Origin of the sequence: Pseudoalteromonas sp. S3431, from assembly GCF_000690035.1 — a bacterium.
Taxonomy (GTDB): Bacteria; Pseudomonadota; Gammaproteobacteria; order Enterobacterales; family Alteromonadaceae; genus Pseudoalteromonas; species Pseudoalteromonas fuliginea.
This window is the reverse complement of record NZ_JJNY01000047.1, coordinates 1-57,671: the sequence shown is the minus strand read 5'-3', so window position 1 is coordinate 57,671 and position 57,671 is coordinate 1. Positions and strand designations below refer to the sequence as shown.

Genomic DNA, 57,671 nt, shown 5'->3' with positions numbered 1-57,671 from the left:
ACGTTCATTTTTACATCGGGCCCTAGTTTTTTTAACATTTCCTCAGCTTTATTGTCCATATTTTCTACCCTAGTTTTCATTTCTTTGTTGCCTGAACTATCCATACCTTTGTTCTTCCATTGCGACCCAATAGATTGATTCACACTAGCGTCACCTAGGTCAATCACATTTTCATCTGAACCTCCGGCTATCATATCTGGATTATGTAGCGCATTGAGTGTTTTCATATCTTTCTTAACCAACATTTCCGCTATTTCTGTGATTTTTTCATCTGAATAATCATTATCACCTAGTAATAGTTCATTTTCGTATTTAATCATTAATTCTTCTTGAAAAGTTTCCCTTGCCTTTCGCTGAGCCGATCCACTTCCCTTTCTACCAATTGCTTTATATGATTTACGATTATCTAGATATTTTCTAACTGTCATATCATTGATGCCGTCTTGTTGGCCTTTCAATTGACGATCATATTCTGCTTCTGTACCTTTTGCATTTTTCTTAAAACATGCAACCTCATGCAACTACATTTTTTTATCATCTTCATCGGATTGCAGTTTTTCTGTACTTTCGAAATTACTAGATAGCTCCTCAAGACTGTTATTATGAACGACAGTTTCGGAATTAATTAACGCAGCCTCAGTTATACCACCTTTGGTTTTTCCTCCTGGGATCCATTCCCCATCGTATGCACCACCTTCGCGACCATTTGGGATGTCATACTCAAATCGCTCATCGCCAGGCTCGACTGTAATATAAGTAATTTCATCATTACTTAAGTCTGTGTTTTCGCCTAAACTAAGTTCATCTCTAAGTATTCTCCAATCATTTCCTGATTGAGTGTATTTAGCGATAATAGCGTCCATTTCACTTTTAAGCCCTGCAAACTTTCTTGGCGGTAACGTGGGATATTCAGGGTTTAGCATCCAACTTTGAATGGAAATAAAACCTGCACCTTGTTGGTTAAACTGGGCTATATGTGCATCTATATATGATTGTGGTAGATATGTAGACGGATCTGGTCGCTCAGCTTTAGGTGTAAGTAAAACTTCTTTTACCTTTTTGTAGCTATCTGCAGCTTCAGTGGTGCTATTAAAATGCCCTTTGGTATTTTTTAAGAATGTATTCCACGCATTTTCCTTACAACTCAACCCAAACGGATCCACCCAATTAACTGGGTTTGGCGCATATTGATAATGGTTTATGCCACCCACTAAACCTATCGGATCTTGGTTTATAAAGCGTTGTTGTTTAGGGCTGTAGTAGCGGTAGCGGTTGTAATGTAGGCCGCTCTCTTCATCTAAATACTGCCCTTGAAAACGGATTGGCTGAGTAAAGCTATTTGTAGTGCTGACCTCTGGCTCTTCATAACCATACACATCGGCTTGGTTTTCCCATACGACTTCTGCTTTATTATTGGTAACAAAACGTGGGGTGTTAAGTTGGTCTAGGTGGTAATAGTAAACCTCGCCTTTTTTAATTAGTGCTACTGGGTGAAATTGATTTGGTAGGTTGATATACCAAGTATATTCACCGTGTTGGCATTCGCCGATTAACTGGTCGTTATCCCAAATGTAGTCAATTTTACCGTGCTCGGTGTGCTTAGCGATACGACGACCGAGTGGGTCGTAGTCGTATTGGGTGAGCGTGCCGTTGTTGTTAAAGCAACTTAGCTGGTTAAACGCGTTGTATTCACGGCGGGTTTTTATACCTTTGCCGGTTTCGCGTATTTGGTTACCAAACTCGTCGTAGTAAAAGTCGCTGTCGCCAAATTGTGTTAGGCGGTCGGCGTCGGTGGCACTGTTTATTGTGGTGTTGTTAGTGCCTTCATTGTTTATTACTGAGTCAGCGTTGCTACTGTTTTTACTACTACTTTCACTACTATTTGGCGCTAACTCATTGTATTCGCTATGCGTGGCGCGTGTTAAATCAATAGAAGAGCTGGCTGTATGCTCGTTACTGGCAGCCTTATGTTTTGCACCTTGGTTGCCGTTAGCTATATCGCTAGCTTCTTTATCACACGTGCTTGTATCTTTAGTGTCTGCATCGCTTGTGTTTGATTTAACTGTCTGACTTTGCGGGTTACCAAAGCTATCCCACTGGTAGTGTGTGATTTTATTGTTCTGCTCGCCTGCCAATGTTTGTTGTATTAACTGCCCCAAGCTGTTGTATTCAAAATTGATATTTTTGCTGCTTACACCTTCGTTTTTACGGGCAATCAGCTGGTTTACGCTGTCGTAGTTGTACGTACAGGTATCAAATAATGCTTGCGCTGGATGTGTAAGCTGCTGCTGCGTTAAGCGGTTAAATACATCAAACTGTTGAGTAAGGGTTATGTTGTTACCAAACTGCTGGGTTTTAATATTACCTTGGCTGTCGTAGCTTAATGTTACAAGTGGCTTTGCGAGCTCAACCTCTTTGCTGTTGGTTTGGAGTAAGTTAATACCGCTTAGCTGACCAAACAGGTTGTAGCTGTATTTAAGCGTGGTTGAATCAGGCAGAGTAAGTGATTGCCGTCTGCCGTATTCGTCGTAACTGTATTTTAAAGTATGCGCTTGTTGCTGGTTATTAACTTGCTCGGCGCACAGAAGCCTGCCGCCTTTATCAAAGCGTTGCTTAAGTGTTGATTGCGCATTATGCGCACGAGTAATTTTACCTTGCAGGTTATAGCTGTAGTAATTGGCGTTATTAACAATATGTGAGTCGCTTGCAAGGCTTGCATGCTGCGCAGTTACACGGCCTAGGCTGTCGCGCTCTATTTTTACGTGGCGTTTGTTACTTTGCGTTACTGAGGCTAAACGGTTACAGGCATCATATTTATACTGCTGTAGCGTGCCATCAAACCCGGTTACTTGCGTTGGGTTTTCGTTCGCGTCGTAACTTATCCGGTATACGTGGCCGTCGCTTCGCTCTATGGCCGTTAAATTTCGCTCTTTGTCGTAGGTTAAATGCAGTGCGCTACCATCGGGCTGAATGACACAATGCGGTTGGCTTAGCCCTTCAAAGTGTTGCTCTGTGGTATCCCCTTTACTGTTTTTCGAGCTAATAAATCGCCCTGCTTCGTCATAGCTAAAATATTGATGCTGTTTATTTTCAGGCTCTTTTTCATCAAAGGCAATTGTTTGTGTAAGCTGGCCGTGCTCATTGTACTTATATTGAGTGAGTAAACCTGCGTTATTAAGTGTGGCATTTACGCGGCCTAAATTGTCGTAACTGTAACGTATTAGCTCATCGTTAAGGTGTTTTGCTAATAGCTCGCCTTGTTCGTTCCAAATAAACTTGGTGATTTGGCCATTTTTATTTATATGCTGGGTTAACTGGCCGAGCTTATCGTAGCTGTATAACGTGGTGCGGCCATCGCCAAAGGTTTCGCTTTGTAATAAGCCAGCCACACTGTATTTACGCGTAATGGTTTGGCCATCAGGTAGGGTAGTTAATACACGTTGCCCAAGCTGGTTGTAGGCAAAATGCGTTTGGCCACCATCTGGCTGCGTTAGTGTTTCTAATTGGCCGAAAGGTGTATAGCTATAACGTGTTGTGCTGCTGTCGGGCTTTATTTCACTGAGCTTTTGGCCTTGTGCATTGTATGTATATTGCCAAACATTGCCGTTAGGATCGGTATGCTTTACCAGTTTACCTTGTGCGTTATGTACAAAGTGCTCTTTGTGGCCGCGAGAATCTATACAGGTTGTTTCACCAGCCTCTAAGTTATATTCAAACTGGTAAGTATAGGTATTGTTATCGCCCCACTGCTTTATACATTTAGCGCTGGGTGAGTAGCTATCCCACTCAAAATGGTGGCTAAAGCCACTGGCTCGGGTACGCTTTGTTAATAAATTAGCGGCGTTGTAGGCGTAACGCTCAGTTTCGTTTTGCTGATTAGTTGCTTGAATAAGGTTGTTGTTTTCGTCATATTCATAGCTTGCAAGTACAGGGTATATAAGCTGCTGTTTATTATTTTTATCTGTGTGGTAAGCCGCAATTTTACTTAGTAAACCCTGTTGGTTGTAACTAATAATACAGCCACGTGCTTTGTTTACTTCTATACGATTTATGCGCTCTTTAGCATCGTAATAAAAACCAATACTTTGGCCTTTTTCGTTAATTATTTTTTCAAGCAGCCACGCGCTTTCGCCTGGTTTAAAGGTCAAGTGTTGGTCATCTGGTGTTACAAGTACTTGCTTACCATTTGTTTGGTAATGTAGCGCAAGGTTACTGCTTAACTGATAGCTCGATTGCCCAGGCTTTACTTTTTCAAAGCGGTGTTTAGCGCCGTGCTCATCTTGGTACTCTAACCAGTAAGTCCCTTTTTGCTTAGGGCCCACTTTTGGCGGCGGCAAATAATGCTCTGTAAGGCTTGCCATAAAATCGTGGCGCCAACCATTTCCCATAACACTGCACACATCAGCATGGGATGAGCGGTACAAACGTCGCCATATTAATTGGCGACTGCCTGCTAAAGTAAAATCAATTAGCGGCAGTATTTCTTCACCCGATAGCATTGAAACCGGATCTGAGCGGCATTCTTGCTCAGTAATGGGTGTTTCACTTGGCGTCGAATCGCTTGCCCCCCCCGTATTTGTTACCGGTGCTTGCGCGGCACTTTTTCCTGACGCGGGTGACTCGCCCTTTTTAGCTGATTTTTTACCTGCTGAGCCAGCATTTGTATTATCGCTGACTTGAATAACCGACTTTGCTTTTTGGTGATAGCAACTCACAGTACCTGCAACTAACGCTTGCGAAAGTACACTGGCAGTTTCACGTGCTGTGGCACTACGAGGACATTTCACACCGGCAGTGTTGAGCAAGTTAATTACGTCGAGACGTTTAGTTGCATCGCTTGTTAATGTACTGCCAACTTGAGCAATTTGCTTTTTAGCACTTTCAGGCGTGTTAGCTACTACAGGAGCATAACCAGATGGCGTTTGACCTTTACCAGCAACGAGGCAAATAGGGTAACTTTTTCCTTGTAAAACAACTGTATTACTTTGCATTAGTTGTGTGCTTCCTCACTTATCCATAAGTATGATGCTACTGCTTGGTGCTTTGCTTGTTCTTGCGAAATCATAAGAGCGTGTTTGCAATGATTTTCAATAACGGGACTCGTTGCTAATTGATATAAATTAACAACGCCTTCCAGCGCACCAATTTGGCCTAACTTATAATTAGGCAGCTCATAATGTGTCTGCTCATTAATTAACGCACTGAGCAGCTGTAAATCGTTTAACCACACTTCACTGTCGTGGTTAATGCCATTTCCTGGCGCAAAAATAATATCAATAGACTGCTGAGCTTGCTCAGCCACTCGAGTAAACATACCGTTTAATTGATTATGTTTAACAAAATCAATTGAAGGTGTTATTTCGTAGTTTACTTGCGACCACCCAGTTTTTTTTGCCCCAAGTGTTGCAAATGCTCCGCCAACACCTTGGTAGCTGTATTGCCCTGATGCATCAGCTTTAAAAGTTGCATCAAGCGCAATTATATTTACTTTTTTCCAATGATTTTTTTTAGTTAAAGCAACTGCGACATGTGCACTCGTTACACCATAAAATAATAAGTGTTCAACATGATCTGGGTATAACTGCTTTAAACTGCTTTCAAGTAATTGCTTAAGCTCACTTTGATAAGATAATGCAGGCAAAAGCCAAACAAGCGGCGTATTAAAGTCTTCTACTTTATTAATTAGCTCTTTCGATTTTACGATGCAATCGTAAATACATACATCCCACGACTGCCATTTTTTCCCTTCTAGGGCGGCAGTCACATCACCATATAGTAATTCATCTACACTTGTCGTCGCAGGCATTGATAAATAATCTATTGATACACTAAAAGCACTCATAACAATGTTCCTGAGTTTTCTTTTCTAGCGGCAACAGACTGATAATAAGTATATAGATTAAATACCGCTTGGCTTTGACAATCCATTGCTGACATCTCTATCGCATTTAATGGCTCATTTAATGTTCTGCCTGCAAGTAACCTCAGCGAAGACATCTGGCTTTCATAGCTTGGCCAGTTAACCTGTAACTGCCGCTGAAAATCTAAACAGGCTTGTTCATTACCATTTCTCGCTTGCATTTGTGTTTCAAAGTTTACGAGTACATCTAATTTTTCACCAAGAATACGTTTAATCAAGGCAACTATTTGCTCTGGCTTTTTTACTTGATGCAGCACCGTATTAGCAAGCGGGATAAGCTTTACAAACCCACTTTGTAGTAATACTTGCAAAGTATGATCAACAGATACAATGTTGCTTGCATAGTTACTAACAGCATTAACTTGTTCAAGACTTAGCGATAGTAAAAAAAGAGACATTAACGGTGAGTTAACAAGTCCATTTTTGGTTAAATTATCAAAAATATTTATTAGTTCTTTGGTATTCGATTTACTTGTGACGAATAAAATCTCTTCAATTGCACTCAAAGCTTGGTCTGAAATTTTATCCTCAGTGCTATAAGCTAAAAACAAAGTGCTTATATCAATTAAAGGCACAAGGTTGAGGCTGTGTTGCTGTAATAAAACTTTACGTATAATTAACTTTGCAACCGCGTGTAACTCAGGCTCGTTAAGCACACAGTTGATAAACTTAATATTTACGGTTTGAGGAAGGTTTGCCATTATTTCTATACAAGCTTGAGAAATAGAATTATGGGTCTGTCCACTTTCCTGAAATACAATTAGCTGCTCTAAATTTGGCTTAACAAATACTTGGCTTAAGTTATTACGTTTAGCATTTAACCAACATAACTCTAGTAGCCTTTTTTTGAGTGTTTTAACATGCCCTACAGAAGTAAACGGGCAAAGCTGCGCATTACTAATTACCAGCAATTGAGCTTCATAGTTACTTAAGTAATTAGATAGCAACGTTAGCCACCTATTAATACAGTCGGATTACCAACAACAATTTTTCCACCATGGGAGCTATCATCACCCATTCTTGCGGCTGGTTTTCCATTAATTTTAACTGAGCCAGATCCTGACTTAATGCTATCGGGTGGACCAATACATACCATCATGTCGCCTTTGCGAGCTGCGGGCATACTTCCAATTAATACATTGCTAGAGCCTAGAACAACAGGACCACCAACATGCGGAACTGTGCCGGTAGTTTTAGGACACACATGCATATGACCAATTGTAGCTGCTGGCTTACCCATTTAGACTCCTTGTCTTATTACTGATTTTTAAGTAATTCTATTATTCGTATAAAGGAATAATTAATAATTTATTATGTGCAACTAAGCGAGATAATTCATCAATTAGTTCACTTTTAGTATAATCCGAAAGCGCCACAGGGCTTTGCATTACATACTGATATAACCCTGATACAACATCCTCACTATTTAACGAGGTATGTAAGTATACAAAAAACTGTTGTGCATAGTAGCCATCCATTGCCTTTAAATGACTTAATGCAGGATTTAGCAATGGATCATCAGGCCTATTAACTGGTAAACAAATCAAATGAGGCAACCCATAACGACAATATACAACATGCCCATTGTTATTAATGCCATTTCTCAAACCTGTTTGAAAACTATTTATTATTTCCATAATTGCATTAATTTAATTTAATTAAACCGGCAGATAAAGTAATGGCACTGCCATCCACTTTTATATTACTACCTTTAATATTTATATTAGTGCCTTCAATAGTTATATTACCACTGCTACTCATTTTAATCTGAGCAGATCCTGTTTTAATAATAATTTCATCACCGGCTTCGATATTTAATTTTTTTCCTACTTTTAAAGTATCATTCTCACCTATATCAGCAATATGGTTTTTAGCTACTTTTAAGCTGTCATTGTTAGCTATATCTACTTTTCGATCGTTACCAATTTCAACATTATGGTCGTTATCGGTTTTATCATTTTGATCGTTTTTAACATATAGTTGTTTATCTTTTTCAGCTTGTATGTATAAAAGCTCACTGCCTTTTTTATCTTCAAAACGCAGCTCATTGAAGTTATCAGCACCACCTTCTTTTGTTGAGCGTGTTTTAATCCCACTTTGTGTTTTTTCAGCGGGTAATGCATACGGAGGCATTAAATCAGCGTTATAAATTGCGCCGCTAATAATAGGTTGATCTGGGTCACCATTTATAAAATCAACAAGTACTTCTTGCCCTACACGAGGAAAGAAAAAGGCGCCCCACTTTTTACCAGCCCAATTTTGAGCAACACGTATCCAACATGAACTTTTCGAATCTTTTTTGCCTTCTCGGTCCCAGTCAAACTGCACTTTAACGCGACCAAATTGATCAATCATTATTTCGTCAGCACTGTCGCCAGTCACTATTGCCGTTTGCACACCATTGATTATAGGCTTCTTTTTATTAATTTGTGCTCTGTATGGTATTTCTTTTGGTACACATTCAAAGTGATTTGAGTAAACCTCGTCTGCCGCGCTTTGCTGACCACCTGATTGATTAGGCACCGTTATTGACGTCATCATTGACGTTATAACAAAGGTTTTTCCTTCTAATCTAGGATCTTCATGTTTTTTAAAACCAAATAATTTACCCACGGTAAAAGAACGACAATCACTTTTACCGCTTGATAATTTCATGTCTCTTTGCAATGACTCTAACTGTACCGATGCCATACTTGCTGCACGAGGGTGACATTCAGACTCACCTGTATATTCGAATATTTCTGATACCGATTGTGTTGGCAACTCAGAATTTGCTTGCTCTCCATCAGGGTATCTTGAGGGTTGCTTAAAATCGTACCCAACACGTTTAAAGCTACCAGGGGCAATGCTTAAACCACCTTGCCAGCGTGATACATGCGACTCGCTAAGGTGTCCGGTTGAATAAACTACCTTTGCCTCTCCACACACTTCGTAGGCTGTAACATCGTCAGCTAACACAAGTGTATGATTGCTGTTTGAGTGTTCAAAGAAGTAAAAAATGCCTTCATGTTGAAGTAAGCGTTGTATAAAATCAAAATCTGATTCTTGATATTGAACACAATATTCGTATTTAGGGTAGGTTTTGCTTGTTTTGTCTGAAAAGGCAACGCTGTGTTGGCCAAACAAATCTGCAAAAATATCTTTAATTGTTTTCTTTTGAAAAATACGACTATTTTTACGGTTGCGCATTGACGCCGCAAAAGGAACTATTGTCGCTTGATAGTCAATATAATTTTTTTGTTCATCAACATCCGCTGTACGGCTGCCATTTGAAACAAGATGACTGACTATGCCATGGTAATAACGTTCGCCGCCACCCTCAGCATTTTTTACTTTTATAGAAACAGGCTTACCAACTAAGTCTTCATGTGCTATTTGCTTGCCAATCGTATACATATTAGCTGACATAACAAATAAGTCAGACATTGCCTCTTGGGCGACAAAACGAGTTAAATAGAGGGCGTCTTTACCAGCAGGGGTGCTAATTTGAATTACGTTTTTATCTTGTGTTGCTTTTTGCATTCCTTGCTTTTCCCATCCTAGAGATCAAAAAAAGCTCTGAGCAAAGCCCAGAGCCATTATTAGACAACAAATATTACATTTGTTGACCTTTAACACCGCTGTAACCATATACAAGTGGCGCAGTAATGTTATTTTTGTCGTCTGTCGGTGTAACAGTCATCATCATTTCAGTGTAGCTGATAGTGATTGTTTCAATTGGACGATCGTTCTGTACTGATACTGAATAGCTAGAAATCATTGCATCTGTTAGTTCGATTTTCATGATTTCTTCAACTTTATCACCTTGTTTAGTGATATGGAAAATAGCTGGTAAACCTTTACCAATAGTTGCTTCTTTGAAAAGGTCAGGAGACGCTTTATCTTGAAGTTTAGTAATTGTTACATCGCCTAAACGAGTAGAGCTAGATTCACGATCCATCGCTGTACCAGTGGCTGAGCTAATTTCACGGCTTACGTTCCAATCAAGTGATAAAACTGTAATTAAATCTTTGAAAGACTCAGCAGTAGTTTCGCCTTTGATTGAACCGTATTTTAAATATGTATTTGCTTGCATTTGATAATGCTCCTTTTAATTAAACAATGTTATCCATTAATACTGGATTATTTACTTTGGTTTCCCAAAATTCCTTTGAAATCATTATCTTTATAACAGCAATGAAAAGGTCTTCAGAATTCCTTTCCCTAGATGAAGACAATGTCTCAAAAATTCCATGTAGTTACCTAAGACACCAAAATTATAATGCCCTAAAACTAAAGAAACAACCTTATTACTCAGTTATATTAAAAATAAATTTAATTTAATTCAATTTCAAATTCATTATCTTTAATTAACAACAATATACTACTAACTTTGTTGCCATCTACCATACTAGATAATAAAACTTCAGATAATAAAGGCAATACTTTATTTTGCAAAATCGTATGTATATTCCTTGCACCCGACCCTGCATTTTGACAATTAGCAATAATATACTCAACAACATCACTTTTATAAGTGAGTTTTGCGTCATAATTCTTTTTAACTCTTTTAATTATTTTATCTATTTGAATCCCTGCGATTTCAGTCAGTATATTATCACTCAATGGAATATAAGGAATTACGTTAATCCGTCCTAAAAATGCAGGTTTAAATGAACCTAATAAATCGTCTTGTAATGCTTTTAATAAACCTTTTATACTTGGTTTACTCTCTTCATCTTCAAATAAGCTCATTGTGGTATCTGTGCCCACATTTGAAGTCATAATAATAATTGTATTTTTAAAATCGATGTCACGCCCTTCACCATCTTTAATTGTACCTTTATCAAACACTTGATAAAAAATATCTTGAACACCTGGGTGCGCTTTTTCCATTTCATCTAACAGCACAACACTGTAGGGCTTCCTTCTTACTGCTTCGGTTAAAATACCGCCTTCGCCATATCCGACATAACCAGGAGGTGAGCCAAGCAATAAAGACACCTTATGCTCTTCTTTAAATTCAGACATATTAATAATGGTGACATTTTCTTCGCTGCCATACACTTCTTGGGCAAGTGATAAGGCTGTTTCTGTTTTACCAACACCACTTGGGCCAGCGAGCATGAAAATACCATTTGGTCGACTTTCATCGGCTAGTTGAGCACGAGACGTTTGTACAACCTTAGCGATTAAATCAAGTGCATGATCTTGTCCTACTACACGCTCTTTCATTTGGCTTGCTAGGTTTAAAATGCCATGAATTTCATCTTCATGCATTTTCCCTACGGGTATTCCCGTCCAATCAGAGATAACCTGTGCAATCAACTCTTCATCCACTTGCCAATGCACCATGTTATGCTCGTATGAGGCAAGTTTATGTTTACTTTCTTTTAACCTTTCAAGCATCTGTGCTGAAGATTCATCCTCTTCGGAGTTTATTGATTCGAGTGCTTTGTTAAGATCTGTAACAATCTCTTTTTCTAATTTAAATTGCTCATTTAATGGCTCAAGTTGCTTTTCAATATCAACTAACTCAGCTTTTAGCGTATCTAGTTGTTCTGAATGATCTAACCCCGTTTTTTGTTCGCGGTTTAGCATCTGTACTTGCGTTTCAATCTCACTTAATCTATTGACAAGTTGCTCTATATTACTGGGGGTCGATGCTTGGCTCATGGCAACACGCGCACAAGCAGTGTCGAGCAATGCAACCGCTTTATCTGGCAATTGTCTTGCTGTTATATAGCGATGAGATAAGTGAACAGCGCTCTCTAATGCTTGCTCAGAAATAAATACTTTGTGATGGCGTTCCATTACAGGCACTAATCCGCGTAACATAGCCACTGCTTTTTCTGGTGTTGGCTCTTCAACTTTAACAACCTGAAAACGACGAGTTAATGCGGCATCTTTTTCAAAAAACTTTTTATACTCAGCCCATGTTGTCGCAGCGATTGTACGTAATTCACCTCGAGCGAGTGCTGGTTTTAATAAATTTGCAGCATCATTTTGACCAGCGGTACCACCACTCCCTATCATAGTGTGCGCTTCATCAATAAAAAGAATTACTGGATTAATCGCATTTTTCACTTCATTAATTAAAGATTTTAAGCGATTTTCAAATTCACCTTTCATACCAGCCCCAGCCTGAAGCAAAGCTAAGTCTAAGCTATGAATTTTCACATTTTGTAACACTGCGGGTACATCTTTTTGTGCGATTCTAAGTGCAAGTCCCTCTACAACAGCCGTTTTACCAACACCGGCCTCACCGGTAAGAATAGGGTTATTCTGTCTACGCCTTGTTAAAATATCGACCATTTGACGAATTTCAAAATCTCTTCCTAAAATAGGATCAATTTTTCCTTCCAGTGCTTGCGCCGTTAAATCAACAGTAAACTGGTCAAGGCTAGGGGTTTTAGAACTTAAGTTTGTTTGTGCAGTTGCACTTTGTACCGAATGGTTTCGCTCTTCTGATTGGGCAACTATTTCTGGCCAGGCATGCAAGAGTTGCCCAGGTTCAATTTTATTAAATAACTTACTGCAACGAGTCACTAAGCTCGAAAGTGTATCGTCTTTAGTGAGTGTATAAAGAACATAAGCACTGCGAATTTGGTTATCTGTAAATTCTATACTTGTGCTTAACCACGATTGCTTTAATAAGCTAGTCACATGAACGGATAAACTAGGTGAAGACTCACTACCTGTTTTTAATGATTCAAGCGACTGATTTAAGTCTTGTTGAACTCTATCAATATCAATATCGAATGAGCCAAATATAAGCCTAACGTCATCTAATTTTTGTTCAATCATAGCAAGTAACCAATGCTCTAATTCAACAGTAAAATGACTACGACTATTACAAATTGCAACAGCAGCTTCTAGGCTCTTTCTACAGTCGGGACTCAATTTTTCAACGAGCTTATTCAGTGTCATCGAAGACATACACTATTCCTTTTAATTTTAATTATCCTTTAAACGATAACTTAGTAGGTTTATTTTTAAATGTGTTTTTACCGGCGCCTAAAAAACTATTAGCGCCTAGTTGACAATTATTTTTAGAAAGCGATACCGCCTCTAACTCATGAAAATCAGATTCAATAATTAACCGAAATTGAACTGAATTTCCGACATAATCTTTTATAATTTTATTGCTAAGCTCAAACAAAGACCCTTTAGGTAATAACGATTTAGCTTTCGAGGGGTCATCTGAAGAAATATGAATTTCAATGCTTGATGAAACATCCCATATTTGCTTACCAATCACAGTGTCAACACCTAAGCGTGCATGTTGCCCTTCAAAGAGTGCCTGACTAGCTAGGCGTGTTTGCTCTTGAGGCTTAAGATCATGCCACTGGCCAATCATTTGTTTAATCGCAACATCACACCCTAAATAAGAAGTAAGAATGCTTTTTAGATCCGATGCATTTCTTATCTTTCGGCTATATAAACCAGAAAAATGAAGTTGATGTTCGTTGTAACCTCCACTTAACAAACCTAAAATTTGTGTGTATGGGTCTTTATTCTTATCTTTATTTATATGATTCAGTGATGGTTTATATTTTTTCCAAGCTCTGTAATACAAAGAAATTAGGCGATGATTAAACATGTCGTAAAAATCACGCATAGTGGTGTCTTTATATCTCAGGCGTTGCATAACCAATTCACTGTAAAATTGTGGTAGCGCACCTGAGCAACCTGTTAAGCCCATAAAAGATACCTGCATATTTACTTTATGGAGGCCATCTTCAAAACTTGTTTCCTCTAATTTTGTAATCGCGTTACCTGGGTAACCAAACTTTTGAGTTGCCGTAAATTTAATAAGCTCGTGCTTTGGGTTACTATCGTAGCCTACGTGACGGTGCTCTAAGCCATCCTTTTTAAGCTGGTTTTCTATTATGAAAACGGCTTTATAAAAGTCTATTTGCGATGCTTGAGAAATAATATGCTTAATCATAAAAGAGGACTATCACCCACTCTAGCTGGCCACTGATAATATATTTGTTCTTGCTCTTTTAATCTGAGGCTAACACGCGTAAAGCTGTTAATTGCAGCAAATTGTGCAAAAAAATGGTCTAAAATAGAGGCAAAGAAAAACATGCCGCTGCCAGAAAAGTCATCATTAGCAAAGGTAATTTCAATATCACTCCCCGTTGCAAAACTCACCCTACCACTTTGTACTACTCGTGCAGTTGAAGAGGTAACTAATACTCTGTAGATATTGTCAATCATGCCTTTTGTCTGCGGTGAAGCTCTAAAATCATAAAGACGAAGGACTTCTTTTAATTTGACACATGCATCATCACCACTAAAAGCATCTAGTGTTAAATGATTAACTAATTGCCACCTTGTTGCGTCAGCTAAAATTGGCCTAACTGCATGCGTAAAAGGAATTAAACAGCGGATTTTTTTAATTACATCACCACGTTCAGGCATAAGTAGCCCAAGCTCATCATCGCCAAAAGGCATACTTGCAGGTAAATTTCGGTTACTGCAATTTGCACGAACAGTTAATACTGTATTTCCCTCACCGTATTCCATTGCACTGTTTTCAAACGTCGCATCTACAAGTGATAAAAATGTCTCAGTTCCTGATTCAACATAACCACCGGCCCAAGATGCAGTTTCTCTTCGTATGTGCCAGAACAAGTCTTCATGCCCCTGGTATTTAGGGTGCGTTTGTCCGTAAAAAGGGGATACAATCTGCTTATTCCCTTTATGATCAAAAGCAATTACTTCACAAAGGCCAATCACCTCAGATATTTCTGAGTCCATATAGCGGGGTGTTAATTTATACTCGTATTCACTTATTTCTGGTCGTATTGGCTCTAGCTCTTGCTCAAATAGATTAATAATTGGCGTACAACCAAGTAAAAACATATTTTTATCAACTTGTTTTTCAAGTTCAGCTGATTCTGTATCTAAGTAAAAATACAAAGTACATTGATTAGACTTTTTAGGCAGTGACGACTTAATTCCTTGTAACTCAAAAAATCTAAACTTCTCTGGGAAAGTAAAATTTTCAACTAATAAACGATAACCGGAAGAAGAGCGCTGTGAATAAGGAACAACGGCTTCGTTTGCGTCGAAACCAACAGCTTTAAGTTGATCTTTTGATACGTACTTAATCCCTTCTTCGCCATTATCAATCGCAACTCCAATACAATGCTTAAAAAGTAATTCATACACTTTTAACGTATGGTGCCATTGACCATTGATGAATATACGTAGTTTCTCAAGTCCTGTTTCTGCCAGCGACACACCTTTGTATTCACCAGTTAACTCAAGTTTAAATATTGATTTTGCTTTTTCATGCCACCTCGGTTTAGGCGCAACAAATGGGCTGTTGTCAAACTGAGCGCTTGTTATTTCTACAGGCCATAAGTAAGTTTCATAGCAGGTTTGAAACTTACATTGCTTCATAGATTCAACATTTGTTTCTACTTCACTCGCTCTAGGTATCACAATACCCGTGGTAGATAGGTTTTCGGCTTCTAACTTAACTATCGACATTGAGGGTATTGGTGCTTGATAATCTGGCAGCATCTGACCCAGTAAGGCATCCGTTAGTTCAGGGAAACTATCGTCTAACTTTTGTCTAATATTGGCGGTTAAAAAAGCAAAGGATTCTATTAGTCTCGATACATGAGGGTCTTCAATATGATCTTCACTAAGCTTTAATCGCCCCGCAACCTTAGGATATTTATCAGCAAAGTCTTTACCTAAATGGCGCACAAATGCTAATTCACGATTATAATACTTTAATAATTCATCGTTCATAAAGATGCCTCAATAATTTTCATGCCTAAGTTAACTGGCTCAACTTCAGAATCAAAACTAATGAATTCAGGCTCGGGATCAGCATACAAAAGCGCATTTATTCGCAAATTGAGTACTCTATTAATTGGCACTTCTTCATCAGTAAACACCTCAACCTCAAGAAATCGTGGTTCAAATTTTAAAATCGTATCTCTGACCGTCTCACACAATAATGTTCGTCCTTCATGAGAGCTTACTGACATACTCGAAAAGTCAGGAAGCCCATATGATAAGCAAGATGTTGTTAATTCATCATATTGTGATGGCCATGTATGCCATTGAATTCGCGCATTAAGCAACGCTTCTATGTCTCTTCGCACATTTTTTCTGAGTTCACTAATCGTTATCCCTTCGGTGCGAGAAGGTGCATCTTGAAAGTCGGGCTCATCATCGATAAGTTTATCGATAATTGATGCTTGAAGCTGTTGCTTATGTTCAATCATGATTATTCAAATATAAATTAGGCTGTTTCGAGTGCGTTTATTTTTAAGTTAGGAATAGTGATTGCCTCATCATTAACAAATAGCATTTTCATTCCTTTACCGATAATAAACTCGTCTTTAAGTTCTTCCCAATCAGACACTTGCCCTAACTTTTCAATGTCGCTGTTTGAATTTGCATAAACAAGCGGTAAATGAGCTGTACCTGATGGGCCATCTTTAATTGTTATTTCCACTCGTAACCAAATACTTTCAAGTAGTGATTCGTTAGGCTGTACTCTTAATGTTTCTATTTCATTAAAATTGGCTAAATAAAACTCGCCATTTGTACCTAACACTTCTAAATATGGGCCCAAGGTATCATCAAGATCTCGAATTCCAGTTGAATCATCTTGTGATATTGTAGCTCTAAGCGCTTCCATTTTTAGGGCTAACTCAGCGGCTTCATTAACTTCATTTTCGAGTAAAGCAACATGCATTTTTAAAAATAAAGTGTCGAGTTCATCTGCATCATGAAACAGTTTAGGAATTCCATTGCCTTGATAAAAATCAACTCTCGACTGCTGCGCACGAATTAAGTGACGAAGGTTGACCGCACCAACGGCAAATTCTGGGTTCTTTTGAACCATAAAATCTAATTGTTTATCTGCTTTTTCAAGTTCACCATTAATACAAAGTAGCTCTGCGTAAATACTTCTAATATCAAAGTTTAAAGGTTCATCTTGCAACTCAGTTGCGCAGCATGACAATGCATCAGTGAGTTTCCCCTCACGAATTAAGCTATGTATTTTTTTCATTACTATTCCTTTATTTTATGGTGAGGACTAAGCTCAGTTATTAATTTAATGCTAGAAACCATTTGATCTAATTGAAAGTGTGGTTGTAACTGCAAAACAGAAAAGTAATGCCCTGGATTAGCCTTATTTTCACTAACTTTTATCTTTGCATTACTTAATGGGTATTTGCTTCTGATTTGCTCAGAAGCTGAATCTGATGCTGTGGTATAGTTATTTACCCAAGCCTGTAAATCTCTTTCACATGCTTGCGCAGTACTGTATGAGCCTACGCGATCACGTGCTAATAATTTTAAATAGTGCGCAAAACGAGAAACACACAATATATACTGCAGCATTGAAGATAAACGCGCATTTATATTTGCAGCACTTGAGTCATAATTTTTTGCTTTTTGAACAGACGCATTACTATAAAAAACAATGTGTTCTGTATTTGTAACCGATGAAGCAGGAATAAAACCAAGCTCAGAAAACTGTTTCTCAAACTTACTTGTTACCAATAAATTCAAAGGCGGTTTAGCCTCTTTTTGATATGTATCATTAGCAAAATTGTCTCGTGCTAGCCCTGTCACTAACCCTTTTGAAACTTTCCCTGGTTCAATGCCACGAATATGACCAAACCAGCCACTCTCACAGTAAGCTCTTATTATTGTTGATACGAACTGGAAAGAAGCATTTCCCCAAAGCATATCTGTTTCAGGGTCAACAATTTGCTCTTTAAAATAAAAATCTTGATGGCGTTTGCCGTCATTACTATAAGGTGGCCTAACGAGGACATGCGGTAATGTAAAGCCGATAAATCGCGACTCTTCCATCTTTCTAAAGCTCTGCCACTTTGCATATTCAGGCTGTTCAAAATGATTAAAAAGATCGGAGTAATAACCTAAGTCAGAAAAACTATCAGCGCCAAATAAATTGGGTGAAGCGGAACAGATGAAAGGAGAAAAAGCGGCAGCCGCCGTTCTTGATATCTCTTTTATTGTATCAATATCGTTGTAAGTCGTTCCTTCAGAAAAGGTATTTGTTATTTCGTAATCGCCAATAACAACCCCAAAAGGTTCTCCCCCGGCACTATCAAACTCGCTTTGATATAATAATTGGAAAAACATGCTTTGATCAAAATCAATCGCTTTATTTACATCCTTAGATAAGGTCATCCAATTACAGTTTAATACTTTTACTTTTACTTTATTTTCTTTATCGTATTGCTCGCTCTGCAATAAAAGCCACCACATATTACGCCAGCTAGCTTCTAATTTTTGAAAGCGTTTGTCATGAATAATTATATTTAGTTGTTTAGATATCAGCTGATCAAGCTCAACTATAATACGTTGTAGATAGGGACCTAAAGACTCCTTATTCCATGAAATAGGTGAATCAGAAGAGCCTTCAAGCCATAATAATAATGCTTTATCTAGGTTTTTTTCGTTTAAAAACCTATCAAGCAAAGCTTCATTATCACTTATTCGAGACTGCGACTTTTGTTGAAAAGTGAAGTCTTGATTTATAAATGAAAACTCTTCGTGATTCATTCTAATGCATTATCCTTAACGCTAGAGAGAGGTTAGTTAACCAATCTCAGGAATTTTAGCTACAAGGCGTAAAGAAGAAGTAAGCTCTTCCATTTGTAACCAAGGTTTTAACCAGGCAACAGCATTGTAAGCACCAGGTTGACCTGGAATTTCTTTAACCGATACTTTTGCATCAGCTAAAGGGTAACGTGCTCTAATATCTTGACCACCGCCCTCTGTTGCATTAACGTAAGATAGTATCCAACGATTTAACCAAGATTCAACGTCTTCTGCTTCCATAAAGCTACCAATTTTGTCACGAGCCATCACTTTTAAGTAATGCGCAAAACGAGACGTCGCCATTAAGTATGGTAATCGAGCTGAAATTGCAGCATTAGCAGTCGCATCTGGTGTAGAGTAAATTTGTGGTTTTTGACAACTTTGACCACCAAAAAACACAGCATAATCAGTATTTTTATAATGACAAAGTGGTAAAAATCCTAATTTGCTTAGCTCTGCTTCGCGACGATCTGTTATACCAATTTCAGTCGGACATTTTAGATCTGGGTCGCCGTCATCACTAGTGAAAATATGTGTTGGTAGGCCTTCTACTTTACCGCCACCTTCAGCACCACGAATAGCAGTACAAAAGCCGTATTGAGCAAAAGCTTTTGTCATATTTGTTGCCATAGCGTACGCTGCGTTGCTCCAGCAATAGTCTTTATTTTCAGTACTGACCGAACGACCATCTTTAGGCTCAACTTCAAACTCTTCGTAGTTAAACTCTTCCACTGGCTTCGAAGCAGCACCGTACGGCAGGCGAGATAAGAAACGAGGCATTGTTAAAGATACAAAACGTGAATCGTCACTGTCTCTAAATGAGCGCCATTTTGTATACTCTAATGATTCAAAGACTTTTTCTAAATCGCGAGGTTTTGTCAATTCTTCCCAGTTATCGAAACCAAATAATGATGGCGACGATGCCGCAATAAATGGACAGAAGCCTGCAGCTGCAACATTAGACATTAAACTAAGTGCTTCAACATCTTCAGGATGATTAGTAAATTCGAAATCGCCAACGATTGTGCCGTAAGGTTCACCACCTGGTGTGCCAAATTCAGCTTCGTATATTTTCTTAAACGTCTGGCTTTGATCAAATTCAACCGCTTTACTTAAATCTTTATGAAGTTCTTTTTTCTTCATATTTAAAACACGGATTTTAAGTGTGCCACTTGTTTCTGAGTTCATCACTAGGTGATGTAATCCACGCCATGAACCTTCAAGCTTTTGAAATTCATCACTGTGCATAACAACACTTAGCTGCTTTGATATTTTTTGATCGATTAATTGAATTGCTTCATTAAACGTCACAGTCATGTTTTTATTCCACTGGACTGTCCCTTTCAAGGCTTCTTCAGTCAGTGTTTTAAGTAACTCTTCTGCGCGACTCGCATCTGTTTGCTTAGTTGCACCAATAGCTTGTTCAAGTAAAGATGAACTCACTTCAGTCGTTGACTCTAATTCTGTACTTAGTTGCTCTGTACTCATTTTTCAGTCTCCTCTAATTTAAGCTCTTTAGCGATAGAGTCTAAACTTGCGGTATTACTAAGTACTTCTTCTAATACATTTTCAAGTTCTTCTGAGCGGTCAATTTTAGTCATTAGGTCGCGTAGTTTATTACGTGTTTCCATTAATTTACGTAATGGTTCAACCTGATTTACAACAGCTGCTGGCTCAAAGTCATCAATCGATTTAAAGTTAAGCTTAACTTCAAACTGAGAACCTTCATCATTTAATGTATTGTCGACTAATAAATTCAGAGAAGGACTCATACGCTTTAAAACATCATTAAAGTTGTCGCGATCTATTTGTATAAATCGTCTGTCTTTAAGTGGCTTTAAGGCATCAGCATTATCTCCTGAAAAGTCCCCCATCACACCAACAACAAATGGTAATTCTTTTTTAACCGCTGCGCCTTCAGTTTCCACATCATAAGTGATATGTACTCTAGGCTTACGAACTCGTTTTAATTTATCATGGATACTCATTGAGAACTCCTTTTACTTATGTTTCAGTTTCGCTGATTTTAATGCCAGACAACTTAAAGTACCCAGTCCTAGCATCACTATCTGTAATTAGTTCATTTAATAACTCAGGTAGCGATAATTCGCTCCATCGAATTACTTGTTCTATCGTGTACGACATCGGCGAGTGAGGCTCTGTTTTTCTAAAGAATGTGGCTATTTCTTTTAGTTTACTTATTGCATTTTCTCTAGAATTAATCTCATTGCTATTCGCTTTTTCAACTACGCCTTCGACTCCCGCATCGTTCTCAGTTTCTAGCTCAACATTTTCACTAGCATTCTTTTCAGCTAGCGCTTGTTCTGCCGCTTCAAGCTTATCTGCAGCAACGTGTTTTAGTGCCGCCAAACTCACTTCAAGTGCCTGTTTTATATTAGAAGTCGGCTGTGGTTGACCTGTCACTCTGTCCATTACTTCACTAAGCGTGGAAAATTGCTCAATCGCTTCTTCAATATCTAACTTTAGAGAGACAAAAAAATCAGTACTGGTTTCTGCCGCACTTTTTTCTATTAATTCGAAGTCAACTGCACCTTGAGTAATTTTTTTCTCTCTTTTATCATCACTCAAACGAGAAACATCATATCCTTGTTGATATTCCCAAAAAGAATAAGAATTCATACTTACACTATCAGTTAAGTAAATACTCTTTATTGGTATGATCAACGTACCTTCACCCGCAGAGCCATTTAACCCCACTAGTGCTGATACTTTATCCCAAATTTCATCATCTGAGTCGAGTGTAGGGTATAAATCGTCAAAGTGATTTTCAATTAGGTTATGAGCAACTTTAAAGCCAAACGCCAAGCCTTTAAAGCCGTAAATACGACACATTGCTTCAATTAGCCATGCCAAATATTCAATATCTTTGCTTTCGGTTTTTATTGCTTTGCTACATTGCTCAAGGAGAGGTAACCAGTCTCGCGACAAAGAGGAGATACCTTGCTCATCAACCAATGCATTTCTTTCAGCCGCTCTGAGCTGATTTCTCAAATCTTTTAAAGCATAATATGTAGACGTAGGAGAGACATCTGAGCGGGGATCAATACCTGCAATCTCAGTGTCTGAAATAGGGGAGATATATTCATCTAATAAAAACATTCCATTGTCCTAATAATTATCCATAAAACTCCAATAAAGCGGAGCGGATTTTATATTACATTCTTTATATTAAAATACAAGCTTAGTTACAATTGTGTTTAAAAATTCATTATTGCCAATATATAAACAATCAATTTTTAGTATACTTTCAAATAACATTATTTTATTTAGTAAATAAAGGAATCGTCGCCTCATCCATATTATTAATAGCATTAATATCTTGATTATCTTTTGTTTCATCATATTTAATTAAAATACATGTCACATTATCTCTTGCACCTCGAACTAAAGAAGAGTGCATTAATGCCATACCCGAATCAATAATACTATTTGGTTCTAATGACATGCATATATCGTCATCAGATAATTCCCCAGTTAGCCCATCTGAACAAAGTAAAAATATATCACCGGTTCTTATTTTATCTTTAATAACATCTACTTTTACATTTTCCATAACACCAACTGCACGTGTTATTACATTAGATAGAGGATGATTTTTCGCCTCTTCAACAGAAATAACCCCTTCATCAATCAAGTCATTTACTTGACTATGATCTCTTGATATCTGCTGAAGCTCACCATCACGTAATAAGTAGGCTCGGCTATCACCAGCCCATAAAATATGGTAGTTCCCATTTTTTAAAAATAACGCAGTAACCGTACTGCCCGCCGTTTTATTATCTAGATAAGAAGCACTGTATTCACTGAGCTGTCTATTTGCTTCTTCAATCGCCCCCACAATATGAGAAATACTTAAAACATCTAATTCAAGCTCTTGAACTTTTGTCCTAATAACATCAACAACTAACTGGCTTGCGACTTCACCGGCTTCATGGCCTCCCATGCCATCAGCAACAACCCACAGGTTATGACTATTAATTTCTACATGGGCATCTTCATTTAGTTGCCTAACAACACCTCGGTGGGTAATGGCATAACTTGTACAAAATTTACTAATCACTATTTTTTACCTGCGTATAATTCCATTCCCAATGTTTCCACCTACCATCTAACATGGCTGCAACTTGATTTACAGGAGGTAGTGCAGATGTAATAAGCACCATTGGTTTGATGTTAAATGAACCATGTGTCCACCAAACGCTATAATCACCATGTTTCTTATGTAATATGGCATGCATTGCATCTTCTAAAACATTATCTGACAGCTCAGTACCTGAAAATTCAAACGCCTCACCCGCTTTGTTTTTATCGGGTGAATGAGAATAGCTGACCTGCTTTTTTTCAGCCGTCATTATATTAAGCGTTTGAGTGACCTCTTTTCTCCACGAAAAAAGATCAACCGAGCCCTCTAATACTTTTAAAACCACATCTTCATACTCTAAAGAAAACACACCTGAGTTTAATATAGCAATAGGGTCACTTTGCGTCTCACTCAATAGAGTAAAGGGATAATGCCTTCCAACCGCATCCATACTCGGTATTATGGTTCCCATAACCCCGTTGTCGCCAACTATATTAGGGCTTAAAGCAAAGTGCCAAACAGGCGCTACCAAGTAATTATCTTGCCATGCTTCTCCTAGCTGTTCCTTACTAACAGCAATGGCTGCTTGTAACCATTGCTCCCAATGCTCAGAAAATGCCTTAGAAACGTTATCTTGAACAAAGTCGCCTAAAGAGGGCACTTTACCAAGATAACCTATATTTATAATCGTGTCGGACATGAAAACTTCTCTACGCTTGTATTCCAAAATGGATGTCTGATTGATTTAGGCAACAATTCGACTTTTGCATTATTTCCCATAATTGAAAAGTGCAGTTCTAGATCGTTACGAGTTTGGCTTCTTTTTTCGCTAAGCTCATCAAGCATTCTATAAAGTGACCATTCACCCTGATAAGTTGTGTTAATTGAACGACCACCATTTGGAGGCGTAAACACCACTCTTGTTTTACTTTGACCAGATGCTCCAGGCCAAATAAAATTTGTTACTTTTAATGGACCATGTCGGTAAGTCATTGACTGTCCATCAATTTCTATCATAAGGCTAGACACTGTTTTATCCAGTTTAAATGTTCGTAAACCAAACTCTATTCGAGGGGTATTACTTCCACCATCAAAAAAAGCGGTTTGGATTTGATAAGCATGTTCAAACATTTTTAATGTTTCACTGCTAATACCAATGTCTTTTTCAAACTTCCATGGACTTGAGCTTATATCAACGCTAGGCGCAACATAGCTATTGAAAAAGCTATCAATGGTTCCACCTGGTCCAAAAAAGCGAGCAAAGTCTTTCATATTTACTTCTTTATCTGCCTGTGGAGAGAAAGGGTACCTTCCCACAATCGCAGCATTGTATTCTCTTAAAACTTTGCTTTTCCAAATTTCGTTCAGGTGCCTGTTTGCACTATTTTTGGTGATATTACTAGTGTCTCTGCTTATATCTAATAACCAGCTATTGAATGGATAAGGTAAATCTCGACTTTGAAACTCTAATTGACGTATAAAGCTTGGTTTACTCTTACCACTAATTTGATCTTTTATTGAATACTTAAGCTGATCGCCTCGATCGAGCTTGGTTAAATAAATATTAAGCTCTCGCAGATTTTTCTGAATATTATCGAGCTGTTGAGAATCAATGTTTATCACATCTTCAAATGCTTCTTCGACTTGGTAACCTGGCAACTTTATGTCGAACTTAGGCACTTCGTCAGGTAAAAATCGCTTGATCCTATTTGCTTTCGTTTGCATTGCAATTTCAGCAGCATTAGCAGCCAGTTTACCTGCTGCTTTTTGATTTTCCGATACCGGTAGTTTTGTCAGCTGAACATTCTTTTGAACTGCAGTAATAATATTTTTAATTGGCGCTTCTGAACCCGCTAATACATCCGTAATATTAACGCCCTCTGCCGGTGAGCTATATTGATTAAGACTTAAGTCATCTAAGAACGACTGCCAATAATGAATATAGTCTTGAAAATAACGCTGCTCTAATTTCTTTTCTATTTCATCTTTTGAAATATCGTAAGTGCCTGATGCTTCTTCACCATACACCCAACTACTGGCCATTAAATTACCTAACATTTTACTTTTTTCAACGTTAAAAATACCGTGAAATCCATTAAATGTGTACAACCCAGGGATATTTCTAGTTAGCTCACCATTATTACGAAACGTAAATTTTTGCGCACTTTCAAAACTAATAATATCGGTTAATCTAAATGGCGGAATACTACTATTAAGGAAGTCAGCTTGCAGACGTTGATACGCTCTTTCTGCTATAGGCAACTTAGTTAATTCAGCGCGTGCAGTACGTACAGCTTGGTTATCAACATCAGTTTGATTAATACCTTTGTTCAACAAAGCTGAAATATGACCCATTAATTCATCTCTAATTTGAATACTCTTATCACCCGGAAGGTTTCTTTCTAAGTAAGCATCAAACCATGCTGTAATGTCTTCACTTTCAAAATACTCTGGTTGAAATAGCATTAAATAACACTTCAAAGTCTCATATAAATAACTAAGGTGCTCTGGATGGGCTGCCATTTCTTTTATAAGGGTATTGCTGATAAATGGTTCTAAATAAGTTTGTAAAGAGCGATCGTAAGCATTAACAGAAGATGCTTTAATTTCATTTAATTTATTAAAACCAAATGATGGTGACTCTTCCGAGTCCATTAAAAATGGCGCACTTGCTGGTAAATTTCTCAGCGCGTTTAACCTATCATTTAAAACCACTAAGTTATTTCGATCAAATGACGCTGAATCAAGCTCTTGATATGTCGAAATAGCCTCTTCAGTTTCTGCAATTAAATTACTATTCCATGCAAAACTAAAGTACCAAGAAATTGAAAAGCCAAATAGCGCAATAACAGCTAATGAGATACTAGCAACGCGTAGCCATTTATTTTGTTTGTCGTGATGTTTATTTGTACTTGCTAAATTTTGCTCTGGAAAAATCACGCTTTCTAAAACATTTTTTATAAAAAAGCTTTTTGATTGATTTATATAATCTGTTTTACCTGAGTTAACATCATTCAAAAAGCTAGAAGGCGTTCCTTCTTGAGTTGCGCTCGTTAAGTAAACGCCCCTAAACATGGGCAGCTCTTCATATGCATTAGGTGTAAATATTTCTTTTAAAAAGCCATCAGCGACACCTTGAAGTACTCTTAGCTGCCTAGGGAATTCGAATATTTTAGCTCTAATCGCTTCGTTTCTTTCATTTATCAATCTGCGATTAAGCATTTCTGTTAATTTAGAAATTAAAGTATGAAATTCTTTATTAAACGCTTCTACCTGGGTGTCTTTAGCAAGATCAAGCTCAAAGGTAACTCCCCATACTTGTTCACATTCTTCTTCCGTTAATTCGCCAAAAAATTCTCTGAATCCTTCAATTAAATCAACCTTAGAAAAAATAACATAGACAGGAAATGTCATCCCAAGCTGATTTTGAAGCTCTTGTAGCCGTTGCTTTATTGCACGTGCATGCAAGTTACGCTCAGTTTTAGTCTGACTCATCAACTCAGATATACCCATGCTGATCATCACACCATTAATTGGCCTAAGTGGACGATACTTTCGCAATAGACCTAAAAACCCTTCCCATGCTCGTGAGTCATGTTTTGCATGACTATTTTGAGTTGTATACCTACCGGCGGTATCGATCAATACCGCTTTATTAGTAAACCACCAATCACAATTTCGTGTACCACCGATGCCATGAACTAAATCAACGCCCAGTTTATCTTTTAATGGATAATCCAATCCTGAATTATTAATAACGGTTGTTTTACCCGCGCCAGGAGGGCCGATCATTATGTACCACGGCAACTGGTAAATATTTTTACCTTTGAACAACTTAACATCTTTTAACAAGTCGATAGCTTCATTCATTCTTGTTTTTAGAGTCGTGATTTCTTCGTTTACTTCACTGCCGCCTGAGTCATCGCTATCGATTAACTCATCAGCCATTTTTTCATCTCTTTTATTTTGCTGCACAAGACGATAAATTTTCGTCACAGAAAAGAGCAACAATATAAGTAATATTGTTAGCAACCTTGCAGCAATACTTGCTAAAGGGACGTAATCTGCCACTGCAATTAAAGGACCACCAAACCAAATCAATAATGATAAAGCTAGGAAACCTATAATTAGCATCGCGGTACGAGATGTAAGAGCGTATGTCATTTTTTTAAATTTTTGCGAGAAACTCATATCAGCCTCATTAAAATAATAGATCGATTTCAATTCGTCGGTTCAATGACCTAGAAGCTGAATCTGAATTGCTGGCGATTGGCTCTGCGGCCCCTTTACCTTCAGGCCATAAACGGCCACTAAGGTTAGTACTTTTAGCCATAGAATTAGCAACTTGTGTTGCTCTAGCTAAAGAAAGGTGCCAATTTGAGGGGTATCTGTCGGTACTAATAGGCGTGTCGTCTGTGTGACCCGTAATTAATATTCTGCCTTTTGTTCCCTCTAAACTAAGTGCAAGTTTCTCAAGAATAGGCTGAAAAGAAGGCAGTAACTGTGAATTACCTTGATTAAACAAACTTTCACTTTTGATGGAAATTCTGATCCGATCATTACTTTTTTTAACAACCACAATCCCCCTCTGTATTTCGGTTTGTAGTAGCTGCTCTAAAACTAATAGTTGCTGGTCTTTTTTATCGACAGTTAGCTCATTTGCGAGTGGATGAATAACGGCAAGTTTTTCATTGATAGCAAAAACATCATCATTGAGTTTCATATTGATAAATAAATAAACGGCAAGTAACACGAGCCCTAAAACAGAAAAAATCACCCAAAGCGGTACTTGATTTCTAAGTTCAACACCTGCAGCAACTCGCTCCTTCCAATTAGGTGATAACTTGTTATTGATTGGCCCATCTAATTGATTTAAAAGGTGGTACATCTGAGAGCGGTATTCTTCAACTTTATTATCACCAACAGTATCTAATCTATATTTGCCCTTAAAACCAAGGTTTAAACAATGATACTGTAACTCTAAAAATTGCTTGTTTTTTTCAGGTTGTAACAGCGCGTCATCGAGTAATGTATAAAAATATTCACCACCAAATGTTTCTTTATGGAATGTAGATAATAAGCTTTCATCGGCCCATTCCATTGAGCTCCATTTTGAATTTAATACCGATTCATCGAGAATAGCACATAGGCAGTAGCGCGCATTGTTGATGATATCTTTAGATAAATTTTGGTTGCGAACTTCAACTTCAAACCGCTTTATGGCCTCAACACAACGATGTTTTAAAGCTGCTAAATTTGTCATTTCGGCTGATTGACTAATAGATATGACTATTGAAAAACAGTCAGTTGCAGCTTCTAAAAGAGGGTTTTTAAAGATAGACACTTTGACGCTACTTGGTAGCTTTGTCGATGGCGATTCGACAGACATCACCGTTTTATCAGCATCACTGTCAGTATTTGCTTTACTAGAGGTATCACGTCCTAATCTACCAGGGCGTGGTTTGATAATGGTTTCGTCCATTGAAACTCTTCCTTTAAAATTAAGTTCTAATTGCCCAAAGGCTTAATTGTAGTTCTGGGTAGCTACCTGATAAATGAATGGCAATTCCGCCACTAGAGCGCAACTTATCCCAATGCTCTCCCTGCTTATTTAATTCAAAATAATGGAAACCTGCATGATATGGGATTTGTCTTGGGGCTGTAGGTAAACTACTGATTGTTATTCCTGGTATTTGGTTATTAACAAGATCACGTATAGTTTCTACGCTGCCTATTTTTATCTGTGATGGCAGTATTTTACGTAACTCTTCATGCGGGACACTTGCTTTTATTGCTAGAATAAATTGAGCTGAATTTAGCACCGACTTATCGTTTAATGCACCAAATGAAATTCCAAATTTGCTTTGTTCTAACTTGATTTCAGTTGCTGTTTGCTCAATAACATGACTCAACGACTGATATAAGAAGTTAACGACTTCGCTAAACACTTGACCCAAGTTTTTATGATCGTATTTAGGGAGCTTAGGAACTCGTTTATTAACAGTACTAAACGTCGACAGCTCTCCGGCAAGCTCAATCAACCTAATATACAAGATATTTGGATGGATATTATTGACTGATAATAAGTTGTCGAATACTGCATCATACTTATTTAATGTTTGCAGCATAATAAAGTCGGCAACTGATGTACTTCCTGCATATCCTTGACACAATCTAACGGCGATGCTTTCTGAGCGCTGTTTGATCATTGAACCAATTTCGCGAACAAGACCCAAAAGAGGCTTGCATTGCCCTACTTTTAAAGATGCCGGTATATACTTATTATCTAGCTTTATTTGCCCTTCACTACTAACGTCTAGAATTCTTGCTAAAGGCAGCAATATATAACCAGAGTGATCATCAGAGGAAAGTACTAACTTACTATATATTTTAGCGACTTGAATAACTTCTTGAGATTGCGCCCCCACTAAATCGTCACTCACTGATAAATCATTCAATTTATAACGAGTTACAATATTTTCTTCTGGGGCAGATAAGTTTATGCCGCTATTTTTCAATGCCGGTATTGCAAGATAAACTATCTCGTCATATATATCTTTGCCGACCACTAATGGCTCAGGCAAAGAAGTTGACTGAGGCATATCTATCGGTAGTAAATCTGGGGTAATTGCCGACAGTGATTCAATCGCAAATTGACCCGATTTTAGCAGTTCAGTATCAATTGCTACCTCAAGTATTCCCCAAGGATCTGCAAGGTTACCACTGCACACTTGTTGGATTACATTCGCAATATGTTTATCTGATTGCTGGAAGTGTTGCGGCCTTAAAAACATCCCTTCAGTCCAAGCAACACGAGTGTTATCACCCATTTTACAAATCCTTTTTTTATTTCTCTCTCATGTATGTAGCAATAGCTTCTACATTGACATTTATATCATCATAACCGGTAGGATCAACTTCAATTACAGCTCTCCATCTTGCCTGATCAATGTTTCTATAAGCAACCACAACCCCCACATAGCGAGTGTTTCGATTGAGACTCATTTTATATTTTTGTACTGTATTTGGCTGTAATTCAAGCTCGTCTTTTTTTAACAGATCAGGCCCTAATAATTTTTCAGGCGTATCGTAAAGGCTAAAAAAATCTTGTGTATCAAAAATAGTTCGAGAACTAAGTTCAAATATTTTCATAACTACAGGTGAAGGTCTATCCGACGTATCAGGATTAACATTCTTAGATACATTAATAATCAGATCTGTTGAAGGCGGAACAAGTTTATTAACGGTAGAACATCCTAGTACTAAAAATAGTAAACTAAAACTCATTAAGTAGAGCTTAATTTTATACATTGTTTAATTTCCTTTCTAAAGCGTTTCTTTAAGTCTATCGTTGTATGCCTTTAAAAAATCATCTGACATAGCCATTGCCCCTTTGGAACTAACGTCTTGTGACAAATCATCATGTAAACTCTGATATAACTTCCAGCATTTAGATTCAATTTGCCCAGGGATAATTTTTAATACGTTAGAATTATCATTTGCTTGCTGACTTATCTGTTGGGGAGAAACTTGCTCTAACATCCCTTTAAGTACACCATCTGCACCGGCTAATAACGCATGTTCGTGCCTGCGAGAGTCAATAAAGCTTTCATTTATCGACTCCTTAGACGAAAGGAAGCTTGCACTATTCCTTATGAATAAATTCTGAATAACGTCATCTATATTAGCAGAAAATTTTAAAGGGTTGTTTTGTTCAGTTTGAAACATTGTATGATTTAACCTCAATTGACTTTTTACATGCGCTCTTTGACGTAAAGAGTCCATAAGGCCATTGAGTAATAAATTAAGGCCTTGCCCCATTTCAAACCAATGCTTTTCTGTATTTAACAAATTTTGTACTTCAGGCTTTATATTTAAACCTTTTAAAAATGCATCAGATAACGCAGTACTGTTTTTTGCAGCTATTTTTGGTGATGCAGTCTCGACTGTTTGTTCTTTAGGGGCTATTTTTCGACTTTCCGATTGTACTCGTGGAGAATTCGTTTTTAACTCTTGAACATTCGCAGAGTCATGTTTTGATGCATCGGAGTGTTCTGGGTTCATCAGGCGTGATAAATCATCCCAATCTTCTGGGATCTGGTTACCTGAGTTCAAAAAGGGCTCTTGCACCATAGAAACTCCAGGCATTGATTCATCTAAAATAGATTCGTCTAAAAACTGATGCGATTGTGAAAATGAATCTTTACTATCCGCACGGTAATTATTATCACTGTTTTGACTGGCCGAAAAATCGGTATTACTCACTGGTGAAACGCGATCATCAACCAACTTAACATCAATTTGAAAGTCGCCAATAGTTAATACGTCACTGTCAGCAAGAACCTGCCTATTTCCTTGACCAAGTGGGGTTACAGCAAAGTTTATAAAGGTGCCATTCGTTGAATTATCGTAAATATAAAAAGAATCACCTTCTTTTACGATTTGTCCGTGTTTACTTGATATTATTTTTTCAGGATCGGGCAGGTGCCAATCACAAGCCTCAGAGCGACCAAAGATGAGTTTATCCACTACAGTCTTAGATGCTTCAATTTCAGGTGAGAGTCTATGATAACTAGTTATGTTTAGTATCAGTTCCATTTGATAAGTCAGTCCCTTAAATCTTTATTGTCGGTAGGATAAAGTAGAAGAGAAACTATTGTCAACATTGAAATTAATATATAAATATAGACTGACTTTTGTTGAGCCATAAAATACTGTAAAAATAAATATTAACTTAATCGAAATACTGAACAATTGTGGCCGTTAATATTTTTACATTTCGGCCAAAATCCGTTCTCTATAAAATGAAAAAGTAAAACCTCAATTGATTTATCTTGATTACTTAATCTCATTCATTGACGCCCTAAACTCTCTTTTTTACTTAAGTATGTGCTCAAAAGTGGGTTTATTTTTTATATTTTTACAAAGTTACATTTGTTAAATATTCCCGATAGCGTATAAATTAGCTGTTTCAAAATTTAGATATAAATATTCAATAATTGAAACATTGCTATAGTCGAGATTTTTTGTAAAAATGTACGACAATATCAGAGGGAAATTGATAATAAGTATAAAGCTTACCTTTGTAATTATTTAAATAAACACAATAAAAGGATTTATAATGAGCGGTATTAACAACCCGAGTGACAAAACTCAAATTGCATCACTTGATTCTAATCAAAAAAGAACCTCTGCTAAAAATAAGATTAACCTCATCGGGAAAAAGATTTCCGATCGCTACCTGGTTGAAGAACTAATTGGACAAGGCGGCATGTGCTACATTTACAGAGCGCGTGATACCTTCTTAGAAAATGTAAATCGTGCTGAAGCATTTGTTGCTTTAAAAGTGTTGCAAGAAGAGTTTTCATACTCAGAAGAAGCAATTACTCTTCTAAAAGACGAAACAGCAAAAACACAACAGCTCTCCCACCCTAACATCGTTAAAGTGTTTTCAGCAGATTCCGATGGTGATTTATATTACGTCACAATGGAACTTGTTGAGGGAGAAACTTTAGAACAAATAATTAAACGCAACAAGCCCTCAGGCATGGCATTTAAAAAAGCGAAAGTGATTTTAGAACAGCTTGCTGATGCTCTTATATATGCACATTCAAGAGGGGTGATTCATAATGACCTCAAACCATCCAATATCATATTTGACAGTAATGGGGACTTAAAAGTACTCGACTTTGGTATCGCAAAGCATAAAAACATTGAAGATGCGTATGCCGTTAGAAGTAATGTTGAGTTGGGCGATATTGGCGGTTATACACCGACCTACGCAAGTCCTGAACAACTAAATGGTGCCAGTGCTACCGTTAAAGATGACGTGTTTTCATACGCATGTATTGCGTTTGAACTATTAAGTAGTAAACATCCATTTAATCGAGTTGCAGCCGATAAACTACCAAAGAGTACCACTGCTAAACGTCCAAGCAATTGTCCACTTTGGTTATGGCAAAGTATAAATAATGCACTATCGTTAGAAACGTCACAACGACAAAGTTCTTTATTACCTATTTCTAAAAAACTTAAGTCTAATTTAAAGCCAGCGATCGGTTTAGTCGCAGCATCCGTTATTTTAGTTATTGTAGCTATTCAATATCAATTAGCTAACACTGTGCAAGTAAAGCAACTAGAGGCAAAACTTGATAATGCGAACGCAATTAATCAACAAGTAGAAACTTGGATGTCTTGGAATGGGCCTCATATTTTAGATAAGTTAGCTGAAATTCCTCCGCAGTACGAAGTATTAAAGCAGGGCCTATTAAGAGTAAATCAAACGAGCATATTAGGCAGTTTTGATAAAAGAGCTAATAACTTTAATAATAATAATTCAAATAAATTTAAAGATTTTGATAAAACAATTTCAATCTACTCTAAAGCTCTCGACTACTACCCTGACTCAGAAAAACTTTCAGTGCAGTTAGAGAGCATCCTAAGAGAGCGCCAGTCAATAATTTTTGATATCACATCGAGAATTAATTTATTGTTAGAACAGTCTCGTTATAACGAAAGTGAAAATAATAATATCCCGCAGCTAATTCAAGACTTAAAAGAAGTTGATAATACCTACGTGTACGAGCCCTCTTCCTTACATTTTGATAATTTTAAAATAGCGTTAGACAAAGCAGTAGAAGAAGATGACGTAATTGCGCAAAAAGCACTCTTAAATGTTGGTAAAGCGATATTTACCAGCAATCAAAAAGCTGAACTCCTTTTCGCAAATTTACTCAAAAGAGAATCTGCAATTGATGCACTGACCTTTTATCAGAAAAAATTAGCGATAGGTGAGCAAATTACCTACCCACTCTCGGATGCTATTGTTTTTTATCAACCAAGATTTCAACGTTACTCTGAACAATTGGAAGGTATTGAGGATTACAAGCAGCTACTAGAGTTTGAAGAACTTATTAATTTAGAGTCTGCTGATCTACCAACTGATTTTCCTCTTCTAGTGACATTAAAACAAGATTTGTCAAAGCGATATATTACAATGGCTAATACTCTAATGAAGCGAAAAATGTACCGAACTGCGGAGCAATTAGTCGAAAGAAGTGAGGCCATTACGCAGTCGTTAGACAGTATGCTGTAAATAAAATAGTTAGGCTACTAACTCAGAGTTTGTTTAGATGATGAGCGTAGCAATAAGAAAATAACTATAATTGAATATATGGTGGATACATATTAGACTATCCACCGCTTTTTAAACGAGAGTCAAGGACGACGAGTTGAGCTTTTAAGACACTCCTCCAAGATTTTTCGTAACCTTCAACATTTTTAAATTACTTAATGGAGTATCGATGAAAAACTTAAGCGCACTTGCAGCCATCCTATTACTAAGCGGTTGTTCAACCACCTCAACAGTTGATAAAGTCGTCACTGAGGTTGTTACCGAAGCCAAAGTAGATGTTGAAGAAGTTGTAGCACCAATTTCATTAACCGTTATTACGACTCCCGCAGATGCTCGCGTTCGTATTATGAACATAAACCCGGTCTATCAAGATGCCATTGAGCTAAAAGAAGGCAAATACGATATTGAAGTCAGCAGAGCTGGATACCAAACCTACAGAAAATGGGTCGTTGTTGACAAAAAAACTATTTTAACTGTTGGATTAGATGAAGCACTAACAAGTCAATCTGAACAGTAAGCCATTTATACTGTTAAGTAACCTGAACTCTGAGTAATATATTATTTACCAAAGTTCAGGTTAAGTTAGCTCAGCAAACCTTCTATTTAGTCAAACGAGTAAATACCCCCTATTCAACCAAAAATACACGATCCCACCTAAATTAACTGCAATGCATACCCACAGCACAAATATAAAACGACGTTTTTTAGATTTATGACGTAGTAATTGTTGTGCAAATAATGCACCTGGCCAACCACCACACAGAGCAAGTAATTGCAACGTGCGCTCAGGCGTACGGTTTACTTTTTTATGTGCCGATTGTATTGCTTTGCGCTTATCCCAAGCATACATTAAAAATGTTAACATACTCAAAATACTGAGATAAATTGGTATATAAAGAGCAATATAGCTAAGCATGTAAGCTAGCCAAGTTAAAGCAATAAAAAGACTCGATATTGTTATTAAGGCTTTTTTTATCAATTAATTATCACCTATACTGAACGCACAGAATTTAAAAATAAGAGTTAAATTATGACACATTTTAAAGCGTTATTCTTAGCGTTGCTCCTCTGTTCATTTACTTTTAGTTACGCGGACGAAAACAACTTAACCCTCGATAAAGAGCTAGCAATATTTCAGCCTTACTTAGGCACTTGGCAAACCGACTTTAAGGTAGTCTCAGGCGCAAAGCCAGTTCAGGATGTCGGCAGGTGGGAACGTACGCTAAACGGTAAAGCTATTCGTACTATGCACTCTATTAATGAGGGTGAGTATGGCGGCGAATCGACGATTTTTTATGATAGCAAAAAAAAGTCACTCGTCTTTTATTACTTCACAACAGCAGGTTTTTATACAAAAGGCACTATAACAGTATTAAGCCCGACTCAGTTTGTAGCCTACGAAGAAGTAACAGGCAGTAAAGAGGGAGTGACTAAGGTTAAGTCTACAAGTGATTTAAAAGACGATAAATTCATTGTATCAATCTCTTATTTAAAAAAGGGTGAGTGGACAAAGCCCGAACAACGTATTTATACACGCAGTACAAAAGCCGTTAAGTTTAAATAATCGCAATTTATAAACACAAAAAAGGCAGCCTAAGCTGCCTATTGTCATTTATAGAACCGTATTTATTTTACGTATTTTTTAAATGCATCATCTACTGGTGTATCAGCAAGGTGATTAGTGTAGTTGCTCATTACTTTTTGAGACAAGCCTACAATAATTTCAAGTAGTTGTTGCTTAGCGTAACCTGCGGCAAAGAATTTTTCGATTTGCTCATCGCTGATCACGCCACGTTCACGTGTCATTGCGAGTGTAGTTTCACGAAGAGTTTCTAGCTTAGGGTTTTCAAGTGGTGTTTTGTTAACAAGTGCGTCAACAATACCTTGATCAACCTTCATTGCCGCTGCAATACCACTGTGAGCAGGAACACAGTAATGACAGTCGTGCTCTACGTTAATTGATTGCCATACTACTGTTAGCTCTTCTGCATTAAATGACGTTTTTTGAAACAAGTCATGCAGTACTTGGTAACCTTTAAGTAATGTTGGTGCTTCAGCCATTACTGCATGTAAGTTAGGAAGCATACCAAATGCTGCTACTGAATCAGCTAAAAGTGGTTTTGCTTCTTCTGGTGCATTTTCTGCCGTGTATAAAGTAAATTCTGCCATGTTTAGCTCCAAAAATAATTAGGTTTATGTAACTTCGAAACACATACTATTTGATTTTGAGCGACTGTTCAAGTTAAAATTGAGCAACTGTTCAAATTAATTGAGAATGAAATGGTTAATAAGGTTAAATTTGAACGCGAAAATGTTGTTCGTGTTGCCAGCCAATTATTTTGGGAAAAAGGCTTTCATGCAACCTCAACGCGAGACTTACAAGAAGCCGTTAATATGCGACCAGGCAGTATTTATTCTGCATTTGGTTCAAAAGAAGGGCTATATAGTGAGTCACTAAAAGACTATACGGTGCAAATGAAAAGCCAAATTGACGGTTTTTTATCTTCGTCAGACACAACCTTAGGTGGCTTACGTGCATTTGTAGAAAATGTGGTAATTAAAAACAAAGATTGTAGCCCGAGTGCAATCTGTATGTTAGTAAAAGCTAACAATGAGTTTGCCGATAAAAACAGTAGTTTATATGAATTGAGTTTAGATTTAGCGGCTAAGTTTGAAGGTTATCTCACTGTACTTTTCGAGCAAGCAATAGCAAAAAATGAGTTGAGCGATAAATTAACAGCTATTGAGTACGCACGTTTTTTTCAGATTCAGTTTACAGGGTTACGTGGTTATTTTAATCGCCCAGGCGTTGAACTACTGGCCCAACCTATGATCAATCAAATGTTTGCGCTCATGAAAAACCTATAAACTGCTTGTTTTAATTAAAAAAGGCAGTAATTTAATTACTGCCTTTTTATTTTTTTACGTTCAATATTACGTTTTTAACTTATTAAGCTCTGAATCTTGTTGCGTTACAAGCTTGTTGAGTACTTCACTGCTATCGCCTGCTTGTGCCGATAAATCGGATAGCTGCGAAGCTGCATCTGATATAAGTGTTAAATTACGATTTATTTCTTCAGTTACTAAACTTTGCTCTTCAGCTGCCGTGGCAATATGTGTAATTTGATTAGTTATTTCATCAACTTTAACCACTACACTGTGAAGAGCATCAAATGCAATTGAGGTTTCATCAACAGCACTTTGTGCGCGCACTACGCCTTTTTCTATTACAGTTGAGGCATTGCCAACTTCGTGTAACAAACTATCGATCAATTTACTGATATCGTCAGTCGATGAACGCGTTTTAGACGCAAGCGCTCTTACCTCATCAGCAACTACCGCAAAGCCTCGGCCATGTTCACCAGCACGCGCAGCTTCAATTGCCGCATTAAGTGCCAATAAGTTAGTTTGTTCTGAAATGGTACGGATCACATCCAAAATTTGCGTAATATCTTTACTACGCGATGCTACTTTTTCAACCGCTTGGTTAGCTTCTTTAATTTCTTCAGACATAGTTTTAACTTGGCTCATCGCTGACGACAAACTCGACTCACTACTAACCACTAAGCCATTAATTTCATCTGCCTGCTGCGCTGACTGTTCTGATGCTCTGGCAACTTCGAGTGCTGTTGCGCTCATTTCGTTCATAGCCGTTACCACACTTTCAATTTCTTGAAATTGCGATTGCACATTTTGCTTTGTATCTATGGCAATGTGTTGCGCTATCTCGCCTTGCTGTTTGGTTTGCTCAGACACCGCTTTTAGTTCAGAAATTAAATCACGTAGTTTTGCTAAAAATCGATTAAACCCACCAGCTAATGCAATAAGTTCAGCGTGGCTATCAACATGCAATGTATGCGTTAAATCACCCTCAGAGCTTGCAAGGTTATCAACACGTTGTTGAATTTGTCGAAGCGGTGCAACGATGCCGCCAACCACTAATTTCATTATAACAAATGCAATTGCAGCTATAGCTAAACCGGTTACTAAAATAATAGACCCTAACGATGCTGCAGTTTTTTGCATGTTTTCAGCCAACGCTTCAGGACCTGCGAGCGCAAGCTCTGTTGGTACTTCAATAATTAAAGACCACTGCTTATTGGCAAGTTTAATATTGATAGGGTAATTAACAAGGTACTCGTTATTAACCTTAAAAATACCGCTTTGTCCTTTTGACTTTTCAATATCGTTGTACAACGATGAGCTAATCGCTTCTTTTAGTGGACGCCCTAGTTTAGTTTTATAATGGCTACTGCCAACAATTAAGCCTATGTCACTCAATAATGTTACTTTTGCTTTACCGTTATAGAGTTGTTTAGAAAGCTGTTCAGTCATCACTTGAAAAGTAGGAAGTGTTAAGTCTACGCCAGCTAAACCAATAAACTGCCCAGATTTTAAAATTGGCACTGTTAATGACGTTAACATTACCGAATCACCAGACGGAATTTCGTAAAGGTAAGGCTCCATAATACATGGTGTGAGCGTATCCTTTGCACATAAGTACCATTCAGCTTCGCGAAGTCCAAATTCGTTCAAATTTGTTATATATTTGTCAGCTGCATTAGCCACTTTTTGCTGTTCTACCGTACCATTCTCGTCCCGAGTAATATAGACTTCGAGCGTGCCATCACCATCAACAGAATGCTTAAAGCCCCGCTGGAATTGAGCATCTTGTCCATCAAAAGCATTAGCTTCGAACTGAGAATAAATAGAAGATAAAAGTGTATTATTTTCTAAAATAGAGCGGTTTATGCTTACAACTGTATCTCTACTTAGCGTATTTTGTTTTGCAGCATCACCAAGTAATGCGGCTAATGAATACGGAACTCGGTAAGCCTCGTTAACAAAGCCAGCAATTCGTTCACCATATACTGCAGCATTAGCATTAAGTTTTTCTTCAACCTCAGCAACGATATACTCTTCAGATTTGCTCGCTAACTGCTCATTGCTTGATGATAATTCCCACCATAAAACACTAGAAAGTACCAATACTGTAATAAATATACTCCCGACGGTAAGCCAGAGTAACTTTTTTGCTAACGATATTTCCCGCATTCCATACACCTTTTGATTAAATCTACAGCTATAGTTTAGTAGTTTTAAAAAATGAAGCTATGAATATCATCAAACAATTTGAATTTAATACAATTAATTGGGTTTTTACTGCTTTTTCAGGTATGCCGTCGTAATTGTCGCCATTATTAACAAACAAACACTTACCCATAAACACGCACTAAGCCCATATACTTGAAAAACCCAACCAGAAAGCACCGTACCAAGCAAACGCCCTATCGCATTGGCCATATAATAAAAGCCTACGTCGAGTGACACCCCATCATTTTTAGCAAAACTTACTATTAAGTAACTGTGCAGCGATGAATTTACAGCAAATACTCCACCAAAAATAAGTAAGCCTATTACAAGCGTAAAATGTACCGCTATATCCAATTGCATCAACAACGCCAAAATGCCAGTTACACCACTTAATAAAGCAACCCACCAGTATGCTTTTTTGACCGAATGTGAAGTTGAATCACCTTGCCCAGTTATTCGCGGTGCTTGCGATTGCACCAGCCCATAAGCAATTACCCACAAAGCCATAAAGCCGCTGACCCACCAATGATCCCAGTTAAACTGAGCGGCTAAGTAAACAGGTAGTGCAACTACAAACCATACATCGCGCGCTGCAAACAAGCATAAACGCGCTGCGCTAAGTAAGTTAATTGCCCGCGATTTAGAAAATAATTCTTTAAACTTAGGTTTGTTTTTAGCTTTACCAATATCGCCTTTTAAAAAAATTAAACTAATAACCCACGCAACACTAAGTAAAATAATTAGACTTATTAATGCTCCCACAAAACCAAATACAGTTAGTAATAAGCCGCCTAAAAAAAAGCCCACCCCTTTTAAAGCATTTTTAGAGCCGGTAAGTATGGCAATCCATTTATATAATTGGCTTTGCCCTGCATCGTCTTGCGGTACTAAATACTTAATGGCGCTCTTTGCACTCATTTTATTTAAGTCTTTAGCTATGCCACTCAGTGCTTGCGCTGCCATAACATAGGCAACGGTTAGCCAATCCCCTGGCACACAAAGCATGCCTAAAGCGACAAGTTGTAGCCCAAGCCCTACATTCATGGTTTTGTTCAACCCTAAATGCGCGCCAAGCCAACCACCTACTAAATTGGTGATCACCCCAAATATTTCATAAAACAAAAACAACATGGCTATCGCAAATGCACCATAACCCAACTGATGAAAATACAGCACCACCAACATGCGTAGCGCACCATCAGTTAAAGTAAATGCCCAATAGTTACCGGTAATTATTAAATATTGCTTTATAGAACTTGGTAAATTAGCCAACTGCGCAAGCATAGCGTTAAACCTTTTTAAACGAGATTAAGCCAAATCACTTTGTGCAACTTTAAGCATTAGCTCAGCAGTACGGTTTGCATAGCCCCATTCGTTATCGTACCAAGCGTATAATTTAAGTTGAGTGTTGTTAATTACCATGGTTGAAAGCGCATCAATAGTGCAGCTGCGCGGATCTGTTTTGTAATCTATAGATACAAGCGGCTTTTCTTCGTAGCCTAAAATGTCTTTTAGCTCGTTATTTGCAGCGTTTTTAAACCACGTGTTTACTTCATCTTGTGTAACACCTCGCTCGAGCTCAAAAACACAATCGGTAATTGATGCGTTAGTAAGAGGTACGCGCACGGCGTGGCCGTTTAATTTACCTTTTAGCTCAGGGAAAATATGCGTAATAGCCGTTGCACTACCGGTTGTAGTAGGTATTAAGCTTGTACCGCACGAACGCGCACGGCGTAAATCTTTATGAGGGGCATCAATAATTGTTTGAGTATTAGTAATGTCGTGAATAGTAGTCATTGAGCCGTGCTTAATGCCCACTTTTTCTTGCAGTACTTTTACTATTGGCGCTAAACAGTTAGTAGTACACGAGGCGGCTGTAACAATTTTATGCTCACTTGGGTTATAAAGATCATCGTTTACACCCATTACTACATTTAAAATACCATCTTCTTTTACAGGTGCTGTTACCACAACACGCTTAACACCTTGTGCTAAATATTGATTTAACAGCTCGGTGGTTTTCATTTTACCGCTGGCCTCTATTACTACATCGCAATCAGACCAATCAGTTTCGTTTATGGTTTTGTTGTTGGTAACTGCAATCGTGTGCTTACCCACGCTAAAGCTATTATCATCACTAGAAACCAGTTGTGCTAAGCGCCCATGTACTGAGTCAAACTCAATTAAATGTGCGTGGGTTTTAGCATCACCCGCTACATCATTTACTTTAATAAACTCTATTTCTGGCCAATCAACTGCTGCACGCAGAGTTAAACGCCCCATACGGCCAAAACCGTTAATACCTACTTTAATAGTCATAATTAAATACCTTTAATAAGTTAATTTATTAGTTAGTTACAGCAGCTAGTAATACGTTCAGGGCGATTACCCATAGCGTTTAAGCGCGTTAAATCATTTTCATAAAATGAAGGGTTAGCAGTAAGCGTTTGCGTTAATACATTTTTAGCCCACTCTGGCAGGGCTTTATTAATACTGTAATAAACCCATTGATTTTGTTTACGGTCGCACAATAATCCGCATTGCCTTAACTGCGCTAAATGGCGAGACACTTTAGGCTGGCTTAGCTCAAGTGCAGCAACCAGTTCGCATACACACAGCTCTTCTTCGTGGCTAATTAGCAGCATTGCTTTTAAACGTGTATCGTCCGCTAGGCATTTATAAAATTGAAGTGGGTTGAATTGTTCCATACTGTCCTCACTGTGCTTATGCATCCACAATAAAACAAAATAACAACATATGGAATAGTGAATATACGATTTATCGTATATTTATTTTTTATGCCTTAAACGCAAAAAAGCACACAACGACTAATTGTCGTTGTGTGCTTTTATAACTTTTCTTTATTTAGTTATTAAATAACTGAAAGCTCTACTTCAATATTGCCACGTGTTGCGTTTGAATATGGGCATACTTGGTGTGCTTTATCTACAAGCGTTTGCGCTGCAGCTTTATCCATATCACCTAGTGATACAGCGAGTTTTACCGCAATACCAAAACCGCCTTCAATAGCACCAATAGACACTTGTGAATTAATATGCGTGTCGCTTGGTAAATCTATTTTTTCGCTACCTGCTACAAATTTAAGTGCACCAATAAAACATGCTGCATAGCCTGCGGCAAATAATTGCTCTGGGTTAGTGCCTTGTCCGTCGTCTCCGCCTAAACCTTTAGGTGTTGATAAATTTACATCTAAACGACCATCATCAGATTTAGCTACGCCTTCACGGCCGCCAGTTGCAGTTGCTTTTGCAGTGTAAGCTACGTTTTGTAATACATTCATAATGAACTCCAAAGTTTAGTAATTAATTTAGTTTGTGTGCAAAATAATAGAACAAGTAATTAGAGATTGCAAATACTTTGCATGCAAATTAAAATAGCATGTATCGAAATAAAGGATAACGTTATGCCGTTTGAGCAATTAAAGTTAAAAAATCAGTTATGCCATCGGTTATACATGGCATCTAACAGCATTGCGCGTGCGTATCGCGAGCCTTTAAACGAGCTAAATTTAACTTACCCGCAATACGTAGTAATGATGGCGCTGTGGGAGCAAGACGAAATAACAATTGCAGAGCTAATAGATAAAACCGCGATAGACGGCGGTGCTATGACCCAAATACTCAAAAAAATGAGCGACAAATCATTACTGGCTGTTATTAAAGATGAGCACGACAAACGCAAACGCCTAGTGCAGCTAACCCAGCATGGCCAATCACTTAAGTTAAAAGCAGTAGATATTCCTAAAAATATTTTATGTAAATTTGATAGTGTAGATGCAACACAAGCGAAGCAGTTAATGCAGCTGCTCGATTTAGTAGTAAACGACTTAGCCGATTAGGCTCTTAATTTTTAAACAATAAACGTGTTTTAAAAGGTTTTAAAAGGTTTTAAAAATGACTCATATTAAAAAATTACTATTAGCAGCGGCGTGTAGCACGGCACTTTTAGGTAGCAGCGCCGTAACTGCTAACACCGCTGGCCAAAATGCTGATTTAAAAACAGTAGCCACATTTGATGCGCAGCACCCACCGGGCAACATTGCTATTACCCCATCGGGCAGAAAATTTTTATCTGTACATGGCTTTTTTGGCCAAAAGCAAAAAATTATGGAGCTTTTAAGCGATGGTACAACTAAACCCTACCCTAATGAAGAGTGGGCATACGCGTACAATAACGGTAAAGGTTTTTACGACGTACTTGGCATAAACGTATCAAGCGATGGCGTGTTATGGATGCTTGACACTTCAGGGCCCGATCACGCTGGGCGCTTAGTAGGTTGGGATACAAACAAAGAGCAACTGCACAAAATTATTTATCTGGCTAAACCGACCATTACCGACACCTCGTTTTTAAACGATTTAGTCATCGATAATAAGCATGGCGTTGTATACATTGCCGACACAGCCCAAGGCAGCCAAGCCGCTATTATTACGGTAAACCTTAAAACAGGTGTAGCACGCAGAGTATTACAAAATAGCCATTACACCACAGCCGAAAATATCGATATGGTTATTGATGGGCGCACAATGAGCCTTGGCGGACAACCTGCCCGCTTAGGTGTTAACCCTATTACGCTTGACCCTAACGAAGACTGGCTTTACTTTGGCTCAATGTCGGGCACGTCGGTTTACCGCATTGCCACCAGCGATATAAATAACGAGAGCCTTTGGGCTAAAGCGCTTGAAGACAAAGTTACGCGTTACGGCACTAAGCCAATTTCAGACGGTATTATTGTTGATGGCGGCGGTAACGTATATGTAACCGACATAACCAATGGCGCAATTGGCGTAGTTAAACCCACTGGCAACTACGAAGTATTATTTAAAGACGAACGTTTGAGCTGGCCTGATGGCTTTAGTTACGGGGCTGATCATAAAATATACTTTACCGTTGACGATTTACATAATTCGCCTGTACTTAATAATGGCAAAAATCAAAGCCACGGTAAGTTTAAAGTAATGTCGTTCGAGCCTTTAGTAAAAGGAAAAGTAGGCCGCTAATTTACTTATTAAGTGACTACATTTTTTAAAAAGCCTTGCACATTTAAGTGACCCAATAGTTGCAGGGCTTTTTGTTAAAAACACACCACACTGGTGCACATTTTAAAAATACATCACCGCTTTGGTGCTAATGCTTTAGTACGTATTTACACTTAAATACTAAATACCTGATTTCTATTCATAAAATATTCAAGTTAATGTTGGCATACTTCTTCCTATAAACTGATGTGTTCAGTGAAAATACCAAGGAAAAACCATGTTCAACTTATACCATACCCTTTACCTTTTATGGCGTTTAGACATTAGCGTTTGGCAAGTTAATGATCCAACAAATACCCATACCACCGCTGACAAAGAGCGCGTCTATGTTAAGTAACATCGTATTGTGTAAAGGCTTGGCATAAAGCTTAAATGTAAAAATCTACTTTAGGCTAAGCTTTTGCACACTATGCAATTTATGTGTACATTTTAATTAAACTTCAAATTAATCGTTCAATATAAAGACAACCCCCTTGTAATAAACTCCACATTTAAAAACATCGAAAAAATTAGTAAAAACACTGCGTTTATAACTTTGCAAGCAGCCTTATTGCGTTGTATTGTTGTATCCTATTGAAAATTTTTAGTTGGAACGTGTATGCACGCTTTGGAAGTTAATTTTGATGGCTTAGTTGGCCCTACTCACAACTACGCTGGTTTATCGTATGGTAATGTTGCCTCGTTAAATAACGCAGCAAGCTTTTCAAATCCTCAAGAGGCAGTGCTTCAAGGCCTTGAAAAAATGAAAGCGATGCACGACAAAGGCCTAACTCAAGGTGTATTTGCCCCTCATGCGCGCCCCGACTTAAACGTACTGCGCCGCTTAGGCTTTACCGGTAATGATGCACAAGTAATTCATAAAGCATTTAAAGCTGATCCTATTTTATTACGCGCGTGTTATTCAGCGTCAGCAATGTGGACAGCCAATGCCGCTACGGTATCGCCATCTCCTGATACAACCGACGGCAAAGTACATTTTACTTCAGCTAATTTAAATAATAAGTTTCATCGTTCATTAGAGCCTGCAACCACTACACGCTTATTAAAAGCGATGTTTAACAACGACAAATACTTTGCGCACCATACCCATTTACCCGACCAAGGCTTTTTTGGCGACGAAGGTGCAGCAAACCATACTCGTTTTTGTGACAGCCACGGCGAGCAAGGCCTTGAAATGTTTGTATTTGGTGCCAGCGCGTTTAACAGCCAATTACCAAAACCAGCTAAATTTCCTGCAAGGCAAACACTCGAAGCCTCAGAAGCAATTTGCCGTTTACATAACTTAAAAGATTCAAGCCAAATTTTACTACAGCAAAATCCAGACGTAATAGATCAAGGCGTGTTTCATAACGATGTAATTGCAGTAGGTAACGCCAACGTATTACTGTGCCACCAGCAAGCATTTTTAAACCAAGCTTTGGCACTGCAAGATATTCGCGAAGCGTATGTGGGCAATAAAGAATTTTACATTATTGAAGTACCTACCGATAAAGTAAGTATTACCGACGCTGTAAGTAGCTATTTATTTAACAGCCAGCTAGTGAGCCTTGAAGATGGTTCAATGCTGTTAGTGGCACCACAAGAGTGTAAACGCAACAGCGCAGTTAACGCCTACATTGAAGAAATGATCATGGCTGATAACCCAGTAAACCAAGTACAGTTTTTTGATTTACGCCAAAGTATGCAAAATGGTGGCGGCCCAGCTTGCTTGCGTTTACGTGTAGCCCTTAACGAGCAAGAACTTGCTGCAATAAACCCAGAGGTTATTTTAACTGATACTAAATATACACAACTGTGTGACTGGGCAAAACGTAACTACCGCGACAAATTAGGTGCAAGTGACTTTGCAGACTCAGCTCTACTCACCGAGAGCTACCAAGCACTTGATGAGCTAACGCAGCTACTTAATTTAGGCTCAGTGTACGACTTTCAATTAGAAGGTTAATCAATCGTAATTTAAACTGAGAAAGCTCTTTCGAAATTAAATTGCAGTAACGTGTTTGGTGTTTAGTAGGCCACGCCTATTTCGAGTAGTTATTCCTCATAAAGAGGTAATAACGCAGTATAAATGCCAAACATGCGGTGCCTTTGGGTTCGTTCTAGGGGCGATTAGCTCTTTATTACCCGATTTTCACTTAATCCCTTGTGAGATGGAATAACGCAAGATCAGTTATGCTAACTTTATGAAATTAGCGGCCCATTATAGCGCTATAAAACAGCGTATTAACAATGACCTAAACTCTGGTAGTTGATTGTTATATATGAATGATTTAAAGTATTTAATGAGTTGTCTAACACGTTAAAATGACCATATTTGTAATAAAATTGGTATCATAAAGTTCACTAAATTACAGACCTTTCGCCGCAATTAGAGCGTCCCTACATTGAATCAATTTTAACTCTAAAAATAAACATACTCTGTCGATATAGAATAAAATCACAAAGCAATTTAGTTTCACGGTTACTTCAACTCAGATAATAACGGCTCTTTATTCATTTTATGAAACAGTGAAGGAAATGAGATAACACTTCTAAAGTTTAACAAGTTAAGACTCCCAACATAAAATAGCCACGATCCTGCCACGTTAATTTAATGAATATTTAATGAATGTTTAATGTTAACCAAGTGAATACGTATGCATAAAATATATTACGGCTCAAGAAAAACAAAAGGCGATTGTTTTCAACGTTTTAATAAAGAATATACCTTACCTCAATTTGCTTTAAGATTACGCATAAAAAGTTAATTCTCGAGCAATAAAAAGCATATCAATAACGTAAAAATAATAATTAACACCATGTTTTAAAACAAATATAACTCAAATTAAATTGAATAACTCTTCATTACTTTTATCTGCTTTTGCTTTGAGCGCTCATTTTTGTAAATAAATATGTTGTGATATTGTTAACTATCGAAAGTTAATAGTCTTAAGCAGGTGGTAATAATGTCTACAAATAATATTAGTGAGAGCTGTCGTCAGGTTGAGCGATGTCGTTGCTTTACCTCTTTTAATTATTTTTTGGCCTTAAATACACTTTTTTTCCTATTATCTCTATGTATTCTTTTCGTTTCGAAACCACTTTTGGCCGCAGTTAACCCCACCGCAATTTGTTTTGATAATCCAAATAAATACAACAATCCAACGCTTCATTTATGGAACTCAATACCGACTGGTTCCGTTAACAATACCAATTGGCCAGGCCACGAGATGTTTATTGAGGGCAGTTTTTATTGTTATGACCCAGGGGTTCCTATAGACGGTATTAACCTCATTTTTAGTAATGACGGTAATCCACAAACGCTTGATTTATTAATGAATAGCCCTAATAATTGTTGGCAAAGTGGGACTTGGAAATCGCTCGCTGATTGTGCACTAGCGGTCTCGAGCCCACTCCCTAACATTGCTCCGACTGCCAATGCAGGAGAAGATATTGAAGTAATTGAAGGCATTACATTCACACTTAGTGCCAGTGCATCATTTGATCCCGATGGTAATATTACAAACTACAATTGGAGTAATCAGTTAACGGGAATATCTCCTTTAGCTGTTTACAACACGCCGGGAAGTTATACGGTTACTTTAACCGTAACTGATAATCAAGGCGCAACCAGCAGTGATATAATAGTGGTCACCGTTATTCCCAAAAATACACAAACGGTCACCGCAACGAGTATTTGCTACGATAATACGGCTAATTATCAAACCCCCACTATTTACATGTGGGACTCGACACCTGCTGACACACTGGATAATTTTAACTGGCCAGGTGAAGCAATGACGCAAGTCGGCGAGTATGTCTGCTACGATCCAATGGTTGAATTAACTTCAATGAACGTTATTTTTAATAATGGCATTGGTAATGGCCAAACTAACGATTTAGCCATGATTACGCCCAATGCCTGTTATAAAAATAATGAATGGATGAGCTTAGCCTCATGTGGCATGTTGATAACTTCAAACGTCCATGCGGGCGGCGATCGCAGCGTCAATGTGAATACAAAAATAGCGTTAACAGTTGCTGAAAGTGCTGATTCATTGGGTAATATTGATAACGCAAGCTGGCAAAGTACAGCGTGGACTGGCACTTTAACAGGGGCAAGTGTCATTACGCCAACCCTAAGTACAACAGGGACATTCAATGTGACTGTTACCTTGGCTAATGGTAATCAAGACTCGTTTAACCTAACAGTCGTAAATGTCACGCAAGGTATGCCAGAAAGGCCTAAACTCTCAGCTCCCCTAAATTTCCCACTTATAGGAAATGTATCGTCTGGTAATTATAAGTACGAATTCGCTTTTCCTGCACTAAATGACGCCTTTAGCTCGCCGGTTATGGTGACCAATGACGGTCTAAATGACTTAATTTATGTGGTCGATAAGTCAGGTAAGGTATTTGTTTTCCCTAACAATTCAAACGTGACTAGCGCGCAAGTAAATACACTCATCGACATTAGTAGTGAGGTCCGCGATTATCACGAACAAGGTTTACTTGCGATTGCATTTCACCCTAATTTTGCAAGTAATCGTTTTGCTTATATTTATTATATAGAAGGTAATAGCGATACAGAAAGTGATAACGGCGCCTTTGGTGATGGCGTACTAGAGCGAATTACTTTAAATGATGCTAGTAATCCAACACAAGTAAGTGCTCGTGTTGAGGTATTACGCATACCGCAGCCTGGTCCTGATCATAAAGGCAGTATGATGCAATTTCACCCCGTAACAGGTGAATTTTATATGAGTATTGGCGATGGTGCATACGGTGATACAGCCATTACACCTACTCAACCCGATCCAAGAACCAATAATAGCTCACAACAAACCACTAATTTACGTGGCAGCTTTATTCGCCTTATTATGCGCGAAACACCTAACATCAAAGGATTGTATTACGATATCCCATCCGACAATCCATTTATAGATGATGCTAATGTGCGTGACGAAATCTGGTCATATGGTCACCGCAACCCTTGGCGATTTAGCTTTGACAGTGAAGCACCTTACTTACTGTGGCAAACCGAGGTTGGGCAAGCTGGATTTGAAGAAATCAATATTATTGAAGCGGGTGGTAACTATGGCTGGCCTATTTGTGAAGGGCTTAATCACAGAGGGAGTGATGGGGGAGATCCAAATAACACACGAACATGCAGTAATGATTTAATTGCACCTGTTGGTGGTTATGCACATGATACAGGATCAGTCTCTATTATTGGCGGATTCGTTTACCGTGGCACTGCATTCCCCGCGCTAAATGGGCGTTTCATATACGGTGATTATGTCAGTAAAAAGATTTGGTCTGCTGTTCAAGGCGACACAAACCAGCTAGTGAGCGATGCCTTTGCGGGTAATATTTCATCTTTTGGCACCGATATGAGTGGCGAGGCTATATTTGTCACTTCGCATGGCGCAGAGTACGGCGGATTATCAATTATTTACCGAATGGTTGACAGCGATACGCAAGCAGCTGTTATTCCTAATAAACTATCAAAAACGGGATTATTTGCCGATTTAATTCATCAATACCCGGTCCATGGCGTGATAGAATACGATGTAAACTCTGACGGTTGGTTCGACGGCTTAATAGCCCGTCATTTTGTTGCTATTCCTAATGAGAGTGTGGTCGAATTTAACCCTGATGATATTTGGAATTTACCCATTGGCAGCGTATTGGTTAAACACCTATCTTTGCCGACCCAGATAGAATCAACTGAAGACAGTACGACAAGATCGACCCCCTTTGAAACCTCTGTTTTATTTAAGCAAAATGCAGGCAACTGGGCATCGGCAAATTACCGCTGGAACGCACAAGGTACTGATGCCAATTTAGTCACACAAGCGTTTAACGAAACGGTTGAGCAATTTTATAATGGCTCACTGCGTAACATAATACGCCAAGTAAGATCAGGCGCTGAATGTACCTCATGCCATTTAGGTACTGGCAGTAAAGAACCGCTTGCAATAAGCACTGCGCAATTAAATCGTGATTTTAATTATCAAGGCGTGGTTGCTAATCAAATCAATCTTTTTAATCAACTCGCCTTGTTTGGTCCCCCTATTGCTAGCGCAGACAGCTTTACTGCGTACCCAGATCCACAAAATACGAGTGCTAACTTAGACAAAAGAGCGCGTGCTTATTTAGATACCAACTGTGCTCACTGTCATGATGGCAGCCTAATGGATTTAAATTACGATACGCCAGTTAACAAAATGGATATTATGAATGTTAAACGTTCCGATGTTTATCGCATGTTACCTTTTAACCATAGCGCTAGTTTATTACATATCTATCAAACAGACGATGCCAACCGCATGCCTAAAGGAAGCACATTAACGAATCCACTTGCAGCCCAACTAATTGCAGATTGGATAGACGGACAAAGTGCAACACAAACAGGCTTAATCGTAGCACTGGATGAGCCCATTGACGAAACTGCTATTGTACCAAACAGCCGCGTCACACTCTCCACATATGCAATGTACGATAATGGATTTGAAAGCATACCAACCAACCCTGTTACATGGTCATCAAGTAATACTGAGATACTTAACCCTTTAGGGAGTGAACCAATTGTCACCTCAACGGCCGGTAACGCAGGTAATACAACTGTTTGGGCTGACTATATGGGACAAATAGGAAGCATTGATATAACGGTGCTTGGTGCGCCAAATCAACCCACCAATTTTAGTGCCACTTCAACTGGGTCAAACTCAATCATCTTAACGTGGAATGATGTAGCAGATGACGAACAAAGCTACATCCTTAGTCGCTCAATTAATAACGCAGGCCCCTTTAGCCCAATAATAACATTAAGCCAAAACAGCAATGAATTTTTTGATAACGGCCTAACGAGCAACACAACCTATTATTATCAGCTAATTGCCAGTGGCACGAATACTGATAGTATCGCGGTGACCACGAATACAACCACAAAAAACGCCGATCCAATAGATCAAATTTCGATTATAAGTACACCCCTTCCAAACCTAATTGCGGGTGAAAGCCAGCAATTAGCAGCTGTAGCTTACACGAATGGCGAAAATGAAGGCATCACCTTAGCCGCAAACTGGTTAACCAGTGACGAATCTATTGTCAGTGTCAGCTCAACAGGGCTAATGACTGCGGGTAATACGGCAGGTACTGCCATTGTTACTGCAACCTATCAAACACAAACAGCGAGCGTAACAGTTGTTAACCAAGGTGCTGGGCAATATGTTTACTTTAATGTGCCAAGTAATTGGGATACACCAAGTGCTTATATTTGGTCTAATGAAAATGCGACATTAACAACTCGATCAGCAGATTGGCCGGGAAACGAGTTAAATACGTCTGCCAACTTATTTGGTGATACATGGCTGCGCTTAACACTCCCAGCCACATGGGCAAACAGTAATGGGAATATTAATATAATATTCAGCAATAACGGAGTAAATCAAACAGCTGATTTAACGGCTAATATTGCCAGCCCAATGTGGTACGACGATACATGGTTAACCGCCGCACCTACCAGTAATGGAGTTGAAACAGGGAGCCAAGTTCAGGTCGGTAATGGCACGGTTACTTTAAATAACAGTGCCAATTTATCAGGTAAGCTCTTTGCCACCGGTACAGTCGTCAATATCAATGCAGACGCCGCAGCCACTGGGCTTGAATTTTCTGGCTGGGAAGGTTCTGGTGTCGCTTACTTAGTCAACCCAAGTCAAGAGAATACACAATTAGTAGTGGGTGATGCATTGTCATACACCTTGTTAGCTGTATTTAATAGCGTAAGCGACCCTTATCTAACGGGACGTACGTTTTATAATAATCAAGGGTGCGCAGGTTGTCACGGCAGTGATGGCGCTCAAAATATCGGAGGAAAGTCCTTACTTAATGCTATTAATCGTTATGACTTAAACAGCTTAACGGCTTATATCGAAAACAATATGCCATTCGGTAATGCAGCAGCTTGTACTGGTGACTGTGCCACATCTACCGCGAGCTTAATTTTAGCCGAAGCTTACACGGCCCCAACTAACATATGTAATTCAACTGACTTAGATGACTTAATTCCTCAAAATCGCAGCTATCGTTTGCTATCGACTTTAGAATACAACAATTCAATTCGTGATTTATTCGCCTTGGAAAACAACGTAGATGTTACCTCTGGTCGTATCCCTGCGGATATTCCAGTAAACGGTTTCAAAACCAGTGCCAATACTTTATTTACCAATGATTACGCAAAAGGCTACGTTGTTGCAGCAGAAACAGCCGCTATGATGGTCGATAATATTTATAGTTTGACTTTAAATTGTAACGATATCAGCTGTTTTATTAATGACTTTGGAAAACGCGCATTTCGTCGTCCGTTAACGCCAACGGAATTAACCGACTTGACCTCGGTTTATAATGAGCATGGCAATATAGGCGTGTTGTCAGCAATACTATCAGCCCCAGCAATGTTATATCGCTCAGAAGTAGGCGAGAGCAATGGCGCTGGTTATTTTGAACTAACTGATTACGAAATCGCCACCTTGCTATCGTATACATACTGGGCAACAACACCAAGCCCCGAACTAATGGCAAAGGCTGATGCAGGCGAACTCAGTACCCCTACGCAAATTGCCGCAACACTTGGCAACATGCTACAAGATGCTCGTGCAGAAACAGCTTTCGAACGTTTTATTACAGGCTGGCTAGACCTAGACAAGGATATTAAAACGTCGACACTTAGCGACAGCTTAAAAGCAGATATGAAACAAGAGACCATTGAATTTGTGCGTCGTACTGTATTTGGTGGAGGGCAATATCGCGAATTACTCACAGCAGATTATAGCTTTATGACCCAGCAATTAGCAGAACATTATGGCTTGCAGTGGCCTGGTGGCGACCAATGGCAGCAAGTCAATTACAACGATGGCACTGGCGAAAGTAACGAGGTAGATGCAGGTAACAGTGAACGTCGAGGCATATTAGGCCATGCTGGGATTTTAACTTTGCAATCTGCATCAGAAAAAACGCATCCAGTGAAACGAGGACTATTTGTTCGCCGTAATCTCATGTGTCAAGACTTCCCACCGCCACCTATTGGGGCAGTATTAAAGCCACAAGACGACCCAAGTTTAACGGTACGAGAACGATTTGAAACCGCTCATTTACAAAATGATTGTCAGTCGTGCCACCAATACATTGACGGGATAGGGTTCGGATTTGAAAACTACAACGAGATCGGAGTTTATACCACAACCGAAACCACTGGCGATGGGCAAGTTAAATTTATTGACTCATCAGGTTACATTGGCAGTTTATTCTCAGCTGAAACTTTCCTATCAGCCAGCGAACCTGTAGTTCCCTATCAAGGCATTGATGAACTTGCTGAATTAATCGCGGACAGCGCGCACGGTAAATCGTGTTACGCACGTCAGTGGTATCGCTATACACGTGGTCAACGCGAAACCGGCGAGGACACCTGCACAGTACAAGTATTAGGCCAGCTATTTAAAGATGACCCAAACGCAACGTTACTCGATCTGATGATCCAGTTTACTCAAACCAAAAACTACACCTTACGCAAATAATGGAGCGGGCATCAAAATGAAGTTTTTAAAAAATAAAATGCAACGTCGTGATTTTCTCCGCATACTAGCCAAAGCGGGGCTTACCACAGCCTTTGCTAGCCAATTTGCGTTCGCACCTAAAGTCTTTGCTGCTGCCGGTGAAGCTAGACGCTTTATTATGGTATTTTACCCTAATGGGTGTGTCCGTGATAAATGGCATTCATATGATATTGGAGGATTAAGTGCCAGCAGTTTAGACACCAGCCCACTGAGTTCATTAAACAAGCATATAAACAACTTAGTTCCCATCAAAAATCTAACCTATGCAGGCCAAGGTGGTAGCTCAGGCCACCCAGAAGCGTGTCGTGGTATTTTTTCTGGTGGTGTAGATGGTGCCCCTTCATTTGACAGTGAAATAGGTAATGCACTGGGCGGTAACTTAACCAACAATCTACACGTTGGCTGTTGGTCAAGTAAGGCTAAAGGCTCCGAATACATGCCGTTTACCAATATTAATCGCAACAAAATTGACGTGCCCGATAATCCACAAATGATCTATGACAATCTACTCGCTGATGTTGTTAACAGTGATAATCAAGACGGCTTATCACCTGTCGACCTACGTCGTCAAAGAGTAATAGAGTCGCTTCACGAAAACCTTGATCTATTAAAAAACAACACTTTAAATATAAAACAGCAAGGTAAGCTACTCACACACGAAGCATCTCTTGACTACTATAAAAATGTATTAAATAGTTCACTCGACATTGGCGATGGCACTGGTTTTAGCCGCCCTAACGTAGGTATGAGCGGTATAAATGAGGAAGCTGAAGCCGTTGCTCGAGCACAAATGCGTAATATCGCAATGGCATTTCAAGCCAATGTAACACGTACTGCAGGTTTTCAATTTATGGGCGCACAAGATGAATCTTTGCAAATTAACTTTCCAAGTATTCGCCCTTATATGGGCGAATTTGGCAGTGGTGCACGACTTTACTGGAATGAAACCCGCTCGCATGTTAGTTCGCACAACGAGTCCAATTTATTTAATGCTCAAACGCGCTGGTATAATATAATGGTCAGTTACTTAATGGATCAACTCGCTGCTCGACCCGATACCGCTTATGGTGGAACCTTACTCGACAACACTTTAATACTAGTCATGTCAGAGGTGGGCGGCGGAAATCACCAGCAAGAAAACCCCGGAGTATACCTAGCAGGCGGTGCGGGTAATGCAATTAATAGAGGTATTGCAATTAATGCGAATAACGCAGGAATGTCGAATGTATATTTAAACATAGCAAACGCATTCGGCCTAGGTTGGAACCGATACGGTAATAGTTTTGGTGGTATCAATGGCCTGCTAGTTTAACTCTATACCATTGAATAAAAACATTTATAAATAAAGCTATGTGATTTAAATGCAATACGATTCATGTATTATTGAATCGTTAATATCACCAAACTCGTCATATAATAAAGTGTATAAATTCACTTTCGTTTACCCATATAGGGTTAACTTTTTATGCCTTTATTAGCCGTAATATTGCTTTATCTTAAAAAAGTAGATTTCCTGACCTATCTGTAGCAATTAAAATAAACGTCATACTAATTTACCACCAAACTTAATATAAAATTTAAGCGTCCTTATACCAATTCGCTTAATTAAGTGGTCTATTTTGAGGTAAGGCAATCATGTTGATAACAAGGAAAAATTTCGTTATTTAGTTGTCATTACTAATTGCTCCTGCATTGCTCTACTTTCTGCATCCATGCAGTCGTATATTAGAAATTTTTAACGCAGTTAGCGTCAGATTTAATTCCTCAAATTGATTAAGCATTATTACGGATTGGTATTACTTACCGTTATTGCTGAGGCCATCGACTCAGATATATGCAGCGTACGCTGCGGAAATGGAATACTCAGCCCAGCACTTTCAATAGCTTCTTTAACGCGCTTATTTAAATCCCACACGGTTTGCCAATAATCACCATTAACAGCCCACGCACGTAATTGAATGTTTACTGCGCTTTCGCCTATTGATGTCACCATTACTTTAGGGGCAGGCTCTGCGAGTAATCGGCTCTCTGATGCGGCTAATTCTTTAAGTACATTTAAGCCAACGTCAATAGAGTCGGCATACGAAATACCCACCACTATATCCATTCGTCTTTTGCCATTACGGGTAAAGTTTTTAATATTTCCACCCCATACTTTGCCGTTAGGGGATGCAATATAAAGGCCGTCGGTGGTTTTAAAAATAGTGGTAAATAGGTTTATTTCACTCACAGTACCAAGCGTGCCACTGGCATCAACAAAGTCGCCTATTTTAAAAGGTCTGAGTATTAGCAGCATAATACCCGCAGCAATATTGCTCAGCGTATTTTTAAGGGCTAAACCAATCGCTAAACCAGCAGCACCCATTAGCGCAATTAAACTGGCCGTGTTTACGCCAAAAATATCTAAAATAAATAGCCCGCCAATTATATAAACTAAATAACCAGCAATACTCGATAAAAGAGGAAGCAGCGTACTATCCACTTTTTTTAATGGCGATTTAGCGTTTTTAATCGCTTTTTTAACCGAGCGTGCAATTAAGGCACTCGCAATTAAAATCACCAACGCTAAAATCACTTTGTACCCTAAAGTGATGATTGTTTCTGAATGGCTTTGCCAAAACGCTAAAAGTTTATCTTTCATGTTTGTTCCGATAAATGTTGCTGACACTCAGCAAAATAATGGTTAAATCTAATAAAAATCGACTTCAAAAGAAGTGGCGCGAGTATATAGAATAAAAAATTTAAACCTATCTTTTTTAATCACTTATTTCAATTTTAATAAACGGCCTAAAAACCATGGTTATTAGAATATAAAACACCGCCATTTATGGCTAATTTATAGCGACTATTCAATGTAGGTTAATCGTTTATTGGTATGGTGACTTTAAGTTTTTAACGTTCATTAAAGAGGTTATCTATGGCAAAAGAAAAAATAGTACTCATAACCGGCGCTTCAAGTGGCATTGGTGAAGCAACCGCAAAAACCCTTGTAAATAATGGTCATAAAGTAATACTTACCGCTAGACGCGAAGATAAGTTAACTAAGTTAGTAAAGTCGTTAGGCTCAAATAATGCGCTGGGCGTAGCCGCAGATGCTACAGACTTTACCGCACTTGAAAACGTAGTTGCCAAAGGCATTGAAAAGTTTGGCCGATTAGATGTAGCCTTTGCTAACGCAGGCATGGGCGTTTCAACCGCAGGCACCGAAAAAGGTGACCCAGATGAATGGTCAGCGATGATCGACATAAACATTAAAGCGCTGCTGTGGACTGCAAAACTAACACTGCCGCATTTACGCCAAAACAAAGGTCACTTTATATTAACCAGCTCTGCCGCTGGCCGTAAGCCAATTGGCGGCTCTATTTACGGTGCAACTAAATGGTTTGCTTATGGCTTTGGACAAAACTTAGCTGAGGAAATGAGCGAGTGGAACGGCCGCTGCACAACCATAGCACCAGGCATGGTAAACACCCCGTTTTTTGATGACGCTAAACCCGACAAACTCGACCCGCAAGATGTAGCCGACGCCGTACTGTTTGCTATTGAAGCAAACCAGCGCAACAGCGTGCGCGAGATTTATTTAATGCCGACTAATTAACGTTGGCTGGGGAGTTTGACTGTCAGGTTTAATGCTAATGGTGTTAAACCTGATGGTTATTAGTCCTTAGTTTGGGTTAGATGTTAGTAGGTAAGAATGAATTAAAGGTATTAGGCATTTAAAGTCTTATTAATTGCCAATGCTGCCCTTAAACCATATGTAAGCAAAATATAGAACAACGGCAATATATCCAAAAGAAATAACTAGGTTTACTTTCCAAAGGTTTAGCCAAAAATTGCCTCTGAAATAACTGCGTTCTCTTACTTTATGGTTGAACAATGCTACTGAAGAGGGCACTAATATTAACGCAGACCAACCAAGTATAGGTAACACCATAAACATAATGCCTATGCCTGTTCCTCCTGCTGAAGCGTCGGATGCTTCACCATCAATTGGGGCTAGCATCACGTAGCCTAAAATAAACCCAACAATCGCAAGTATAAAACCTAAAAGCTGAAATGTTCTCATTATTATCCTAGGGTCTGTTGATCTTTACGGATTAAAATTTGTTCAAATTAGGGGCTATTTAATCGCGGCGCGAGGTTTGTAACCTAGTGGGCTAAGTAAGAA

At 38.5% G+C, this 57,671-nt stretch carries 43 protein-coding genes (1 of these 43 running past the window's edge); 10 read left to right on the top strand and 33 right to left on the bottom strand.

Going from position 1 to position 57,671, the window contains the following annotated elements:
• The 24 genes from DO88_RS19125 to tagH all read right to left on the bottom strand — a co-directional run.
• Positions 1-521: the 5' portion of a polymorphic toxin type 15 domain-containing protein gene (locus DO88_RS19125; RefSeq protein WP_050482449.1), read on the bottom strand. The gene continues 22 nt to the left of window position 1, outside the view; 521 of the gene's 543 nt are visible here — the first part of the coding sequence; it begins with the start codon at positions 519-521; its stop codon lies off the left edge, out of view.
• Positions 522-4,991, bottom strand: coding sequence for an RHS repeat-associated core domain-containing protein (locus DO88_RS0118355; protein ID WP_232224810.1), 4,470 nt, complete (start codon positions 4,989-4,991; stop codon positions 522-524).
• Positions 4,991-5,842: a hypothetical protein gene (locus DO88_RS07120; RefSeq protein ID WP_033039809.1), complete on the bottom strand. Its 852-nt coding sequence runs from the start codon at positions 5,840-5,842 to the stop codon at positions 4,991-4,993. Before DO88_RS07120 ends, DO88_RS0118355 begins: the two co-directional genes overlap by 1 nt.
• On the bottom strand, positions 5,839-6,867 hold the full coding sequence (locus DO88_RS07125; RefSeq protein ID WP_033028456.1) for a hypothetical protein: 1,029 nt from the start codon (positions 6,865-6,867) through the stop codon (positions 5,839-5,841). Before DO88_RS07125 ends, DO88_RS07120 begins: the two co-directional genes overlap by 4 nt.
• A 2-nt stretch (positions 6,868-6,869) precedes the next feature.
• A complete protein-coding gene (locus DO88_RS07130) occupies positions 6,870-7,160 on the bottom strand; it encodes a PAAR domain-containing protein (RefSeq protein ID WP_007377083.1) in 291 nt (96 codons plus the stop codon).
• A gap of 40 nt (positions 7,161-7,200) precedes the next feature.
• The gene (locus tag DO88_RS07135; RefSeq protein WP_007377084.1) at positions 7,201-7,557 is read right to left on the bottom strand and encodes a hypothetical protein; all 357 of its coding nucleotides are present in this window, start codon (positions 7,555-7,557) and stop codon (positions 7,201-7,203) included.
• 7 nt (positions 7,558-7,564) lie between these two features.
• On the bottom strand, positions 7,565-9,442 hold the full coding sequence (locus DO88_RS07140; RefSeq protein WP_033039806.1) for a type VI secretion system Vgr family protein: 1,878 nt from the start codon (positions 9,440-9,442) through the stop codon (positions 7,565-7,567).
• Positions 9,443-9,515: 73 nt separating this feature from the next.
• Positions 9,516-9,995, bottom strand: a complete 480-nt coding sequence (locus DO88_RS07145; RefSeq protein WP_007377086.1) for an Hcp family type VI secretion system effector — start codon at positions 9,993-9,995, stop codon at positions 9,516-9,518.
• A gap of 239 nt (positions 9,996-10,234) precedes the next feature.
• Positions 10,235-12,838, bottom strand: coding sequence for a type VI secretion system ATPase TssH (tssH, locus tag DO88_RS07150; RefSeq protein ID WP_008137754.1), 2,604 nt, complete (start codon positions 12,836-12,838; stop codon positions 10,235-10,237).
• Between the two features lie 22 nt (positions 12,839-12,860).
• The gene (gene tssG / locus DO88_RS07155; protein WP_033028453.1) at positions 12,861-13,850 is read right to left on the bottom strand and encodes a type VI secretion system baseplate subunit TssG; all 990 of its coding nucleotides are present in this window, start codon (positions 13,848-13,850) and stop codon (positions 12,861-12,863) included.
• The gene (gene tssF, locus DO88_RS07160) at positions 13,847-15,673 is read right to left on the bottom strand and encodes a type VI secretion system baseplate subunit TssF (RefSeq protein ID WP_033028452.1); all 1,827 of its coding nucleotides are present in this window, start codon (positions 15,671-15,673) and stop codon (positions 13,847-13,849) included. The genes tssG and tssF overlap by 4 nt, the downstream gene beginning before the upstream one ends.
• On the bottom strand, positions 15,670-16,155 hold the full coding sequence (gene tssE, locus DO88_RS07165) for a type VI secretion system baseplate subunit TssE (RefSeq protein ID WP_007377090.1): 486 nt from the start codon (positions 16,153-16,155) through the stop codon (positions 15,670-15,672). The genes tssF and tssE overlap by 4 nt, the downstream gene beginning before the upstream one ends.
• Positions 16,156-16,172: 17 nt before the next feature.
• The gene (locus DO88_RS07170) at positions 16,173-16,949 is read right to left on the bottom strand and encodes a type VI secretion system accessory protein TagJ (protein WP_007377091.1); all 777 of its coding nucleotides are present in this window, start codon (positions 16,947-16,949) and stop codon (positions 16,173-16,175) included.
• 2 nt (positions 16,950-16,951) lie between these two features.
• On the bottom strand, positions 16,952-18,478 hold the full coding sequence (tssC, locus tag DO88_RS07175; RefSeq protein WP_007377092.1) for a type VI secretion system contractile sheath large subunit: 1,527 nt from the start codon (positions 18,476-18,478) through the stop codon (positions 16,952-16,954).
• Between the two features lie 36 nt (positions 18,479-18,514).
• Positions 18,515-20,005 carry a type VI secretion system contractile sheath large subunit gene (tssC, locus tag DO88_RS07180; RefSeq protein ID WP_007377093.1) on the bottom strand — a complete coding sequence of 497 codons (1,491 nt, stop codon included), beginning with the start codon at positions 20,003-20,005 and terminating at the stop codon, positions 18,515-18,517.
• Positions 20,002-20,505 carry a type VI secretion system contractile sheath small subunit gene (gene tssB / locus DO88_RS07185; protein WP_007377094.1) on the bottom strand — a complete coding sequence of 168 codons (504 nt, stop codon included), beginning with the start codon at positions 20,503-20,505 and terminating at the stop codon, positions 20,002-20,004. Before tssB ends, tssC (DO88_RS07180) begins: the two co-directional genes overlap by 4 nt.
• Positions 20,506-20,521: 16 nt before the next feature.
• The gene (gene tssA / locus DO88_RS07190; protein WP_007377095.1) at positions 20,522-21,637 is read right to left on the bottom strand and encodes a type VI secretion system protein TssA; all 1,116 of its coding nucleotides are present in this window, start codon (positions 21,635-21,637) and stop codon (positions 20,522-20,524) included.
• 163 nt (positions 21,638-21,800) lie between these two features.
• Positions 21,801-22,598 carry a PP2C family protein-serine/threonine phosphatase gene (locus DO88_RS07195; RefSeq protein WP_033039805.1) on the bottom strand — a complete coding sequence of 266 codons (798 nt, stop codon included), beginning with the start codon at positions 22,596-22,598 and terminating at the stop codon, positions 21,801-21,803.
• Positions 22,591-23,319, bottom strand: a complete 729-nt coding sequence (tagF, locus tag DO88_RS07200) for a type VI secretion system-associated protein TagF (RefSeq protein ID WP_007377097.1) — start codon at positions 23,317-23,319, stop codon at positions 22,591-22,593. Before tagF ends, DO88_RS07195 begins: the two co-directional genes overlap by 8 nt.
• Entirely contained in the window at positions 23,301-26,810 is a 3,510-nt protein-coding gene (tssM, locus tag DO88_RS07205) for a type VI secretion system membrane subunit TssM (protein ID WP_033039803.1), read from the bottom strand. Before tssM ends, tagF begins: the two co-directional genes overlap by 19 nt.
• A gap of 10 nt (positions 26,811-26,820) precedes the next feature.
• A complete protein-coding gene (gene tssL / locus DO88_RS07210; protein WP_008137771.1) occupies positions 26,821-28,101 on the bottom strand; it encodes a type VI secretion system protein TssL, long form in 1,281 nt (426 codons plus the stop codon).
• A gap of 19 nt (positions 28,102-28,120) precedes the next feature.
• Positions 28,121-29,449, bottom strand: a complete 1,329-nt coding sequence (gene tssK / locus DO88_RS07215; protein ID WP_008137773.1) for a type VI secretion system baseplate subunit TssK — start codon at positions 29,447-29,449, stop codon at positions 28,121-28,123.
• Between the two features lie 16 nt (positions 29,450-29,465).
• Positions 29,466-29,930, bottom strand: coding sequence for a type VI secretion system lipoprotein TssJ (tssJ, locus tag DO88_RS07220; RefSeq protein ID WP_007377101.1), 465 nt, complete (start codon positions 29,928-29,930; stop codon positions 29,466-29,468).
• A gap of 15 nt (positions 29,931-29,945) precedes the next feature.
• Positions 29,946-31,217, bottom strand: coding sequence for a type VI secretion system-associated FHA domain protein TagH (gene tagH, locus DO88_RS07225; RefSeq protein WP_033039801.1), 1,272 nt, complete (start codon positions 31,215-31,217; stop codon positions 29,946-29,948).
• A 523-nt stretch (positions 31,218-31,740) separates the two neighbouring features.
• Between tagH and DO88_RS07230 the strand changes: the two genes are divergently transcribed.
• The gene (locus DO88_RS07230) at positions 31,741-33,714 is read left to right on the top strand and encodes a serine/threonine-protein kinase (RefSeq protein WP_033039800.1); all 1,974 of its coding nucleotides are present in this window, start codon (positions 31,741-31,743) and stop codon (positions 33,712-33,714) included.
• A gap of 208 nt (positions 33,715-33,922) precedes the next feature.
• Positions 33,923-34,270, top strand: a complete 348-nt coding sequence (locus DO88_RS07235) for a hypothetical protein (protein WP_007377104.1) — start codon at positions 33,923-33,925, stop codon at positions 34,268-34,270.
• A 90-nt stretch (positions 34,271-34,360) separates the two neighbouring features.
• Here the strand turns inward: DO88_RS07235 and DO88_RS07240 are convergent, their stop codons facing one another.
• Positions 34,361-34,732 carry a DUF1294 domain-containing protein gene (locus tag DO88_RS07240; protein ID WP_033039797.1) on the bottom strand — a complete coding sequence of 124 codons (372 nt, stop codon included), beginning with the start codon at positions 34,730-34,732 and terminating at the stop codon, positions 34,361-34,363.
• Between the two features lie 51 nt (positions 34,733-34,783).
• Here DO88_RS07240 and DO88_RS07245 point away from each other — a divergent pair, with 51 nt between their 5' ends.
• Positions 34,784-35,317, top strand: a complete 534-nt coding sequence (locus tag DO88_RS07245; protein WP_033028445.1) for a hypothetical protein — start codon at positions 34,784-34,786, stop codon at positions 35,315-35,317.
• Positions 35,318-35,379: 62 nt separating this feature from the next.
• Here DO88_RS07245 and DO88_RS07250 read toward each other — a convergent pair whose 3' ends face one another.
• Complete coding sequence (locus tag DO88_RS07250; protein ID WP_007377107.1) at positions 35,380-35,922, bottom strand: carboxymuconolactone decarboxylase family protein; 543 nt, start codon at positions 35,920-35,922, stop codon at positions 35,380-35,382.
• 111 nt (positions 35,923-36,033) lie between these two features.
• Between DO88_RS07250 and DO88_RS07255 the strand changes: the two genes are divergently transcribed.
• Complete coding sequence (locus DO88_RS07255) at positions 36,034-36,621, top strand: TetR/AcrR family transcriptional regulator (RefSeq protein ID WP_007377108.1); 588 nt, start codon at positions 36,034-36,036, stop codon at positions 36,619-36,621.
• A gap of 66 nt (positions 36,622-36,687) precedes the next feature.
• Here the strand turns inward: DO88_RS07255 and DO88_RS07260 are convergent, their stop codons facing one another.
• The 5 genes from DO88_RS07260 to DO88_RS07280 form a co-directional block, all read right to left on the bottom strand.
• Complete coding sequence (locus tag DO88_RS07260; RefSeq protein ID WP_007377109.1) at positions 36,688-38,808, bottom strand: methyl-accepting chemotaxis protein; 2,121 nt, start codon at positions 38,806-38,808, stop codon at positions 36,688-36,690.
• 105 nt (positions 38,809-38,913) lie between these two features.
• Entirely contained in the window at positions 38,914-40,131 is a 1,218-nt protein-coding gene (gene arsJ / locus DO88_RS07265) for an organoarsenical effux MFS transporter ArsJ (protein WP_007377110.1), read from the bottom strand.
• 24 nt (positions 40,132-40,155) lie between these two features.
• A complete protein-coding gene (locus DO88_RS07270) occupies positions 40,156-41,166 on the bottom strand; it encodes an ArsJ-associated glyceraldehyde-3-phosphate dehydrogenase (protein WP_007377111.1) in 1,011 nt (336 codons plus the stop codon).
• Positions 41,167-41,198: 32 nt separating this feature from the next.
• On the bottom strand, positions 41,199-41,555 hold the full coding sequence (locus DO88_RS07275; RefSeq protein WP_033039794.1) for a metalloregulator ArsR/SmtB family transcription factor: 357 nt from the start codon (positions 41,553-41,555) through the stop codon (positions 41,199-41,201).
• A gap of 164 nt (positions 41,556-41,719) precedes the next feature.
• Positions 41,720-42,148 (bottom strand): organic hydroperoxide resistance protein, encoded by a 429-nt coding sequence (locus tag DO88_RS07280; protein WP_024594483.1) that lies wholly within the window; start codon positions 42,146-42,148, stop codon positions 41,720-41,722.
• A 123-nt stretch (positions 42,149-42,271) separates the two neighbouring features.
• Here DO88_RS07280 and DO88_RS07285 point away from each other — a divergent pair, with 123 nt between their 5' ends.
• The 5 genes from DO88_RS07285 (at position 42,272) to DO88_RS07305 (ending at position 54,815) form a co-directional block, all read left to right on the top strand.
• Positions 42,272-42,706: a MarR family winged helix-turn-helix transcriptional regulator gene (locus tag DO88_RS07285; RefSeq protein WP_033039792.1), complete on the top strand. Its 435-nt coding sequence runs from the start codon at positions 42,272-42,274 to the stop codon at positions 42,704-42,706.
• Between the two features lie 55 nt (positions 42,707-42,761).
• A complete protein-coding gene (locus DO88_RS07290) occupies positions 42,762-43,868 on the top strand; it encodes an L-dopachrome tautomerase-related protein (RefSeq protein WP_008137799.1) in 1,107 nt (368 codons plus the stop codon).
• A gap of 637 nt (positions 43,869-44,505) precedes the next feature.
• Positions 44,506-45,852 carry an N-succinylarginine dihydrolase gene (gene astB / locus DO88_RS07295; protein WP_033039790.1) on the top strand — a complete coding sequence of 449 codons (1,347 nt, stop codon included), beginning with the start codon at positions 44,506-44,508 and terminating at the stop codon, positions 45,850-45,852.
• A gap of 1,138 nt (positions 45,853-46,990) precedes the next feature.
• Complete coding sequence (locus DO88_RS07300) at positions 46,991-53,464, top strand: starch-binding protein (protein ID WP_232224809.1); 6,474 nt, start codon at positions 46,991-46,993, stop codon at positions 53,462-53,464.
• Positions 53,465-53,480: 16 nt separating this feature from the next.
• Complete coding sequence (locus DO88_RS07305; protein WP_033039786.1) at positions 53,481-54,815, top strand: DUF1552 domain-containing protein; 1,335 nt, start codon at positions 53,481-53,483, stop codon at positions 54,813-54,815.
• A 471-nt stretch (positions 54,816-55,286) separates the two neighbouring features.
• On the opposite strand, the gene DO88_RS07310 is transcribed toward DO88_RS07305, so the two are convergent.
• A complete protein-coding gene (locus DO88_RS07310) occupies positions 55,287-56,144 on the bottom strand; it encodes a mechanosensitive ion channel family protein (RefSeq protein WP_007377119.1) in 858 nt (285 codons plus the stop codon).
• A gap of 276 nt (positions 56,145-56,420) precedes the next feature.
• On the opposite strand from DO88_RS07310, the gene DO88_RS07315 reads away from it, so the two are divergent.
• Positions 56,421-57,101 (top strand): SDR family oxidoreductase, encoded by a 681-nt coding sequence (locus DO88_RS07315; protein WP_007377120.1) that lies wholly within the window; start codon positions 56,421-56,423, stop codon positions 57,099-57,101.
• Positions 57,102-57,230: 129 nt separating this feature from the next.
• Here DO88_RS07315 and DO88_RS07320 read toward each other — a convergent pair whose 3' ends face one another.
• A complete protein-coding gene (locus DO88_RS07320) occupies positions 57,231-57,569 on the bottom strand; it encodes a hypothetical protein (protein ID WP_007377121.1) in 339 nt (112 codons plus the stop codon).
• Positions 57,570-57,671 lie beyond the last annotated feature (102 nt).

Coding starts and splice junctions, on each gene's coding strand:
- DO88_RS0118355 (WP_232224810.1), bottom strand. CDS start 4,991: ATGCAAAGTAATACAGTTGTTTTACAAGGAAAAAGTTACCCTATTTGC.
- DO88_RS07120 (WP_033039809.1), bottom strand. CDS start 5,842: ATGAGTGCTTTTAGTGTATCAATAGATTATTTATCAATGCCTGCGACG.
- DO88_RS07130 (WP_007377083.1), bottom strand. CDS start 7,160: ATGGGTAAGCCAGCAGCTACAATTGGTCATATGCATGTGTGTCCTAAA.
- DO88_RS07135 (WP_007377084.1), bottom strand. CDS start 7,557: ATGGAAATAATAAATAGTTTTCAAACAGGTTTGAGAAATGGCATTAAT.
- DO88_RS07140 (WP_033039806.1), bottom strand. CDS start 9,442: ATGCAAAAAGCAACACAAGATAAAAACGTAATTCAAATTAGCACCCCT.
- DO88_RS07145 (WP_007377086.1), bottom strand. CDS start 9,995: ATGCAAGCAAATACATATTTAAAATACGGTTCAATCAAAGGCGAAACT.
- tssH (WP_008137754.1), bottom strand. CDS start 12,838: ATGTCTTCGATGACACTGAATAAGCTCGTTGAAAAATTGAGTCCCGAC.
- tssG (WP_033028453.1), bottom strand. CDS start 13,850: ATGATTAAGCATATTATTTCTCAAGCATCGCAAATAGACTTTTATAAA.
- tssF (WP_033028452.1), bottom strand. CDS start 15,673: ATGAACGATGAATTATTAAAGTATTATAATCGTGAATTAGCATTTGTG.
- tssE (WP_007377090.1), bottom strand. CDS start 16,155: ATGATTGAACATAAGCAACAGCTTCAAGCATCAATTATCGATAAACTT.
- DO88_RS07170 (WP_007377091.1), bottom strand. CDS start 16,949: ATGAAAAAAATACATAGCTTAATTCGTGAGGGGAAACTCACTGATGCA.
- tssC (WP_007377092.1), bottom strand. CDS start 18,478: ATGAATCACGAAGAGTTTTCATTTATAAATCAAGACTTCACTTTTCAA.
- tssC (WP_007377093.1), bottom strand. CDS start 20,005: ATGAGTACAGAGCAACTAAGTACAGAATTAGAGTCAACGACTGAAGTG.
- tssB (WP_007377094.1), bottom strand. CDS start 20,505: ATGAGTATCCATGATAAATTAAAACGAGTTCGTAAGCCTAGAGTACAT.
- tssA (WP_007377095.1), bottom strand. CDS start 21,637: ATGTTTTTATTAGATGAATATATCTCCCCTATTTCAGACACTGAGATT.
- tagF (WP_007377097.1), bottom strand. CDS start 23,319: ATGTCCGACACGATTATAAATATAGGTTATCTTGGTAAAGTGCCCTCT.
- tssM (WP_033039803.1), bottom strand. CDS start 26,810: ATGAGTTTCTCGCAAAAATTTAAAAAAATGACATACGCTCTTACATCT.
- tssL (WP_008137771.1), bottom strand. CDS start 28,101: ATGGACGAAACCATTATCAAACCACGCCCTGGTAGATTAGGACGTGAT.
- tssK (WP_008137773.1), bottom strand. CDS start 29,449: ATGGGTGATAACACTCGTGTTGCTTGGACTGAAGGGATGTTTTTAAGG.
- tssJ (WP_007377101.1), bottom strand. CDS start 29,930: ATGTATAAAATTAAGCTCTACTTAATGAGTTTTAGTTTACTATTTTTA.
- tagH (WP_033039801.1), bottom strand. CDS start 31,217: ATGGAACTGATACTAAACATAACTAGTTATCATAGACTCTCACCTGAA.
- DO88_RS07230 (WP_033039800.1), top strand. CDS start 31,741: ATGAGCGGTATTAACAACCCGAGTGACAAAACTCAAATTGCATCACTT.
- DO88_RS07235 (WP_007377104.1), top strand. CDS start 33,923: ATGAAAAACTTAAGCGCACTTGCAGCCATCCTATTACTAAGCGGTTGT.
- DO88_RS07245 (WP_033028445.1), top strand. CDS start 34,784: ATGACACATTTTAAAGCGTTATTCTTAGCGTTGCTCCTCTGTTCATTT.
- DO88_RS07250 (WP_007377107.1), bottom strand. CDS start 35,922: ATGGCAGAATTTACTTTATACACGGCAGAAAATGCACCAGAAGAAGCA.
- DO88_RS07255 (WP_007377108.1), top strand. CDS start 36,034: ATGGTTAATAAGGTTAAATTTGAACGCGAAAATGTTGTTCGTGTTGCC.
- DO88_RS07260 (WP_007377109.1), bottom strand. CDS start 38,808: ATGCGGGAAATATCGTTAGCAAAAAAGTTACTCTGGCTTACCGTCGGG.
- arsJ (WP_007377110.1), bottom strand. CDS start 40,131: ATGCTTGCGCAGTTGGCTAATTTACCAAGTTCTATAAAGCAATATTTA.
- DO88_RS07270 (WP_007377111.1), bottom strand. CDS start 41,166: ATGACTATTAAAGTAGGTATTAACGGTTTTGGCCGTATGGGGCGTTTA.
- DO88_RS07275 (WP_033039794.1), bottom strand. CDS start 41,555: ATGGAACAATTCAACCCACTTCAATTTTATAAATGCCTAGCGGACGAT.
- DO88_RS07280 (WP_024594483.1), bottom strand. CDS start 42,148: ATGAATGTATTACAAAACGTAGCTTACACTGCAAAAGCAACTGCAACT.
- DO88_RS07285 (WP_033039792.1), top strand. CDS start 42,272: ATGCCGTTTGAGCAATTAAAGTTAAAAAATCAGTTATGCCATCGGTTA.
- DO88_RS07290 (WP_008137799.1), top strand. CDS start 42,762: ATGACTCATATTAAAAAATTACTATTAGCAGCGGCGTGTAGCACGGCA.
- astB (WP_033039790.1), top strand. CDS start 44,506: ATGCACGCTTTGGAAGTTAATTTTGATGGCTTAGTTGGCCCTACTCAC.
- DO88_RS07305 (WP_033039786.1), top strand. CDS start 53,481: ATGAAGTTTTTAAAAAATAAAATGCAACGTCGTGATTTTCTCCGCATA.
- DO88_RS07310 (WP_007377119.1), bottom strand. CDS start 56,144: ATGAAAGATAAACTTTTAGCGTTTTGGCAAAGCCATTCAGAAACAATC.
- DO88_RS07315 (WP_007377120.1), top strand. CDS start 56,421: ATGGCAAAAGAAAAAATAGTACTCATAACCGGCGCTTCAAGTGGCATT.
- DO88_RS07320 (WP_007377121.1), bottom strand. CDS start 57,569: ATGAGAACATTTCAGCTTTTAGGTTTTATACTTGCGATTGTTGGGTTT.